A 56,821-nucleotide genomic window follows, 5' to 3' on the forward strand; every position below is an offset into this window, starting at 1 on the left:
CAGGTATCGAAATACCAGGATCCCGCCACCGGCCAGTACGGCCTCGAGACCGACCAGTCCACCAGTCGGCCACTCGAGGCGACGCCAGAGTTCTCCGAGTGCCATGAAAGCGAGCGCGGCGACGACGGTGAGTATCGGAACGATCGCGACGAACGCGTCGTGCCAGCCCCAGCGGAAATGAAGGAACGATGTGAGAGCGCTCGCGACGAGCAGGCCGCCGACGATGGGGAGGTTCGCGATGAGTGGGGAAACGTTCTCTCGAGCATCGAGTGCGACTTTCAGCCCGACGTACGCCGCGGCGGGAACGAACATTAGCACCGAGCCACCCCACGCGAGCGAAGAGAACGCTAGTCCGAGTCCGAGCGCGACCGCCGCGATCCAAGTCCAGGGCGATTGCAAGTGGGCTCGAATTGCCGGGGAGACTGTCGACCGTTCTTTATCGGTTGTCGTTCGATTACGTCGACGTTGCAAGTCGACGGCCAGCCAGGCGAACGCGACCAGCGTCACGCCCAGCCAGAGATACTGGTGGAGTCGATGCTCGAGGAAGCCCACGCCCGAGTAGACCGCATGGACTGGCGTCAGTGCGAGCAGGACGACCGATGCGATTCCGACTCGGATGTCGTCGGTAACGATGACGGCAAGCCAGTAGATGAGAAGCCCGAGGACGAGCGTGGAAACGACGGGGAGCCACGCCGCGACCATCTCCGCGGCCCACTGATCGCCGCCGAGTAGTTCGGCGAGAAACCAGTTTGCGGCGTTAGTAAACGGTCGGGCATTTGCGGCCCGGTCAGGCATATTTGCGATCACACTAAAGTCGGTTACGCCGTTCGAGTCACTCAGCAGTTGCTCCATCCAGTGACGATAGTAATAGGGATCGTTCCCCGGCGAGACGACCTCGTCTCCCCGGAACACGGATTGAAAGTTCAAGATCCGCATAAAAAAGAGGAAGACGAGCGAACCGAGTATGGCTATCATCGTTCGGTTGTCGAACGAAATCGGGCTCGAGAACTCGAGTTCGGTTCCGGTGGAGTTGGTGGCTTGTGAAAGGGATTCGCCCTCGAGACCCGCTCGAACTCCCTCTCGGCTCGAGACCCGATACTCGCCGTCGACTTTCGTCACGAGATCTCTGGAGACTAATTCTCCGAAGGTTCCAGAGTCGACTGAAAGGTCGTCGAACGTCCACGTTTCGTGGGCGGCATCCGTCTCGAGGAGTTCCTCGAGGGTTTCCTCGCCATCGGCTCGCTCGTCGCGGTAGGCGGCTGCCGCAGCAGCGACCTCGGCGGGATCTCCAGCCATTACCCCGTACGTCCGAGTGTGGCATGATTATGCTTTCGCTCTGTTGGGCACTGTGAGACTAATTGTAGTTGGTTTATTCTTGAGTGATGCTCCCTCGGGTATGTTGATTGAATTGGACGCACACAGTTGAAGCAACAACTTTTATACTGAGGGGAACAGACAATCGGAAAACATGCCTACGGACAACTCTTAATTCAAGTTTGGGATTATATGTAATAGTAGATGATTATCTACAGATAACCTAAATCCCGTAATCGTTCCTCAGTCCCTATGTCAAGTTCTTCAGTAGATTCTGCAACGGTTTCGTTGGTCATCGAAATCCAGTCATTGAGTGCTTGTTCTAACTCTGGGTCAATACTATCTGATTCAAGTTCATTGTGCGCATTAAGTGTGAAAGCGATATTTTTGTTCCCTTTACGAACAACTTTAGAAGACAGTGATCGAGAAGCAATTTGTTCACATGAAAGTCTTTCAAATTTATCACTGTCATATCTGTTAGAGGTTCGCCGGTTTACTGCCCGTTTAGGAGGGTTTACCCCCAATAATTCAGATATTGTTATATTATTATCGCACGCCCTAACTGTGGATGGAATACCATCATTCTGATTTATAGGCGTTTCATCGAGTGTCACTTCACGTATAAGCTCGTATATATCTGTAAGTTGTATTGGCTTATTAATGTTTTTGGAGGTTCTAGATGGCAGCTGTGCTGCACACGGTACTCGAAGTAGAGATTCCGTTAGTGAGTAAAAGTGACCCAGTAGATCAAATTCACCTATGTTTTCGCCATGATCGCCTACTAAGATCATAAGCGTATTTTCTAAAGCCCCTTCTTCATTGAGAAATTGATATATCTGATTCAACTTTGAATCAAGGTAATGTATTTCTGCCTGATACAATTCACGTAGGGTTGAAAGTTCACTATCAGTGTTTTGTTCTTCACCAAACATATGAGTGATTGGCTCTTGTGGTATAGACATAGCAGAAGCATAGTCAGTAGAAAGGAATTTCTCTGCGTATTCTTTTGGGGGGTCATAGTCCATATGTGGTTCTAGATAGTTTGCAAAAAGGAAGAATGGCTTTTCTCGGTCCCAGTCTTTTCTTATCCATTCTTTTATGATATTATTTGTTCTACTTGCTCCGTGATCGCTACGATTATGTAAAAACTTCCCATACAATCCATTAGCAAAATTCACAAAAGGATTTCCTTTTAGAATGGTATCCAAGAATAAACGTTTCAACGTTTGGGAATGGGATAATTCTTTTGAGTCTCTGCTGGCTTTCATAAGATCGTTATCTGATTGGATTATTTGCCAGAGTCTATAAAAATCGTCAAACCCTCGAGCTAAGCCAAAAAGATCACTTACCCAAGAGTTGTTTGTGATGCCAATTGTTTGATATCCGGATCTCTGTAATTCGGCAGCTAGAGTGTCTACAGAGTCTGGCAGCCGATCCTGCCAGCTATTAACACCATGTTGACTAGGGTACTTTCCTGTAAAAAGTGAAGTGTGGGCAGGAAGTGTCCAAGGAGCTTCAGTAATACATTGATCATACAACAAATTATCTGCTGCAAATTCATCGAAGAAAGGTGTTGTCGTAGAGATTGAGTCATTATATATTGAAAAGTCTTTGGCTCTTGCAGTATCTAAGACGAATAAAATAACGTTTGGTGGTTGCTCCTTAGTCATCTGATGTTTTGCTACTCATCGTCTTTATGGTTAGACGTTTTGGTTTATATGCAGAAAATACTCTTTTCAGTACATTCAAAAGGTAGTATATACACATGTACATCTAGGCTTTCACGCTATATATCCCGCAGGCCGATATTGAAATGAGTGGAAGATATAATAAACAATGACACAACCACCCCTAGTAACTGCCGTCATTACTACCTACAATGAAGAACAATATATTTCAGAGGCCATAGAATCATTACTGAAGCAAACATTAGCCGATTTTGAGATTGTGATTGTTGATGATGGATCATCTGATAATACCAGACAGATCCTGAAGAGATTTAATGACAAAGATATTGTTCGAACCTACTTTTTGGAACATACCGGCCGATCAGCTGCTCTAAACAAGGCTATTGATGAAGCACAAGGAAAGTATATTGCAATTATTGATCCAGATGACATTTCTTCAAATGAACGACTGGAAAAGCAGGCCGACTTTCTCGACAAAAATCCAAATATTGGTCTTGTAGGATCTTCATATATATCTCAAAACAAGATCCGATCAGAATCATATGTCCGCAAATATCCCACTCATGATGCAAATATACGACGATCGATGGCAAAATATATCCCAGTTCCACACAGTTCAATGATGGCAAGAAGAGAAGCTTTAGTAAAGTCTGGGCTGTATGATGGTTCAAGAGAAGTTATCGTTGACTTGGATCTACTAATCCGTGTTGCCTCTCAGTATGAAATTGCAAATATTTCAGAGCCATTGATAACACGAACAATTAGAGAAGAAAGCAGTTTTCATTCCATGTTCTCTTCTACAAAGCGTCAAACAGAATTGTTCCGGTTGAACATAAAAGCTGTTCGTGTGTTAGATTTGCCCAAATACTTGTACGTATACGCCGTTTTCCACCTGATATACCATTATCTTCCAAATCGCCTAAAAAGACTTGTTAGAAGGCTGTTTTCTAATCTTGATGAAAAGGATGTTGTTAATCAATGAACCGAAACGATACTCAAAACCTTCGTATTCTATTTATCACACCCTCTATGGGTATTGGTGGGACTGGTAGACAACTATTCGAATTGTCTACATCACTGCAGAATCTTGATCACGAAGTGAAAATCATCTCACTTACACCAGTAGGGAACTTTGGAAACATGGCTCGATCTAGGGGAATTCCAGTAGTTAGTCTGAACATTACTCATAAGGCTTCCTTCCCATTGGCAATTTGGAGGTTACGTCAAGAAATAAAATCATTTTCTCCAGATGTGCTTCACGGACACTTATATCATGGAATAATTGTTGGAAGGGTATCTAGTATTGGACTACCTATCACAACTATCTCTACAATCCACAATATCCATCACCAGAACCCAGAAACAAAAAATCAACGAGATAATACTACTCTTAGAGATTATGTTTATCGATTTACTGATCTATTCACTGATGTGACTACTTTTGTAAGCGATTCTTCAATGGAAAGGTATGTCTCTTCTGGAGCCGTCCCTAAACGAAAGGCTACAAGAGTTTATAATGGTATAGATCTGTCCGAGTTTGATATAAATGAAGAATATAGATCCTCGTCAGAAGAATTCATTTGGGTAACCGTTGGTAGTTTAGAAAAACGAAAAGATCATCAAACATTGTTAGCGGCAATAGACATTTTACGAAATGCGGAGGATAATTTTGAAGTATGGATTATCGGCGATGGTGAATTACGAAAGGAACTTGAGAAACTAACCACAGAATTAGGAGTAGAAGACTTGGTAAAATTCCTCGGTGAAAAATACGACATTCCTAAGTATTTGAATATGGCTGATTCATTTGTTCTCTCTTCCCAATGGGAGGGGTTTGGTTTGGTTGTGGCTGAAGCTATGGCATGCGAACTTCCTGTAGTGGTGACAGATGCTGGTGGACCCTCCGAACTCATTCTTGATAAACAAACCGGCTTACTAGTCTCTCCAGGATCACCCAATGCCTTAGCAAATGCTATGGAGAAAATGATGGAGACTCCAGAAGATGAACGACGACTCTATGGTAAGAACGGAAGAAAAAGGATAGAAGATCATTTCAGCATCGAGAAGATCACTGAAAACTGGGTACAGACATATAATCGGTTCCTCAAAGAGTGAAACTAATTATGACCTGGAGAAAAGTGAACATGTTTTGTATTATTCCCATGCGAGATGACATCATTATTTATATACCCTTTCGAATGTAAAAACTGATATAATTCCTTTTCTGTGTGCCCAAATGCTTTCATCTTTTCCGGGTGTATCTCAATAAAGAGATCTGGTTGATGTCGTTCTATCGTTTCTTCTGCGCCTTTGAGCATATTCAACTCAGAACCCTCAATATCGATTTTCATAGCATCTGGGTCCACAATATCAATATTATCAAGCTTAGTCATTTTAACCGGAACTGAGTCTGTTTCCCCACCCCTCGCAAATGAAGCTTCTGCAGTTCGTCCGTTATCATGATTTGATTCTTTCTCAACTTTAAATTCTGAAACTTTCTCCTGATTAGATAGAGCAACCTCATATATATTAATTGGCTGTGCTTTAGTTCCCAACTTGGAATTGATGTCGATGTTTTTTCTGAAAATATCTAGGTTTGCTTTCACCGGCTCAAAGGCGATTACATGATAATGATTTGAAAATGGAATACTATGTGAACCAACATTCGCACCAATATCCAAAATTGTGTCATCTTTACTAACGTGGTCGAATATATATTTAATAAATATAATTTCTTTATAATTTAGACTGCACTTCTCAAAATAAAACTCTCCAATTTCTGGAAGTGTGAGTTCTGTATGTTTACCCGAAATATCTATATACGATCTTTCTTGTCTTATTTGGATCCACCGATATAATTTCTCGCAGATATTTGAAATAACAGGAGTGGATTGTATAATCCGTCCAAATTTACTATGAGCAATGTACCTGACTAAATTGTCAAACATATCTTAGATATATAGATCTGTCTCAATAAAATTTTGGAAGGGAGGGATTGTCCAGATTGGCTGATTCCAATAGTATACGCAACTTTACAGCCAATTCATAAGTGGCATAGTAAAGTTTAGTGAGTTTGAGAAGCGAAGGTTAAAGTCAGAAGTCACCGTTCAAGTGCAGAACTCCTCAGAGAAGACTTAGATGTGGAGACCAAGCACATACTGATACCAATCGTTGTTTCACGGTCCAGTTTTACTTGATAGCCTATTGTGGCGTGAAGCCGAGGCTGTCTTAGACTGACTGGGTGTCGATCACTGCATCAAGCGACGTGGACTGGGAAGAGATGTTTGCTAAAATAGGGATTCACCGGCGGCGATGCCGTCACGGGCCGCAGTCAATGAGTGACCGTGTAAAAACATTCACCCATCAACAATACCGGTATTTATCACTTGTAGAGTGCTGTTGATACTGTCAAGCCAAATATAAAAAATAACATCCTTTGGCCAGGCATATTGAACGAAATGGATGCGTTCACAATTCCATAAACGAATATACCTAACAGTAGAACTGCTACTTCGTCTTTCACGACCTTTGATACTATGACATTTACAACATATAGATTCATCAGAATGAAAATGGAGATCCCTATTAGTCCTAATCCTGATAAGACCTCTAAGAAAATATTGTGTGGATATGTCCCCACTTCTGCATGGAATCCTGCAAGTCCTCTCCCTAATAGGGGTGAATCACGCCACATATGGATAGCAGTAATATAAAAGTCAAATCGTGCTTCTGCAGATCCATCAAGATCTCCCTGAAGTATTGGTATTATTCTACGAAGCGTAGGAAAAGTGTAGTTAGAAAGAAAAAGAATGCTAGTTATAAGACCTCCGATAGCATAGAGTATATACTTTCTATCCATAGTTAGAACCGCTCTTTTCGCGAAGAAGTATCCGAACACAACTGATCCAGAAAGAATAGCAGCAATCAGTGGCCCTCTAGATCCAGAAGTTACTATCGCCACTGTTAGTATTCCAGTGGATAATTGTGCGATAAATTTATGATATTTGTTCGTTACATGGAACAAATAAAATAGAGAGATTGGAATACCTAGACCAATAATTCGTCCTGGAACAATATGAGATGATCTTCCAACTATTTGGAATGGCCGGTCGTATTCTGGGGAAAAATAGCCAGCAATACTTATAACACCAACAATAACTGAGCCATATACAATCACTCTAAGTAATCTGTGTAAGTCATCTTTAGTTTCAGTAAGGAACGCGGGAACAACATATAAGATTACACAAATTGTAGTTAGTCGAACTAGTACATCAAGAGATTGCTCAATAGATGGTGACCACATTATACTAAACGAGGCAAACAATATAAATAAGCCATACAATATTGATAGAACAACAAAATTTTTTGTAATAGTTATCGACCCTCGTTTATATATTATTAATGAAAATGATAATATTAGTGATAGTAGAATAGGATAATAAAGTGGAAAGTCTAGAAAGGTAACTATTTGCGGAGATAAAAAAAGAACGTACAAAAGCTGCCATGATTTAATATCCTGAATGAGCCGTGCAAATAACATACGTGTATATAAAGGTCACGTCTGGGGAGTACTAATATCCTCCGGATTGGTTAATTTCCTACTTGTTGGGGAATGTAATAAATGCACGTTCTCACATTTAAATGGATACAACTATGCCACTCACAAACTAAAATCGTTCAAAGAGATGGATATTGGTTTTATACATCCGCGGGCTCCGTCAAAAGACGGTACCGGTGCTGCTTATAGTGCTACACAAATTGTTGAGGGCCTTGAAAAGCGGGGTCATGCAGTAACAGTCTATTGCCGATCAACACCAATGAAAGGCACTGATAGGCCTTTTAACGTAGTTGATTTAAATATTGGGGGAATACCCTACCATACTGACACACAGTTAAATAAGGCAATTCAAGCCTACGAAGATCAATTGAGCAAGCATGATATCATACACAGTTATCTTATGAGGACGATCCCAGCAGTAGGACGGATTTCTACAAAGAATCACGTATCATCTATTGTAACCCTGAACGCATTTGGTGGTATCTGCCCCAAGAATGATCTCCGATATCTTGATCGGAAACAGTGCTCATCTAATGGTATCCTGAAATGTATGCGTTGCTCTCTACAAACTAGTTCTGGCCACGGTGAATATAGTGCAGTATATCGATTTTTAAGCCGATTGTGGAATTTGCGGCTCGTAAAACAAAGTGATCAGATACATTCGTCTATAGATGCTTTCCATGCATTGTCACCTCATGTGAAAAGTGAATACATGAAATTTGGTTATCCCTCTTCCAAAATTGAATCTATACCTAATATCTTGGACCCAAAATTTGATATTCCTCATCATTCATCGTTTGAAGAACCATATCGGTTACTGTATGTTGGATATCTACGACACTCTAAAGGTGTTGATAGATTGATTGAAATTATGGAAATGGTTCAGTCTCAATCCTCAAAGGATATAGAATTGACAATTATTGGGTCTGGAGAATTAAAAGATAATATTGAGAATGAAATGAAAAAGAAAAACCTTCACAATGATATTAACCTTAGAGGTAGGGTACCCAATAACAAACTGCCCATGATATATTCTACCCATGATATATTTGTATATCCTGGACGATGGGATGAACCGTTTGGACGGGTTTTTTTGGAAGCAATGGCTGCTGGTACACCAATTGTCTCTACAGATGTTGGGAGTGTTCGTGATATTGTTGACGGTGCGGGGATCGTAACTACACAGAGTGTTTCCAGCATCGCAAACAGTGTTCTCTCTATTCTCGACAGCAAGACGCTTCGAGAGCATTCCACGGTAGGAAAACAACGGATTGAACAATACCGAAGCTCTGAAATTATCCCACAATTTGAACAACTATATGTAGAAAAAACCAGACATACCCATTACGATGGCTGATACCGAATTATTCCTTTTCACGATCGATTCCCTGCGTCGAGACCACTTCACGAAGGAGCACTTCCCTTCCTGTTGGGAAACATTTGATGCTGACTTCGCTCGCTTCGAGAACGCCTTGTCCAACGGCGTCGCAACGCCGTTTTCGTTTCCGAGCATTGTAACAGGACATCAGGTGGTCGAAGATGGCACCCTCAATTCTGAGAAACCGACTCTCGCCCAAGCATACGATGGGGATTCGTGGGCAATTACCAATAACCCGCATTTGCGGCCTGAACGTGGCTATCATCGAGGTTTCGATTTCTTTTCGGATAACCTCTCTGAGTTTGGGAGCGTTACTTCGTCGGACGGCCTTCTCAGAACGATCAAACGCGTCGGTAGCCAGATTTCTGTCATCCGTTCGGGCTACAACTGGTTTCGACGCCAAACTGGCGTCGAGTTCGTTCCCAAAACCGGTGTTGCGAATGACCTTACGACTCAAGTTCGTAACGCTATGTCCGAGCAAGCGGGTTTCTTCTGGGCTCATTTTATGGACCCCCACTATCCGTTCCGCCCCGATAGAATCATAGATAAAGAGATTGAAATCGATTATTCGAGGGACGAGATCACACAAATGAACGAACGGTTCAAACGAGGAGAAGCAGACGATTCGGACCTCAAATTCTTGCGGTCAATGTACGGAGAGACCATCCGATATCTCGATCGTGCGCTTTCTGACCTGTTCGACTATATAAAGAGCCAGGGGAGGTGGAACGATAGCATTCTTGTAATCATGTCTGACCACGGTGAGGCGTTCGGCGAACAAGGTGTTTACAACCATATGTGGGATGCTGATCCGATCGATTCGCTTATACGGGTTCCCCTTCTTGTGAAGTTCCCAGACTGTTCAGGAGAGTCCTTCGATCATCTCGTTCAGAATTCTGACCTATTCCCAACGCTTGCAGCACAACTCGACTGGGATGTCGAACGGCCACCACAGACGAGACGCCTGAGAGACACGGGTGATAAAACAGTCATCTCGAAGTCAAACACTGCAGTTCGAGTGACCACCAAAAATGGATATGCAGTCCGTCGCACAGATGGAACAAAATCGATTCACGGTGAACTTGATGAGGCGGCTGAGAAAGTACTGGAAGCCACTACAATACCAACGATCAGCCAGATAACGGACGGCGTTACGGATGGAGAGTCTGACGAACTGCCGGAACTTGAAGAACGACTCGAACACTTGGGGTATAAATGATTGGGTGCTAACGATCTATGATTTCGAAAATACGCGTCGAGCGGTTACTTGTCAGACTTAGCTGAACAGTTGCTGGCAAATCGACACGCCTCACGACGGCAGCCAGTTCTGCGATGTATGACCGAGATAACCGGAGATGGGACGTAGGCGACGATCACTGACATCGACCGCGAACCTGCGTCGACCATCATTAAGACCGACGACGGCACCGTCATATAAAATAACTAATACAATATAACCCGATGCTAACTGTCGAACTGCAATTGGAGAGGGGAATAATGAAGAGTAAAGAACACCTATAATTAGCGTTACTGAGTTTGGATAGAGTGGAGCTGTTTATATCTTCCATCTCTTTTGATTAGGTCTCGATGAGGACCAGATTCAATGATCTCTCCATCTTCCATCGTATAGATTCGATCAGCGTTCGTGACTGTCGATAACCTATGCGCTATCACGAGCATTGCGTAATTCCGGTCCATCGCTTCAATTCCTTCGTGAACATCTTTCTCGAGCGACGTATCCAAATCACTCGTAGCTTCATCCAGAATTAACAGATCTGCATCCTTCAACAGTGCTCGAGCGATTGCGACCCGCTGTCGTTGGCCACCAGATAGTTTCACGCCTTGGTCCCCGAGTACTGTCTCATACCCATCCGGCAAATCAGACAAGAACTCAGTTACCTGCGCGATTTCACAGGCTATTTCAATGTCCTCTCGAGAAGCCTTTCGATTCCCAACAGTAACATTTCGACGTAGCGTGTCGTTGAAGACGTGGGGATCCTGCCGGACAATCGTCACTCGAGAGCGCCAGCTTCGAATATCAAACTCGTCTATTGGAATCCCGTTAGCCGTGATTTCTCCATCAGTTGGTTCGTACATCCTCGCCAGCAGAGATGCGATCGTAGATTTTCCAGCGCCAGAGGGTCCAACAAACGCTACAAACTCTCCCTGATCAAAGCCGAACGAAACGTCCCGAAGAACCGTCTCATCGTCTGTATTGTAACTAAATTTCACTTCATTAAATTCGGTTCGTTCGATCGGTTTTGGAACTTCATTTGCGTCAGTCTTTGGCTCACTGTTTTGCTCGAGCTCTTCGATGAACTCCTGTGTTCGGACCAGATGCGGGAGTTCACTCTCAACACGATAGACGTACTTATTGAGATTACTGACTTTCGGCCCAAGTTGGAACATTGCAAAGAGGAAGACACCCAATTGACTGAGATTCATCGCTGAAAAGGTGAGAGCGAGATAGATAAGGACGAATACGGTTACTGCTGTGGTGAGTTGGTAGAAGTTCGTGATGGCAGCATCATTTCGTTCGACCTTGATTCGGTTCGTTTCAAATTTCTCAGCAGATTGAGAGAAACCGCTTCGAAGCTCGTCAACGATACCAAACAGCTTCACTTCTCTGACGCCCTGAGTTCCAGCCTGAGCATTCGATTGAATGCCTTCCTTCGCATCGGCGACTTTGTCGCCGAGTGAGTACCCGGTGTCGAGAACAGATCGGAATAGAATCGTCACACCACCCAGCAAAATGATTGTAAAGATCGTCAGCGACGGGGACAGAATCATGGCGATTGTGAGATACATCGCTGCCAGTAGTCCCTGCTCTATCACGTTGATGGTGTATCTAATGACCTTTCCAGCGTACTCCGCTTGTGTAACAATCGCGTTGAGTATATCGTCCGACCCTTCCTCGTCGAAGTACGAAATTTCGGCATCAAGTGCGTGATTAAACGCCTCCTCCTGAAGATGTCGTACGTACTTTGTTTCGATCGCGGCACGAAGCCAGCCCACCAGAAACGAAGTCGTGAACCTAACAGTCATAATCAACGCAACACCACCGACAAGATAGCCGAGCGAGAACGGAATTCCAAGAAACTCATAGACAGTCAAAAACCCTTCGAGAATCCCATCCGCATCCTCAGGTTGACCACCGGATTCTGCAACCTCAACAATAGGCATCAGAAAACTCAGCCCAATCCCCTCGAGCAGCGCAGCGATCACAGCAAGAACAATCAGACCTGCTGCGAAAAACGGTTGAAACTTCGCGACGCGATACAGCGCCTGGCCTTTTTCGCGCCAGGTTAGATCGAGGTCCCCATCAGTAGTTTCGGACATTGGAAGAGAGCATCCCGTGCGCAAACGCGCGGGTTGGATTATTCGGTACTCACACAGCGCAGTATAAAATCCCGTCGCTCTCTCCGGGGATTTGAAACGAGAAGGGGAATCGTACTGAGTTGCTGTTCGAGAAACGGACCAACTACTCGAGAAACCAATTACTCGAGCAGGTTTCCACTCACTCGGCAGCCACAGGGGTTGGCTTCGTGTTCGTGCGGACCGCGACTCGTGACGAGAAGCACGGGTTCCCCACAGCGGGGGCAGAGTGGAAACGGACAGTCATCCTCACTCTGTTCTTCGCCCTCACTCATTGCAACCCACCCGTATTCCATCGCGAGTCACGACCAGCGGAATTCCCTGAACCTCAAGCCGGACCTCCACCGTCTGATTAGCAGAACAAACAAACCGCTCGAGTGCCTCCGGATCGAATTCGGCTCCGAGCTGGTAGGCGTCTCGAGCCAGCCCGTGCTCCTCGAGCGTTCGGACGATGTCCACAACCAAGTTATCAGTAGTTGCGGTCATAGCAATCTCCCTCTGCTGAAAGCTCGAGCACCAGTGCGAATTATTCGACTTCGATTCGTCTGTCGGACGGGATGTTTAAGCCCGCGGAGAAGTAATCCAATCATGGCAACCGATCCATTCCGCGATTGGAAGCCACGTCTCGGGTGCTACTACCACCCGGGGCATTTCAACGGAAACGCCCACATATGCTGTTCATGGCTTCCGTTTGACCCAATGATCTGTAGTGTCATATAACTACTGTTTCGAACTGGAAATTATCTCTCGAGAACAGTCACTCGAGTCCGAATCGTCGACACAGAAAGTTAGTCCTCTGGCTCGAGCTCCGAGACGTCGAGGTTCCCCTCGAGATACGTGTGGCCGGTATCGCTCAACTGGTACAGGCCGGTATCGACCGACTCCAGCAGTCCGGCGTCTGTGAGTGCACTGCATCTCCGACTGATGTACTGCCGATCGTACTCAATATTCACTGCGAGCACTTTCGGCGAGACCAGAATCGAATGCTCGTCGAAAAAGAGCATAATCTCGTAGTCGACAGGAGCCATCCAGGGAACCCGCTCTACCATTTGTGCGTGAGTGACCGGATGCAGTACTGAAAAGTTAGCACTATCTGTGGAAGTGTTGTATACGAACGTTGTTTGATTTAGTCAACGAATAGCGTCAACATTTATGTCAGTGGGGTATAGACTCACCGGTACGGAAGCACACTGTGACTCTCTCGAACTGAGTCGCAAAACTGCGGACCGGTGTTAGCCCCACCAGTCCGCGGAAAGCTCCCGTAAACAGCCTCCGGAAGCCATGTCAGACGACAACCCACGGGGTAATCAAAGTCCCGACCGACAAGACGCATCGAGCCAAACTGACCACGCGACGCGACTCTTTCGAGAACGCCTCGAGACCATCGACCACCTCACAAACATCCTCCTCGAGGAGACGACCCAATCAAGCGCACTCGAGCACCTCGAGCCGGCCGAACAGAGAGCTGTCCGCAGACGCCTGCGCGAGATCAGCGCGGAGACGAACCGCACCCTCCTCCTCGTGGTCGGCCCCGAGGCGACGATTCGAAGCTCCGAACCCATCCCCGACAACGCCGAGGACGACCCGCGAGGTGAGCACAATGAGTGACGACCGATTCGCCGCCCTCGAAACGCGCGTCGAGAGCCTCGAGGCCGAACTCGAGACCAAAACCGACCGGATCGAAAACCTCGAACGCGACCGCGACCGATTAACGGAGCGGGTCCAGTCCCTCGAGGAGCGCATCGAGGCGTGCGAACGCGAGCGCACGCGCTGTGAGAGCGCCGTCGACGCGGCGTTGAACAAGGCCGGGACCAACAAGGAACGGATCGAGGAACTCCAGGCGAGAGAACTCGAGAAGGGTGCCCACCTCCGCGCCGATCGCGTCGACGCACACGAACTCGACGTCCCCGGCGATCGACTCGAGCGGATTACCAAGGATGACGGAAAGACCTACTTCCGCGTTCCCGAAAGCGCCGACCCGCTCGAGAACGGACGCGTCTCGCTCGCCTACGCCGACCTCCTGCCGATCCAGCAACTCGCCAGAATGGACGAGGACATGCGCCGCTCGACGACCTCCTCACTTCCCTCGAGACTTGCCGCGAAACTCTGGGAGGCCCGAACCGATCCGAGCGTCGGCGACGATCCCTGGAAATCCGGCTGCAAGACCGTCGCGGAGTACGTCACCGCGAGCGATTTGAAACACTGGATCCGGCGACGGGAACCGGGTACGAGCGAAACCTACGCGAAGAAACTCGTCTCGAGAACCATCGACGCAATTCTCGAGCTCTCCAAGCACCGCCTCGCGGTCCGCAAGCGAACCGAACGAAAGAACGGCCTCGAGTACACCGAACGGCGGGTCGTCCTTCCCGCCGACGCCGACGTTCCCGGGAAAGCGACAGGTGGTGACTAAGCGCCGGTGACAGTTGGTGTCCTCGGACGACCGGGGACAGTGCGGAAGAGATGGCCTCGAGAGAGGTTCGATGGCTCTGTCGGAAACCGAACTCACAGGACACGCGGCTGTAGGCGGGTCGGCTACCGGTCGGTGTATCCCTCGAGTGGCCCTCGGTGGTCATAATGAAGGACAACAAGTGAAGGGGACCCTGAAGACAACAGCTGTCACTTGGTTGCTAGTCGCAGTTGCAGACGCCGCCTTCGCGGATCTGGTTGGTGACGTGACGGTGGATTTCACGAGCTAACCGATGCATCGTTTTTGCCTGCCGCTTCGTTGGGTGTCGGCCGCCATAGTAGCTGTCCGTCCGATTGTTCTCATACAGGTCTTTGAGTTCACGCGTTAGATCCCGCGTGAAAAGACCGAACCGCGCCGCCCGGTCGTAGCAGCGATCGTGGGAGTCCGTTTGGAACTCGCGCAACTCATCTCCACCCTCTGCAATGGCGAACGCCTCCAGCGACCGCTCAATGGTGCCAAAGCATAGTTCGACAACAGCGGTATAGTAGCCACTACTTTCGATTTCCTCGACGATGGCAAGGAGCCGACATCCCTTTGTGAGTTGGGTCTTCCAGTCAGCCTCCGTGTCGATCTCCGATTCTCGGGTCGGAATGCCGTGACCCCCCTCGTTGAAGGCGTCGACGGCCGCGTCAAGTGCCTCCCTGACAGTATTGGGATCACTCATCGAGATCACCATGCAGAACCATATCGCGGACGGTGTCGAACTCATTCGTTCGGTGGATGGCAATGCCGTCGCGGAGGATTTCCTGCAGGTCGTCCGCGTAATTCGGAACGGCTTGGAGGCCCTCGACATCAATCTCGAAGGCATAGCGGTTGCCGTCGAATGTATCCGCTTCGAGGGATTGCCTGACTTGGTTCGCCCGCCGTTGGTTACCCATCCTGTCCTCGCGCACCAACACCCAGAGGTCGATATCGCTGCGGCGGTCGGCCTCTCCACGGGCGATGCTTCCGTAGAGGACGACCGCGAGGACGCCATCAAGTTCGTCCAGTAACACCTCAGTTGCGGCCTTCACCGGAGCGTGGAACTCCGATTGTGGAATTTCGAGGTAGGGCTCGTCTGGTCGAGTCAACCGGTCGCGGTTGATCTGCACGAGCCGACGCGACCCGTCGCGTTCTTCGACGACGAGGTCGTTGCTGGAGAGGACGTCAACTGTTTTCGTAATCGTCGGCCGCGTATAGTCGACAGCCTCAGCGATGTCCGTCATTGAGAACGACTCGTCGTGATGTCGGGTCAAAAATAGAAGGATGTCATCTGTGGCTTCGCCCTTGAATAAGCGACCGTCTAGAAGGGGTATATCGACCGTTATACAAGTACTATCACCTTGATTATCGTTCGATATTGTTTTCATCGTAAAGGAATCCTTTGCACTACAACTTAAACCTTATTACAATATCGGGCTTAGCTTATAAAGTATTACAAGGACAGTAACATCGCTTGAATTGGAACCACCGTGACCAGCCCCCCGACTTCTTTCACGGAGAGGTCTTAATAAGAATACTGTACTAGCAACAACGGATATGGTTGGTAAGGACACACAATCGCTCTTCCGTAGGAAATTGTTGAGACAGTTCTCCACGGTAGCGCCGGAACAGAGACTAGCGGTCTAACGACCAAGCGACCTGGTTCTACTCTCGGTTGGGTTAGCATAGAATCGCAAGATGGCTCTACACCAACAATGTGCTAGACAAGAGCGATCCGTGGGAGAACGGGTGCAGAGAAATAACTGAATACATCAAAGCCAGTAATCTCAAACACTGGATCCGCGCCAGAAAGCTGGCATCAGCGAGAGTTACGCGAAGAAGCTCCTTTCGCGAGTGATCGGTGCCATGCTGGATCTCTCCAAGCACTGCCTCGCGGTCCGCAAGCGAACCGAACGAAAGAACGGCCTCGAGTACACCGAACGGCGGCTCGTCCTGCCTGCCGACGCCGACATTCCCGGAAAAACGACAGGCGGTGACTAAGCGCCGGTGACAGCTGGCGTCCACGGCTAGGCCTGTCCACCCCGAGAACGAACCCCTCGAGAGCGGTCGACCGCTATCGGATCGACCCAGCTCCACGCTCCCTGCGGCTGTTCGTCTGGGTTCGGTAGTGGTGGGTCCGTTCCTCGAGTGGTCCTCGGTGGTCACAATGGGACAGAAAGTGAAGGGCATCCTGAAGACAACAGCTGTCACTGGAGTGGACATACCGAAACAGTACTGGCTGTGATCCGAGGACCTTTGTAGATGTGCCGACAATCATACCCTATGCGGACGATCGATGTTCCGTCGGACGTCTACGATTCCGTAACCGTCCCGGAAGACGAGCGAGAGGACGTACTCCGGCGAGAGTTAGCTGTGTCACTATATCGAGAGGGGATGCTCTCGTTCGGAAAGGCACGTGAGCTCGCCGAACTGTCGAGGCGGGAGTTCCACCAACTGCTCGGCGACCGGAACGTTGAGCGCCACTATACGACCGAGGAACTCGCAGAAGATCTCGAGTATGGGAAACAGTAACGGCGACGACGAGGTCACTGTCGTCGCCGATACGTCACCAGTACTCAACCTCGCATTGATCAACCGGCTCGACCTCATCCGCGAGCAGTTTTCGACGGTCGTCGTTCCCGAACAGGTCTGGGACGAACTACTGGACGGCGAAGACGGTGTCGAAGCGCTTCGAGCTGCGCATGACGAGAGTGTCATCGAGATCGTTTCGCTCGAGGAAACACCCCTCGTCGCCGAATTTCGTCGAAATCTTGATCGAGGGGAAGCCGCAGCACTGGCGTACGCGATCGAAGCGGATGCTGATCTCGTGCTCATAGACGAGCGTGAAGCACGCCAAACCGCCCGACGACACGGACTCTCGATGACTGGGGCAATCGGAGTTCTGTTACGCGGGGTCGGCGATGACACGGACGCATTGCGAACGGAACTCGACCGTCTTCGCGAAGTGGGCTTTTGGATTTCTGATGACTTGTACGAGACGGTTCTCGAACAAGCGCGTGACGAACGCTGAGTACGTCACCGCGAGCGATCTGAAACATTGGATCCGACGTCCTCAGAAATCTTAATGAATTAGCTAAGTTCTGGGAATGGGGTCTACCCCACTTATCGGCAGCTGGGGCCTGTAGTGGTACTCCCTCGTACAGTTGTTCCCAATACTTCTCTCGATCATTATGATTTCTGAGGTCGAGGCGAATCGAAGATTCGCCGACCATTGGAGAGCTTCGCTCTTCAAGAGGCTGCACAAAAGCTTAATGAATTAGCTAAGTTCTGGGAATGGGGTCTACCCCACTTATCGGCAGCTGGGGCCTGTAGTGGTACTCCCTCGTACAGCTGTTCCCAATATTTCTCTCGATCATTACGCTTTTGTGAACGCAAGGAAACCGGCACGAGCGAAACCGACGCGAAGAAACTCGTCTCGAGGACCATCGACGCGATCCTCGAGCTCTCCAAGCACCGTCTCGCGGTCCGCAAGCGAACCGAACGAAAGAACGGTCTCGAGTACACCGAACGGCGGCTCGTCTTGCCCGCCGACGCCGACGTCCCCGGGCGAACCGACGGAACTCGAGACGACAGGAGGCGATGCAAACCCATGTCACGGATGAAGCGATCGAAGATTCGAACGAACTGTCAAACATATCCAGAAAAACGTGGCCGTTGAACGTGAGAAAGTTGGATCAGGTTCAGTGGGATATCGTCGGAATCCAGCGTTTAGTAAACGAGTGAAAGAAGCCTACGACTATGGCTGTGCTGTTTGTGGGGCAGACCGAACAGCCCCAAATGGTTCGAACGAGGTCGAAGCCGCTCATATTTATCCAGTTGCAGGAGTTGATGGTGACTCGGGAGATGGCGGGCCAGATACCATCGCAAACGGGATAGCGTTGTGTAAATTACACCACTGGGCATTCGATAACGGATGGTTCGCCTTAGAAGACGACTACACGGTTGTTGTACGAGATGAACCACAGTTGAGTGGATACGAGGATATTGTTCGGTATGCTGACCAACAGATTAGGCTTCCTAATGACGGAGCAAAACGGCCTGATTCCAGGTTCATTCAAGCCCATCGTACGCAAATTTGGAAATAAAGAAGGGGTGAAACGCGTAGATGTACTCACCGGAGATCCGATTTGATACCGCATTCATATTTAAGATTTAAACGTTAGAGGAGGAACTACCTTTGAAACCCACGGCTCTATTACACAATCTCAATTTGACGCAACTCTTGGTGTTCTATTCGCAGCTGTAGTGAGTGGATGGTTCATCGGTTTCGTGTTGAAACAAACGGAGTCGTCGTGCTGCACTAATCGACGCGACTCGGAATTCTCGTGACGAAGCACTCATTGCTGTCGGCTGGGACAGGACTGCGGTCAGGTGAACTCCGGAACCTCACGGTTGGAGGTGTCACTAACTACGAACACGGCTATCAAATCACTGTCCAAGGGAAAACAGGGCAGCGAACATCAAAGACGACGGACTCCAGTCAAACCACTTCTTCCGTCAAATTTCATGGTGAGGGTGAGAAAGACGAGATTGATTCATAACGTTTGGTTTGGTAGTCTAAACGACGTAGGACGATGGACCCGTAGGAATATAGTTGCGGAGAGCAATCGTTGAGGTGATGACTATTCGTGTCTTCTATCATCACCCGGATGATAAGCAGTTCTCGTTCGATTTTGTGAACCCTGATCTCGAAGCCATTGGTGAACGAGTCCTCAACTACGAGAGTCATAAGTCAGTCAAAGTTGAACAATACGAGTTAGAACAGACGGTATACGTCGTCTACACGTCATCCGGTGCTACCGGTGATGTGGATGCTATCGAATACGATCTTGTAGATCAGATCTCATCAATGGTACCTTCGAATAGTGTTATCGCCACGCGGTATGTTGGTCTGTTCAAGGAAGTTCTCAAAGGCAATTATGAGGAGGAGGGAAAGCGAGTGCAGGCGTACAAAGACATTGCTGCGGAGGACATCGAACCTGCACTCAACCAGGTTAACTGGGACAGAAGTGCAACTGAAGTCGCTGGCCGGCTCGCTTCGAATTTAATCCTCAAACACGCTCTCCCAAATGCGAACCACAGAACTGCAATCGGTATGATTCAGGTGTATCTCCGCCGTATCGAACCCGGTTTTTCAATGCCAAATACAGCTCGGCAGACAGACGGTGATGACGAGTACGCGTGGATGAACTGGGCTAATGAGTACATTAACGAATCAAAACGCCTACTCACGGTTCGTCGAAAAGGCGATCGGTTCCAGTATCTCTCCCAGTTCGGGTGTGAGATTCTTGAACGAAAGCACGGTATCGAGATCGTGCTCGACGAATACGACCTTTCGTTACCCGCGAGTGAGCGATGGCAACAATACGCTGAACAGCATGAAGAACTGTGGGTTGAGTTTGTGGCGAACGCGGTTCAAAGAAGCGGCTACGAAGAGTTGATAGATACGAAAGGCCTCACAAAACACGAATTCGCGGAGCAGCTAGAGCAAATGCAGTGATGAGCTGACTGCAGTGTTTTTAATCCTGGAGTTGAGCGACCATTCGGCCGGTCTCTTCAATCTCCTCGCTCTGACTGAGGTCAAGATGGTCCTCTAGTTCTCGAACCGATTCTTCCAGAGTCATAGTGAGAGATGGGCGACTCAGAAGGATAAGTGTACCGGCGTTCACCTGTGTCACTGTCTCGAGAAGGGATGCTCTCGTTCGGAAAGGCACGTGAGCTCGCCGAACTGTCCCAGCGGAAGTGCCACCAACTGCTCGGCGACCGGAACGTTGAGCGCCACGATACGACCGAGGAACTCGCAGAAGATCTCGAGTATGGGAAACAGTGACGACGGCGGCGACAGTGACCGTGTCGTCGCTGACACGTCACCGATACTCAACCTTGCAGTAATCGACCGGCTTGACCTCGTCCGCGAGCAGTTTTCGACGAAATCTTGATCGAGGGAAGTCACAGCACTGGCGTACGCGATCGAAGCGGATGCTGATCTCGTGCTCATAGACGAGCGTGAAGCACGCCAAACCGCCCGACGACACGGACTCTCGATGACTGGGGCAATCGGAGTTCTGTTACGCGGGGTCGGCGATGACACGGACGCATTGCGAACGGAACTCGACCGTCTTCGCAAAGCGGGCTTTTGGATTTCTGATGACTTGTACGAGACGGTTCTCGAACAAGCGCGTGACGAACGCTGAGTACGTCACCGCGAGCGATCTGAAACACTGGATCCGACGCCAGGAACCGGGCACGAGCGAAACCGACGCCAAGAAACTCGTCTCGAGGACCATCGACGCGATCCTCGAGCTCTCCAAGCACCGTCTCGCGGTCCGCAAGCGAACCGAACGAAAGAACGGCCTCGAGTACACCGAACGCAGGGTGATCCTCCCCAACGACGCCGACATCCCTGAGGAAACGAACGGAGAGTAAGCGCCGGTGACAGTTGGTGTCCTCGGGTGTACGGTCACTGTGGGGAATGAGATGCCTTGATAGAGGTCGCTTGACTCTTCAGGACGCCTATCTCACAACACGAACGCGGTTGTACGCGGGTTGGGTACCCGTGGGTGTATCACTCGAGTGGTCGTCGGTGGTCACACTGTCAGTGGTGGGTAAGACGATTTCTTTATTCAGAGCAGCTCATGAAAATCGCGGTAAGTACAGACGGCATACCGAAGTTTTGCTCTGCGGGCGCGACTCCGTCGCGCCCTCGGCAAAACTTCGATGAAAAGCACTCCTCCCTCCCCTACGGGTCGGTCGTCGGCCCGCTCGCTCACTCTGTTCGCTCGCAGTGAGTGCACACTCTTTGCCCTGTACTTACTGATTCAACCGTTCGTAATGTGGTTGTTGTGGGTATATGAGAACTGTTATGAGACATTTTCAATGAGATGATAGTGATCGCACGAACCGTTTTACTGTTTCACACGTACATTCTACTCATGACCTTTCGGTCCACGTGGGGAAACCTGCTCGCCGAGTGTGAAGCGCTTGAAGACGAAGCGACACTCATCACACCGTTGTCCGAACAGCGGTTTCAGATTACAGATGTCCAGGACCATCGTGTCATCGTCGAGTTCGCAGACTCGGAAGAATCACGGCCACTCCAGCGCGATCAGTTCGAAACGCTTGTCGGCCGTGTCCGAGACGAACCAGCCGAATTCGAACTCGATCGGCTACCCCCAGAGGCCGATCCATATCCGGCAGTACTGAGTCTTCACCCGCGGTTCGAGATCGACAAGAAGACCGGAATGATCCGCCAAACCGACGATCCCACGCCATCACAGCTCGTCCAGACCGGTTCCACCGATATCGAAGGAGAACGCACAGAGCCCGACCTTGCCCTCTACTCGGACGCGCTCTTACTGATCGATGCACTCGAGCGCTACGATGTAAGCGAGTTTGAGGAGTTGGAAACCCCATCACTGGTGAACCTCTATACGCTCCTCTCGGATGTCCAACGAGATGCCGATGATCTCCGAGGAGAGGTTGCGAGCGTCCTCCTCAATCGACTCCATCACGACCAGCCCGTTCACGGGCAGTTCGGATCCGTCCAGCGGACTGGTCGAACGTATCGGTCGCTTCGTGACGAAGACGAGGTCCTCGAGACGCTCGAAGCGGCTGGTATCTCTCGTGAACGAGTGACCAGTGTCGACTCGAGTAAGGTTGACGAGGCACTCGAGGTGACCGAATTGGCCGCGTCGGATGTCTACGAGATCGACGAGCGCGAATACGTCCGGAAGGCCGATGTCGACGAAGCGGAAAAGGAGACGCGATTACAGGGCCTCAAAGACCGGCTGGCTGCGACGGAGGGAGCCGAGGCCGAGGAACTGCGCGACGAGATCGACGAGTTGGAGGAGCGCATCGACGATCTCACGAGCTTCCAATCCGGTGTGGAGGTGTGAGATGACAGCCTATCGCTTCCGCGTCAAACTCGACGATACAACCGCACTGTCGCGTGACATCATCGCCGGGAGGACCGGACGCTCGAGGAGCTTCAGGCCGTCATCAATAAAACCGAGCGGACGAACGTGACTGCGTTTTACGTTTCCAGCGAGTCGCCGAACTCTTTCTGAAAGCCTTCGAGAAGCCGACCAAAGTCGGACTGGAGAAAGAACTCGGCGTCCTCTTTCGTCTCGAGGAGGTGTTTTCGGCGTTTATCAGAGTACTCCGCTGCCATCTCGTCTAATTCGACGGCGAATGCCTCGATCGTCTCTTCGTCCTCGAGGGAATCATAGGTTCTGAAAACACCTTTCAGACCGCGCTTGGCAGATTGCCTGACACGGCCGTCCTCGTCCGTCAGTGCTTCCAGCAGAAATCCACCAATTTCGTCCGTCTGTTCGCGAGCGGTCTCGACATCCGTTTCCAGCGAGCGATCACTGTCGGCGATGGCGAACACCAGTGCAATTCCTGGCGTCAGTCGCTCTGCAACGCGAGCGGTTGATTGTCGGACGTATCCATCATCGCTCTGGGCGTAGATGGTGGTTAACTCGTCAAAGCCGATCTCGAACAATTGAACCCGTTCATCGAGATCTAACCCCTTAATTTCGTCAATCGTCTCGTTAACTTGCTCAGAATCGCCTGATCGAATGTCGGCCGCGAATTCGTCCCACCGCTGTTGCATATCGATTTATTGGGTTGCCCAGTTCATAATTTTGTCCCTAGGACTCCGTCACTGTTTGGAAAACGGCCGCGTTGAATCACTAGACAGCGTCGGGGAAGGTCGGTAAAGCCGATGAGATTCACGTGACACCAGGTGAGAGGGGGTCGAGAAAGAGGAAGACCAGAAGAGAATCCGCGCTCGCGCGGACCCGTTCGATCGAGGCGAGATCTCGCTCGCCTCCGGCCACTTGCTGCCGAGACAGCAGTTCGCCAGAATGGACGACGAAATGCGTCGCTCCGCTGCGAATACGGTACCGACGCGGTTGAGAGCAAAGTTGTGGCAAGCGCGGACTGACGATATCGTCAGCGATAACAGCACCCAAGATACAATAGTTGAGGCTACAATAGCTCATACTACATTATTCGGTGGCTATATAGTCACGGGGCAGAATAGCAGCGTATGACCGAGTTCATCAACCGAACGGAGGAACTCGCTCGCCTGCGAGAGCTCTACGCGAGCGACAGCGCGGAACTCGCTGTCGTCTGGGGTCGGCGTCGGATCGGGAAGACCCGACTACTCTCGGAGTCGCTTCGAGGCCGTGATGACGCCGTGTATTACCAAGCAACGGAGACAACCGCGAAAAACCAACTCGAGGCATTTGTGACTGATGCGAGCGAAACCTACCCAGATATCACGCGCCTCCAACGAGATTGGGAGACGGTACTAGAGTATCTGATCGACCAAGATGCGGTCATCGTTCTCGACGAGTTTCCGTATATTGCCGACGCTGACGAGCAACTTCCATCGCTCATCCAACGACTGTGGGATCACGACGTCGCAGACTCGACCGCAACGCTCGTCCTTACTGGCTCAGCGATCGGGATGATGCACGATCTCACTCTCGATGGGACTGCGCCACTGTACGGACGTCTCTCACAAAACCCGAGCGGGAAATTTCCAATCAACCAGCTCGAGTTCGGGGCAGCGATGGAGTTCTTCCCTGAGTACGACCCTGAAGAACAGATCTTTGCCTATGGCGTCTACGGCGGCGTTCCACACTACCTTCAAGCGGTTGATGACACACAGTCGCTCGAAGAGAACATTACGCGTACGCTATTGGCCCAGCAGGGTAGTCTCCACGAGGAGCCCGAACTAATCCTTCGCATGGAAGTCGACGAAGTAAAGCGGTTCTTCGCTATCCTCCAGGCTATCGCCAAAGGCAATCGAACCCGGAATGAAATCGCTGGCGATGCGGGTATCGACGCGAATAGTTCTAGCTACTATCTCGACCGATTGGAGGATTTAGAGCTGATCGAACCAGACTATCCAGTGACGGCAGATCCAACCCGTAGCCGGAAACGTCGATATCGGATTAGCGATAATCTCTTTCGGTTCTGGTTCCGGTTCGTCCACGGTCGCGGGGGACGATACGAGATGTACGGTGACACAGCGTATAGTGAACTCGTAAAGCCCGAACTCCCTGATTTCGTGAGCGATACCTTCGAACAGCTCTGTCAGCAGGCGGTCCGAACGCTGTATCCCGACCTCCGGTTTACAGATTTCCCCGGACGCTGGTGGCATCAGGAACACGAAATTGACGTCGTTGGACTCACTGCTGGGGAAACGCTGCTCGCGGGTGAAGTGAAGTTCACCAACCAGCCGGTCGGATTTTCGGTTCTCTCTCGCCTTCGAGAAGAAGCCCAGCACATCGACTGGACGCCACCAGCAGGCGGAGATCCCCAGTATGAATACGCATTATTCAGTCGCAGTGGATTCAAACAGTCTGTGCAAGAAGCAACAACGGAGGATGAAACGTTGCGCCTCTTCACGCTGGAAGAAGTCGTAGAAGAACTACAGTCGGCTGACGGATAGATCGGTTGCTGGTCTATAGGTGGAGCAGGGCGAGAACCTCAGGATCCTTCGAGAGACGTACGTCTCTCGTGACTGAGCGGAACAACGTTCCGCGAGGTCGTCGGCGCTTTACGCCGACTGCTCGAGGGATCGGAGATCCCTCGCTGTCCGCGAAACCTTCGGTTTCGCTTGATGACGAGAATCGTAGATTCTCGAACCGCTTGACCTCGGGGGTGAAGCCGTCACGGGATGACACTATCCACGTGTTGCACCCTAGATTCATTGACCGCGACGAAGAACTCGAGTGGCTTACGTCGCATCTCACTCGAGACGAGCGACAGTTACTCGTCGTCTATGGCCGACGGCGGGTTGGGAAGAAGACACTAGTGACAGAAGCGCTCGAATCGGACCTGCGATGGAACGGCAGTGATCGCACTGTTGAGTACGCGCTATTTTCGCGTTCTGGGTTCACCGACGAGTTGGAAACGCTCGCAAACGAACGTCCGGACCTTCATCTGTACTCTCCGGAAGAACTCGCTGCTGTCTTTGCGTCGGATTGAGCGTGTGCCTCTGCCTGTTGTGCATGGCCAACAAACCATAGACGCACTTCTGGATCTCTCGAAGAACCCCCTCGCGGTGAGACGGACGACCGAGGCCCAGACGAAAGAAAACTCTCCCCAACGCCGCCGGTAGGCGTTCGCTAATTATGGTGATCGAGAGTGGCGGTACGGTATGTCACCGCTCAGCCCGTCACCGCGCGGGACGCGCCGTTGTCGAAGCGCCGACAACCAAACTCCCGGTCGCTCGGTGCCGCGACCGCCAACACCACGCGACTCGAGAAACTCATGCCACTGATCGACGACGACGGTAATCTCTTCGGCGTCGTCAACGTCGTCGATGCGCTGGTTGTCGTCGTCCTGCTCGCCGTACTCGTCGCGGGGGTCGCGATCGTCGCGGGACTCGGTGGGTCGGATGAGGTCGACGAAGAAGAATCCGCGGACACCGAAACCAGGTACGTAACCGTCGAACTCGGGGAACAGCCCGACTACGTCGCCGAACAACTCGAGGAGGGCGACGACGCCGAAATCGGGGGTTGGGGATCGGGTGACTCGACGGCCATGGCGACGGTGACGGATACCGATGTCACCGATCCTGCGACAAACAATTCGAGTGCGGACCGAGCGGAGGTCACGATCCGTCTCGAGATAGAGGGGACTGCCGCCGAAGACGACCGCGGCCTCGAGGTGTTCCAGGTCGAGGGCGAACCGCTCGCGCTCGGAAGCGACCTCACCATCGATAGGGGGACGTACATCACGAGCGGCACAATAACTGCGCTCGATGCTGACGGGCCAACTCTCGAGGCCGACGAATTCACCGCGACCGACGCCGAAGTCGAACGCTAAAACGTGTCAGCATCCGTCGCGGACGGACAGTCCCAAACCGTCGGCGGTGAGACGGTTGCGACGATTCAGTCCGTCGAAGGCGAAGTCCGTAGTCTCGAGTGAGCTCGAGCGTGGTGGCGAGCGGAGTTCTCGAGTATAGTATGTACCACGTTCGCTCTCCGACCCAACGAATCAAAGCGAGTTTCCGTATCGATAGTCCAACGACGCTGATCGGTTGCCTGTGCTGAAATGGGACGGATGCAGGAGTCTGAGACCTCGACATCTCCCGATTGGGTGGTAGCTATCGCACTCCGCGAACTCAAACCACCTTTCGACTCAGTCACGCATCCCACCGAACTAGACGACCCGCGAGAACCACCGCGGGTGGGACTGAAAGGGGCCGTCGCGGTCGGTCCGGTGAGACGACGTAAGCACTGCTTGAGCGAGCCTGCGAGCGAAGGAAGCGCGCAGCGAGTCGCAACCGGTCGAGCGCGACGGGGGCTTTCGGGGTGGTAGTCTCAGTACTCGAGACGACCCGTTTGCTCGAGCGAACGGATCCAACCCGGTCGAGCGAACGGACTAAGTACCCACAAAGTACTCGAGAATACAGAACCCGATCCGGGCCAGTGTGCCGACCGCCACTCGAGAACGTCGAGACGCCCAGACATACCTGCAACTGATCGACGAAGACGGGACCCGCTTCGACCTCGTGAACGTCGTCCCGTCCTCGCGCTCGTGATACTCCTTTCCCTGCTCATCGTCGGAGTCACGGTCGTCTCTGAGTCAGTGTCGACTCACCTGCTTTTCTAAAGACACGTTCCTGCAGGACCCGCAGGTATTATTTATATCCACTGGAGATACTCTGCTAATGCAGAGTGACGCGTCGTGACCATCATCGACGAAGACGGGAACCTCTTCGGCGTCGTCAACGTCGTCGACGCGCTGGCAATCGTCCTCGTGATCGCCGTCATCATCGCGGGCGTCGCAGTCGTCGGCGTCCTCGGAATCGGCGACAGCGACCCAGACGAAGACTCGAGCGAACCCGAACAAGCCCTCGAGACCAGATACGCCACGATCGAACTGGGCCACCAGCCGTCCTACGTCGTCGATCGGATCGACGAGGGCGATACCGTCACGCACGAAGACAGCCCGCACAACCTCACGATTACGGACGTCTACGTCACGCCGGACGCGACCAGCAACGGCGAACCCACCGTTACGATACGAACCGAAATCAACGGCGAACTGACAGACCCCGACGACGACTCCTCGAGCATCCGGTACGCAGGCGAGGAACTCCGCGTCGGAACTGACCTCCGACTGGACACAGCGGAGTACACCGCGCAAGGAGAACTCACGGACGTCGACTTCGACAACCCGGCCCTCGAGACCGACACCACTCCGGTCCTCGTCGAAACGACGGTGGACGACCGAATCGCGGCCGAACTCGAGTCCGGCGACACGGTTGCGCTCGGGCCCCACGAAACAGCGACCGTTACCACCGTCGACCTATACCCCGTCGGTGGCGATCAGTACCGGGCGTTCGTCGGTGTCGAGCTCGAGACCATCGCCGAGGGAACGACGCCGATGTACGGAACCCAATCGGTCACGATCGGAACCAGCCTCTCCTTCCAGACCGACGCCTACGACCTCGAGGGTGAAATCCGCCAGCGCGGAACGGACGTGCAAGCTGGCGAGCCGACGACGACCCGGGCCACGATCCAACTCGACTCCGTCAGCCCGACGGTCGCCGAGAGTCTGGGAGTCGGACAGACCGAAACGGTCCGCGGGGAAACCTTCGCGACGATCGAGTCCGTTCGAAGCGAACCCGCCGAGGTCGTCCTCGAGAGCGACGACGGGAACATCCACCTTCGCGAGCATCCGACGAACCGAGACGTTACACTCGAGGTCGAACTTCGGACTCTCGAAACCGACACGGGCCTCAGATTCCACGGCGAGTCGCTCCGAGAGAACGAATCCATCACCCTCGAGTTCGACCGGATCGCTGTCGACGGGACGGTTACAAACATTGACTGAAACTGACACGCCCTCCTGTGAACGGGCAGGACCGCTGTCGGCCCCTCGAAACGCCGGGCTACCGACTTCTACGGACGGACTACCACGCGACCGAGACAGTCACGGTTCTGCCAACGAACTCGTAACTAAACCTCGCTCGAGTAAACGCGGCGACACGGTGTCACTGCGCGTTCCGCTCCTCCCCGAACCGATCCGGTGGCTCCCGGCCGGAGTCGTCGCCGGGTTGATCTGGTACTGGTCGCTCGTGACCACGCCGCCGACCGGCCTGCCGCTCGAGATGGCGATCACGGCCGGTGACAGCGCGGCGACCGCGAGCGGCTTCGGCGTTCCGCTGGAGTCGATGGCCCGTTCCGCGACCGGCCACGCAGTCGCCTATGCAACCCTCGCACTCTGTCTCGTGTACGCACTCGCCGACCGGGAGATCTCACTGACCCGCAAGGTCCTCCTCGTTTTTGTCCTCACGACGGGCTACGGGGCGGCCATGGAAGTCGGGCAACTGTTCCAGCCCGAGCGCATCACGTCCCTCGCGGACGTGGTCGTCAACGCCCTGGGTGCAACGGCCGCACTGAGCTGGTACGGCCTCGAACGCCGGGTGACGTTCGTTCCCGTCGGCGAGTTCCGCCGAGAGAGCCGGAAGGCGACGTGATCGGACTCGAGTAGCTCGACCCCTATCGAAGTCGATTCGTTCACCGTTTGGAATAGCGATCGAATAGCGCTCGTCCGCGGCCCCGGGTCGACAGTTGGACGCCCTCGCCGTCGTCGAGTACCGCCGCAATGGCGAGCCCGGCGATAGCGACGAGGACGAGCACCCCGCCGAATACCGTCAGGAGGGTCAGCCCGCTGTGAAACAGGCTGCCGACGAGGATCGCGGCCCCGAGAATCTGGATGGCCAACAGGATGTCGTACCGTAGTATCGTAGCGTCCATACACTACCTAACGCGCCGAACGGAGATGAAGACCTATTCGGAATAGCCGGTCTATCCGGTTATCTGGCCGTTTTCCGCTCCGTCGTGGCCGACGTGCGAAGGCGGGTGTGAGGACCCGTTCCGATTCGAAACTAGACGTCCCGTTCCGACGAGTGGACGGTAGCATCCGGGACTGGTCTGCGACTCGAGAATCGAGATCGGTACTACGACTCGCGAACCGAGACCGTGACTGCGACTCGAACGACGGGCCAGTCGACGAAGGCAGTTGCACTACCTGACTACGCTACGTTCGTGTCACGCGGGTGAGGCCGGTCGCCGGTTCTCGACCGGCAAGCGTGGCCCCCTTCGGATGGACGCCAACGCGCACCGATTACCGCTCGCGTTTCGGTTCGCGACCGAGGACGCTGGCGACGGATTCGACGCGGTCCTCGGTCTGTTGGTCGCTCTGACGGCGATGGTCGATCTCGAGCGAGGTGATGATGCGGTCGCTTTCGACCGCGTTGTGGGCGGCCCGGACGGCGTCGAACACTTCGTCGACTTCATCGGCCTCGATGACCGTGTCCGTCGCGGTCAGTTCGTAGGAGATGTCGAACTCGTCGAGTGCCTCGATAGCCTGTGCAATCTCGTCCGAGAGGCTCCCGTCGCGGACGGGGATGACCTCGAATCTGGCGATAACTGTCATGGGTACGCTCCAAACTGCCCAGCGGGAACCACCGCCTCCGCTGGCGCGAGTGGGCTACACCAACCCAGGCCATAGTCCTTCGGGGGTCCTTCCCGAAGGCACATCCGGGTTCTCGAGCGGAGCGACGAACCTCGAACGAGGGAAGCATCTCTCGAGCCCAGCGAACCTCGAGACCCGTAAATTGATCTCGAGTCCGCTGAACGCGGATACGGTGTCGAGCCCGCTAAAAGCGGAGACGGTGCTGACACCTGAAAGGCCAAGGGATATACCGGCATCTCCCGCCAGAGAACGCCAGGGCGAGCGCTATTCGAACGAGTGGGTCGACCGTGACTCGCTGGATCGAGTCACGTTCACAAACGAGCAGTATGCATCGACGGACGGCCATCGCGGTGATCACGAGCGCGAGTATCGCAGCCGTGACGGGGAGTACCTTCGACGGGGAGAACGACCCCGAACCCTCCGTCGGCGATACCTCGTCCCAGCCCTCGCGCACCGAACCGGAGTCCGCGCCAGAATCCGACGACGCGAGGCAATCGGGTGTCGGCTTCGACTTGGCACCGTACGACCTGAGCCGGTGTGGTCCCACGTGCGGCGAAGCGAGCACGGCCCTCACCAACACCGGAGATGAGGCCGCGACCGAGGTCCACGTGACCGTCGAACTGTCCGTCGAGGACGATCTCCTCTGGGAGACCGACGAGCACGTCGGGCGACTCGAGGCGGGTGCGACGGTGGACCGAACCGAACGAGTCGAGCTCGGGTTCGGCGACCTCCTCGCGATCCGGGAGAACGACGATCGGGTCACCGTCACGACGATCATCGAATCGGATCAGGTCACGGACCGGATCGTCCGCGAGAAAGAGATGTAGGATGGTCGGACCTCCAGGTTGGGGCCACGCTCTGGATCGGCGGATCCCGTTCAGCGATCCTCGAGACGCTCACTCGCACCGGCTCAACGCCGACACGGAGACGGGGTGTTCCGTAGTCTCTCGCCGGGAGCCCACCCGAACGTTCTATACCGTCGATACGCACTGTTCACTTATGGTCAACCTCCGGGCGGTGAAGTTCGCGATCATCATTTTCGGATTCCTCCTCGCGGCGCTGGTCATCGGTCAGGTTCTCCGCCTGCTCACCTTCATGCTCACGTGGGGCCTGACGATAGCGATCCTCCTCGGACTAGCCTACGTGGCCTACGAACTCTGGTCCGGGTGGAACGCAAACGCGAGCGACGAACGGGAACGTGACCGCCACTCTCGAAAGTCAACCACCACAGCCACCAGCGCGTACGACTCCGTCGACGACGCCAAAGCGGCCTACGCCGACGACGCGTTATCCGACGAGGAGTTCGAATCCGAACTCGAGGATATCATGGACGCCGATTCGAGGGACCTCGAACGCGACTATAACTGACTCGAGTCCCGAAGATGAACGGGCACAACCGCCTACGCAAAGGGGGCGATCACCTACGCAAAGGGCAACTATCTACGCAACCGGATTCGTTGCTCACGAACGCCGTTCGATAAGATCCTCCCCGCGGCTTTCTCCGGGCAGGATATCGCCGAGCGTGGCCCCGACCGCAGCAGCCGTCCAGATGACGGCGACTCGAGACATACCAAAGAAACCAGTGCAATCCAAAGAGACCACAGCCGTTGGTTCCGGCGAACCTGTCTTATAAGATGACGCCGTACGTATGTGTATTCATGCGGAAGGACAGTCACGTCTCGGCCGACGATGTCCCTACCACGCTCGATCTAGAGGGGCTTTACTCGGTCCTTGATGAAGCCGACATCTGTTATGCAGTCCTCTTTGGGTCGTACGTGAGTGGAACCGAGTCATCAACCTCGGATATCGATATCTGCATTCGATTCGACGACGGCCGCTCGCGACGGGAACGCTTTCGGGAACGAAATCGAATCGACGCCGTTGCCCAGTCGTATGCCGACCCTTTCGTCGATATCAGTGACGTAGAAGCGCTTCCAGAGGAAGTTGCATTAGACGCCTTGCAGAATGGAACGCTTCTGTACGGTGATCCGAAGACGAAACGCTTGGACGAACGCCGACTCGAACGGACGGTAACGAACTCGAGTGAACAACGCACTCGGCGTCGACGCGAGTTCATCGATCGACTCGCCGAGGGAGATGTCTGATGGTTGATGAGGCCGTTGTCGTGGATCGGCTCGAACTAATTAACCAGTACACGAACGAATGCAAACAGATGCAGGATATTTCCAAGAGTGCGTATCTCGAGGATATTGTTCATCAACGAGCTGTCGAACGGTCGCTGATGAACGCCATCCAGTCCTGTATCGATTTGGCGAGTCATATCCGTGCATCGGAGAACCTCGAGTCCGGCGAAACGTCACGGGAAGAGATTGAAGCACTCGCGACGGCCGATATCATCACAGCCGATACGAGCACAAAGATGACAGAAGCGGTCGGATTTCGAAACCACCTTGCCCATCGGTACGGAGATGTCGACCACGACCTCGTATACGATGTTCTACAGGAGGACTTACAGTGGATCGACCAATTCCAACAGGAAATCGCAACGTGGTTTCGAAACCGGTGACCTTCTCGTAGCGTTCCGTCTCCTGATAGATTCCCACTTCGAGTAATCCTATCAATTACAATAGCTCGTGTTTGACCTACTCGACGGACAGGAGATCCTCCCCACTTTTCTGAACTGCGAACAAATTAGCACTACCTGATCAAGGGGAGTTAGCACGCAACAAACGACTGCAAGAAGATCGAGTTGTCCACCGATGGCAGTTGTTAATCCACACGACCGCTCGAGAACCTGCGAGCCGGAATACGACCTGTTTCGTACTCGAGCCCGAATCGGGTTCCGAGTCCGAAAACAAACGGAATTCGTTTCCTATGGACGCCGTTCGATAAGATCCTCCCCGCGGCTTTCTCCGGGCAGGATATCGCCGAGCGCGGCCCCGACCGCAGCAGCCGTCCAGATGACGGCGACTCGAGCGAACGCCTCGAGTCGCGTCGGGTCCTCGGCGTGGAGTCGCCCCCAGAGGAACATCGAACCCAGCGCGACGGCGAACGAAATCAGCAGAATGCCGGTCAATCGCTTTGGAAGCACGCCGAACAGTAGTCTGGGTTTGACCTGCCGGATGTCTGTGTAGTGTAACAACCCGGCGACCAGCAGGACGGTACAGAGGATATTCACCAGCAAAAAGACGGGGACCGGCCCGACCGACATCGTCACGAACCACTCGGCGATCTCGAAGACGCCGTCCTCGACGAGCAGGGGTAACGAGAAGATGATCCCCCCGACAAACCCCTCGGCCACGTCCCGGGTCGTGTACTTCTTGATCCGTTCCGAGCCGGGAACTCCCTCGAGCATGCGTTTGACCGTTCGAACGTCCCGTTGCTCGGACGGACTGGAGACGGACTCCTCGAGTTCCTCGAGTTGGTCCAGAACGTCTCCGATTTCGTACTCGCTCGATAGGTCGGTCTCACTCGCCCCCTTCTGTGACATGCGTGGGTGTTTCGAAAGTCGAGGGAAATAGGTACTGTCCTGGACTGCCTGGTCCCCGCTTCGAGTGCCGCTGGACTATCACAGTTGGAACGACACCGCGATCAAACGCCGTTCGAGCAGTTCGCAACTCGAGCGGAGCGGCATTCGTATATTTGGCGCACTTAACGCATCTAACAAGTCCTTAAAGTAAAGATATATTACAATAATCGCCCAGAGAGTATTTCAATAAGCCATCGAAATAAGTCGAAACATAGTATCGGTGTCGTTTCGATGAATGCGAATCCGCCATCCACCCTGCAAGCCACCCCCTCCGGAGTCACCACCATGCTCACGAACGTCTGGTCCCGTTCTATTCGGTCGCCTCGTACGTCCCAGTTCGCGAAACACGCCCTCGTGGGATTGATCGTGAGTCTCGTCGTGGTCGGGACGCTCCTTGGTGCCGGGACTGGCATCGGGATGGGGGCTGCAGATAGCGACGATGAGTCCTCTCTCGAGGCGTCCGAGATGGGAGTTAACGAAACGGCCTTAGAGACGCAAGCAACGCTTGCAACAACGAACCATCCGGATAACGTCGTTGTAGTTCAGCTTGAAAACGGTACTGTCGTAAGTGGAGGAGCAGTTAACGAGACATCAGAGCAGACATTTTTACAACACGAGACCGATGACAACGACGAAGAATACCTTGTAATCTCGGGAAATCTCGACCAAGATGTTGTACAGTTTCACGGTGAGCCCGTGAACGTAAAAGATCAAGAAGAAACGTTTATCGAACACGATGGCAGTGAATCGCCGGACTTGTTCGTCGAAAACACGTCAACTGGGATCCAAATAAATCCCGACAACGGAGTCCTAGAGACCGAAGATGAGGTCCCCATCGTTGATGGACAAAGAGGAAAGGAAATAACATATCGAAACCACGGTGGAGCAGTTCTCGAACCGAACATCACCGCTGTTAACGAGCCTGATGAAGGTGAAGACCTGATCGTCAATGCGACGGTTGCTAACCAAGGGTATCAATACTATACAGGTAATCCCACACTCGAATGGCACGATGGGGACAATAACGTATGGAGCGACGTTGCTGACAGCTTCGTGATTATCGAGCCGAATGACGAAATAGAATTGTCATTCGAGATCGAAACCGAGGCGGGAGATAGCTCAATTGATGAGCTCCGATTCGATGTTGATTCTGGAGAAATCGGTGAAGATCAGGATACCCGAGAGATAGAGATAGGAGAGGCTGGAATCGAAATTACCGACATCGGAACAACCACCCCAATCGCGGGTGAAGACCTTGATATCGGTGTCGAGATCGAACGTACCGGTAACGTTCCGGTGGATGATATGACCGTCGAGTTCAGAGTCGAGAACGAAACCGTCGAAACGGACGACCTCGAGATCGACCCTGGCGACACGACGGAGGGAGAGATTTCCTACGAGACGAGTTCCAGTGACGTTCCAGAACTCGATGTCGAAGTTGTCATTCCAGAAATAGACGAATCCGCAGCAACTGAAGCGACGATCATCGACGCGGATGAGCACGAGGACAATATGGGTGTCGAGGTGTATAGCGACGATATCGAAATCGGAAACTTCAGCGAAGAACTCGAGGTAACGGGTGAATTCACGTACGACGACGATGACGTTCTCGACGCAGAGGACCGAGAGATCCCGACTGAGTTCCTAATCAACGGAACTGTCGTCGAAGAACGGGACGTAACCATCGACGAATCGCCGTACGAAGAAACGTTCACGTACGATCTCACCGAGAGCAAACTTCCCGTAGAGAACGTCTCGCTCGAGACGCCCGGCGGGTCCAACGTAACGGAGTTCGACCGAAACGTGAGCCTCGAGTTCACCGATGTCGACGACACCTTCTCCTCGAGCGAGCCGCTGTCGGCGACGGTGAGCGTCGAAAACGGCGGCGAGGTGCCCGAGTTCCAGAACCTCACCGTCGGCGTCGAGGACTCGGATAACGTCGAATCGAACGCGACCCAGAGCGAGGAGTTCCTGCTCAACGCCTCTGAAACCGTCGAACACTCCTTCGAGTTCGAGTTGACGTCTCACGCGTCGTCGGGCATCGAACTCACCGCGAACACGAGTACCGTTTCCGACACGGTGACGACGAACAGGTCGGTCTTCGAGGCCGAGGACGTCGAGCTGCGGGGCATCGACGACCCCGACTCGGAACTCTCGATCGCCGGGAACGTGACGAATACGGGAGACGTGACGGACACGCAGACCGTCCAGTTCGTGCTGGACGGCGAGACCGCGGCCGAAGAGGAACTGACGCTCGAGCCCGAACAGACTGAACTGGTCTCGGCCGTCGTCGATTCGCCGGACGAAAGCGGCGAATACACCTACGGAATGACGACCAACAACGAGTCGCTGAACGCCTCCACAGCCGCGGAACGGACGGCGACGATCGAGAGTCCGTCTGATCAGTCGCTGCTCGATCGGGTCTCTCCGCTACAGTTCGGGGTGCTCGTGATCGGGCTGCTGGCAATACTGGGTCTGCTCCTCAAATACCAGGACGACCCGGAGGCGTTTCAGACGCGCGCCGCCGCGCTGACGGCCAGAGCACACCGTAGCGTACAGCGTGTCATCGGCGGCGGCGACACGATCGTGATCGAGAACGGACTCTCGCGCGATGCGACGGTCCGGCTCCGAGTGCGGGACTCGGACGAGGTCGTTTTCCTCGAGGATCTCAACCTCGCCGACGGCGAACGACGCGAGTTCAACTGTCTTCCCGACAGCGGCGGGTTCGAGGTCGGCGCGGGCGTCGACGATATCGACTCCCACGCGGAAGTCTTCCAGGAGAAACCGAACGGCGTCGGGGTTCGCCTCGAGCCGGACGGCATCCACATCCTCGAGCAGTAATCAGAACTCTTCTCGAGGCCACCGATCGCGCCGAGATGTGTTATTTTGTCGAATCCGCCGAATTTCCTTCGTCAACGCTCCGTAGTGATCGATCAGATCGTGCGTCGTGAGAATCCCCTCGATTTCGAGCCCCGAAACCACGACGAGTTTCTTGATTTCCTCGTCTCGCATTCGCGTCGCGGCGAGGCGAAGCGTTTGCGTCGGTTCGACGGTCACGACCGGATGGCTCGCGACCGCCCGCGTCGGAATTTCCGCGAGCGGGTTGCCCGTCTTGTACGTCGCGAGGACGATATCCGACTCCGTGATGATGCCGTAGGAGTTGCCCTCGGTCGTGATGACGACGCTCCCGATCCCGTTCCGGAGCATCAGTTCTGCAACCGACTCGAGGGACGTCTCGGCCCCGCAGGTGATGACCCCCTCGGTCATCGCGTCGGTGACTCGAGCGCACATGTGGCCGTTGTTTAAACCGAAGTTGCTTAATTGACATGGTCGATATCGTGAATTTCGATGACTTCGCTCGTCCAAACGAATTCGAGCGCCCGATCTGCGTCCGCTACACCCACTGGAGGAACCAGAGGACGGCCATTCCGACACCGACGGTGAGGAGCATATTCTCTGTATACCAGGCGACGACGAACGCAACCAACCCGGCAACCAGTTGCTCGTTCCGCGGCGAGAGGACGAGAACTCCCTCGAGGTAGGCCAGATCAGGGGAGATCAGCGCAGCGAAGACGGCGATCGGGACGAACGGCAGGACGGTGCCGATCGCGGGTGGAACGTCACCCAACCGCTGAATGCCGAGCAAAAACACGCTTCGGAGGACGTACGTCCCGATCGCGATGCCGACAATGGCGATCCAAATGATGGTCGAGTCTACGTTCGCCATCGGAGTTACGCCCCACCCGGTCCGGCACGTAGTCGGTCGAATAGCGTTCCAGCGGCGATGCCGGCTCCCGCGGCGACGAACAGCCCGAGGTTGAACGGAATCCCGGCGGCGGGTATCGCCACGAGCCCGGAAATAACCGCGACGAGGACGGGGCCGCGTCGGTTGAGCGCCGGCGCGAGCAGCGAGATGAAGATAAGCGGAATAGCGAAATCGAGGTTCAGTCCGTCACCGATGGACATCCCCGCCGCTGCACCGACGGCGGTCGCACCGACGAACGAGATGACGAACGGGACCGTCAGCCCGAGATAGTACCACCCCTGGTGGACGGCAGCGGGGTCGTCGGCGGGTCCATCGACTTCGATATCCGCGGAGTCGTCGGCCGCATCACCCGCTGGTCCGTCTCCGAACTTTGCGATAGCGAGCGCGTAGTTGACATCCGAGAGCGCGTATCCCATCGTCGCTCGCCAGCGAGCGGGGAGTTCGCGAACCGTCGGAGCGAGCGACGCGCCGTACATCATATACCGAAGGTTGAGCACCAGGACTGTCGTCAGGACGACCGACAACGCCGCGTCCGCCCGCAATAGATCGACCGCGGCCATCTGGGCGGCCCCGGCGAAGACGAACAGCGACATCGCCGTCGCCTGTCCCGGCCCGATACCGACCTCGACGGCCGTCGCGCCGAACAGCAGTCCGAACGGGATGTTTGGCGGCAGAGCGGGCGCAACATCACGCACACCTGACACGAAGTCGCCTTGCTCCATACCGTAGACAAAAGAATCAGCAACTATAATGATGAGTTTCGAGGAACAAACGTGAAAAGCACCTGACTATAGTTGTGGTCGGCCCTCGAGAACGCCGCAAGTACGACAGATGCCCGCAAAATCTCGAGTGAGCTGTTCGGAGCCCAGTATATTGGGACCTCCTCACGCGTGGACGGTGATCTCGAGGGTACCGGGCTCGACCCGAGAGCTGGCGACGCAACCTGAAAGTTGGCGGACTCGGCTCGAGCATCGACGAACTCGACTTGCCGCCCCCCGAAGTTCACCGGATATCGAAACTACGGCCGAAGGTACGCGTAGCCCTCGTCTTGCAGCCGAGTCACCTCGACGGCACCTTCGGGGACGGTCTCGACCCCCTCGAGAAGATCAGATTCCTCGAGATCCATCATCTCGAGGGTGTTCGAGCAGGCGCGAACGGAAACGCCGTCCTCGAGCAGCGATTGCACGTCGTCGACGGTCTCCGCGTCGTTCGTAACGGTCACGATTCCCTTCGACTGGACGACGATCGCGACGTCGTCGATGCTGTCGGTCTCGTCCTCGAGAAGGTTTCGTGCGATCGCGAGTGCGGTCTCTTGTTCGTCTTCGTCTCCCGAGAGGAGGTGAACGACGGTCTGCATGGCTGGACGGACACGTCTCTCGAGTGAGTAAATGATGCTTGCAAGGACAGCCGTTAGGAGACGAAGGCTATCGCCGCAGACTTCGAGGGAATACCGTCACCGTAGGCGAAGTGGACACCCATTCCGTAGCCGCAGTTGGAAAACGAACGTTGAGTTTGTTCAGCCGCTTTCGTCTCGAAACTCCAGCTCGTCTTCGGTCGCCGGCGGGAGCGTGAACGAAAAGGTTGCCCCCTCGCCGGGTTCGGAGTCGACCCAGATCTCTCCGTCGTGACGCTCGACGATCCGTTTGCAGAGGGCGAGACCGATCCCGGTTCCCGCGTGCTCTTCGTGGGTGTGGAGTCGTTGGAACACCTCGAATACGTCCTTGTGTTTGTTCGCCGGAATCCCGATGCCCTCGTCGGTCACGGAAACACACCATTTCGAATCGATCGGACTCGCCGAAACCTGCACGTGTGGCCGGCCGTCGTCGTTGTATTCGACCGCGTTGCTCAACAGGTTTTGGAACACGTGGTGCAGTTGTCTCCGATCCCCCAGCACGCGAGGCAGCTCCCCGTGCTCGATCGTGGCGTCGTGTTCGTCGAGTTGGAGTTCGAGATTCTTCGTCACCGTCGCGAGCACCTCCTCGAGGTCGACGGGTTCTAACGGATCGCCCCGCGTTTCGACGCGCGAGTACTCGAGCAGCGCGTCTATCATCTCTTTCATTCGCTCTGCGCCATCGACGGCGTAGTCGATGAAATCCTCGGCGTCATCGTCGAGGTCGTCTCCGTATCGCCGTTCGAGGAGTCGGAGGTAGCTCGTGATCATCCGAAGCGGTTCCTCGAGATCGTGAGACGCAGCGTACGCGAACTGCTCCAGTCGCTCGTTCGACGCCTCGAGTTGTGCTCTGATCTCTCGAAGCTCTTGATTTCGTCGGACAACCTCGTGGGCTCGCGTTTTCGCTCGTGCGTCGTGAGACCCCACGCCGAACCCGGCGACACTGCTGAGCGCCGAGAGGATGAGTACGCTTCGATCCGGGTCGTTGAGACTGTCAGCGGGCTGGATGTGGTAGATCGTCAGAATACCGAACATGATCGCGATGCTCCCGAGACACCACCGGGTGATCACCGAGTAGAACCTCGGATCGATATCCGTTCGCGGCAATTGGTATCCGCCCCAGAACAGGATGAATCCGGGGACGGCGACGAGCAACGAAACGATCAAGACGTTCCGGAGGGGGTCGCCGTCGATAGTTTGTGCGATGCTCCACCCGATCGCGAGCACGACGTAAAGTACGCCGAGTGCCGTGATGGTTCGTCTCCCTCCTACCCTCGAGGTGCTGACACTCACGGACCCCATTGTCACTCATCGGAACGGGACTACTATAGGAATTTGTATTCGAAGGTCCCACCGTTCACATAATTATAAATTATTTAATACTAACTGGAATAATTAGATAATAGCTTTGACGGGGGGAATTCATCCGAAATCAGAGTGGGACGATTTCTCCGCACGACAGATAACGTACCGCTTCGCGCTCATATCGGAGCGCATCCCACAACGTGTGTGAATTACGGACGTTCATCCCCTCCATAACTGGGCTATTTGGGTTGATTCGGAGAACACCTTCGCATGACCGACGAACTCCTTTCGTTCGAGACGACCAGTTCGCGAGCGGACGTTGCGGCGATGTTACACACCGTTGCCGACGAATTCGACGACGGAGAGACGTTCCGGGTGGCGTTCGAAGACCATTCGGTATCGCTGGCTCTGGCCGAATCGTTCTCGTTCGAACTCGAGATCGAACGCGAATCGAACGACGAAGACGAGGACGAAATCGAACTGGAAATCGAACTCGAGTGGAGAGAGCCGGCTGTCCCCGAGGACGACGCCGAGTCAAACTCCGCGGACGAACGTGTGCACGATTCCGAACCCGACGAAACGTCGACTCGAGAGACCGAGACAGGCGCAAGTGAGGACCCGCCACAGCCGACAGCTCGTGAGAGCATGGGGACGTTCCAGCTATTCGAAGACCGCGCAGGCGAGTGGCGTTGGCGACTGGTTCACCGGAACGGGAATATCATCGCGACGAGCGGCGAAGGATACACGACCAAACGAAACGCCGAGAAGGGGATTCGGAGCGTGCTCCGGAACGCCCCTGACGCTGACGTGATCGACCAATCCGACTCGACGTCCGACTGAGGACGGGCGTGCGTCTACGCCGCGACCAAATCCGTCTCCGACGCAAACGGATACGATCCGGGATTTCACGCAGAACTTATATTGTGTGGTACTGTATGCCACCCATGGTCAGAGATGGTCCTCGAGAGTCCGCTGCCGCGGAAACGGAACGAGAGGTGCGGGCGTCGGTCGACCACGGGCACTCTATCCCTCGCTTTCGGCTCGACGAGCGGACCGAAGACGATGCGTGGCTCTCGGTTCAATGTCCCGCGGTCGTCTCCTTACAGGAGTGGCACTGACCGCTAAAGCCGCGATAAGAGCCCCGAACTTATCCCCGAGACGGATCTCAATCGAGTAAAATTCGCTCGAGAGCCATCCTCGCAACTGACGGCCGTTGAGTTTTGTTCGCTGACGGAGTTGCTCCGGTATGGATCGAGCTACGAGTCTCTCCCGCCGGCGGACGATCGTACTGCTCGGCGGGACAGCGGCCGTCACGAGCCTCGCGGGGTGTGGTGGACTGGGTGAAAACGGGGACGAAGATGATACCGAAGGGGACGAACACGTGGACGACGAGGAACCGGCGGGCGATGCCGCCGACTGGGAAGACGTCTCCGAGATCGCGCTCGAGGCCGAGGAATCGGGTTGGATCGGCGTCGAACCGGAGCTCATCGACGGTGACGAAAACCCGGCTCTCATGCTTACGGCGGGCGAACCGTACGAAATTACGTGGGAGAACGTCGATGGAAACCAGCACAATATCGCGCTCAGGACGGACGCGATGGAGATCGTCGAGGAGTACCAGACTGAACTCGTAAGCGGGACCGGACAAACCCAGACCCTCGAGTTCGAGGCCACGACGGAAATGGACCTCTACGTTTGTGAGGCGCATACGGAAGGGATGACCGGCTTTATCGAAATCGTCGACGGCGAAGCGGAGTGAATCGGTACCCTCGTGATAGTAGCAAAGCCACTCGCTCGAGAACGCGTGAGCCGGCCCGTATCAAGCATTAGCAAGTCTTCTTCTCATCACGCTCGCAACTGTGGTCTCGAGTAGATGTACCCGCTACAGGTGCCGATAGACGGCTTTCATTGGGCACTGGCGATCGTCCCGCTCGTACTGTTGTTGATTCTCCTCGTCGGTCTCCAGTGGCAGGCACCGGAAGCAGGACCGGTCGGGATGTTCGTCGCCGCGGGGATCGCACTGGTCGCGTTCCAGACGCCCTGGGAAGGACTCGCCGTCGCGACCGCGAAAGGAATCTGGGACGCCATATTCATCCTCTACGTCGTCTGGCCCGCACTCTTGCTCTATCACGTCATCAAACGCGGGGGTGGGTTCGTCGCCTTAGAGGAAGGGATTCAACGGTTCAGCGACAACGATCTCTTTCTCGTTCTGGCCTTCGGCTGGGTCTTCGCCTCGTTTCTCCAGGGAATCGCCGGGTTCGGGACGCCGATCGCCGTCGTCGCCCCGCTCTTGCTCGTGATCGGCGTCAGACCGGTCCACGCGGTCGCGATTCCGTTGATCGGACACGCCTGGGCCAACATGTTCGGCACGCTCGCCGTCGCGTGGCTCGCCACGTTGCAGGTGATTCCGCTCGAGTCCGAACTGGCGACGACGGTCGAAACGGCGATCCTGTTGATCATCCCGGCAGCCGTGGCCGGGGTCGCGATCGCGTGGCTGTTCGGTCGCATGCCAGCGGTTCGCTACGCGCTTCCGATGATCGTCGTGATTTCGACCCTCCACGCGGGAATCCAGCTCGGGTTGATGTTCTGGGATCCGATCCTGTCGACGTTTCTGGCAGGGACGGTCGCGCTGGTCGCCCTCTATCCTCTTTCGCGATGGGAGCGGTACGACCAGCCACTCGAGGGGATCGACGAACGACCCGCGATGGACGACGATAGCGACGCGTCCGAAGCTGACGAAGGCGACACCACCGACGCAGGCGAGGGGATCGAAAGCGACGAAGCGCCGGACGACGGCGGAGGCGCTGACGATGACGAAGCGACTGAAGCGGAGCAAGAAGAACGCGAGGAGACGCCGGAGCCGACGATGAGCTTCGCGATGTCGTTGCTCCCATACGTCGCCCTCACGGTGGTCGCACTCGCCGTGCTCATTATCCCGCAGCTCGAGGCGCTCCTCGAGCAATTCGAACTCGGTCCGCCGTTCCCGGAGACGGAGACGGGGTACGGACTCGAGACCGAGGCCGAAGACGCGTACAATCCGTTCGCGCCGCTGACCCACCCGGGAACGTTCCTGTTCGTGAGCGTCTTCGTCGGCTATCTGGTCTACCGCGCTCGAGGCTACTACGCCGAATGGGCCGAGCGAGAGGACGACGTCGAGGGGATCTGGGACGGGCTGGCCGACGACGCGGTTCCGGCGTCGCTAGCGATCATCGCATTCCTCGTGATGGCTCAGGTGATGGATCACGCCGGTCAGATCGAGGTGCTGGCGTTCGGGCTCGCGGGCGTCCTGCCGCCGACAGTGTACGCCTTCGCCTCGGGTTGGATCGGCTTTACGGGGTCGTTTATGACCTCGAGTAACACCTCCTCGAACATCCTCTTCGCGCCGTTACAACAGCAGGCGGTCGAAGCGATGGAGGGACTCTCCGAGGCCACGATTATCGCCGGTCAGAGCGCCGGCGGAGCGGTCGGCAACGCGATCGCGCCGGCGAACGTCGTCCTCGGGACGGGTGCTGCGGGGATCGTCGGGAAGGAAGGAGAGGTGCTTCGAATCACGATCCCGTGGGCGATCCTCGTGATGGTACTGGTCGGCCTGCTCACGATCGTCCTCAACGGAATCGCGCTCGTCGGGGGTGGGTGAGATGAACGAGATAACCGTCCAGATCGTCTCGCTGGTGCTCATGCTCGTCCCGTTCCCGATCATCGTCTACGGCGTCCTCGAGGGGATCGCCGTCCTCTGGTGGGCCGGTATCGTGCTGGTGGTCGTCGGGGGCGTGATCCCGCCAGTGACGCGGTACGTGTTCGAAGGCGAGGGCGACGCGGACGAATCTGATGATGAAAACGGCAGTGGCGAAAACGGGTAACGGATGGACGAGCGGCTCGCTCGCGCCGAGGCGAACGTGTGCAGGGCACACCTTTAGGGACTGCTCGCTGGCAGACGGACCTATGAGTGCTCCGCACGGCCCACGAACCGGACGACCGCCGACTCGAGCGCCCAACGCGATGATCGCGACGCCGCACTCGCTCGCGAGCTCGGTCGGCTACGACATGCTCCGCCGGGGTGGAAGTGCCGTCGACGCGGCTGTCGCGGCTAACGCCGTCCTCTGTGTCGCCTACCCGCACATGGCGGGGCTGGGCGGCGACGGCTTCTGGCTCGTCTCTCACCCCGACGAAGCGGGCGTCGAGGCGTTGAACGCGAGCGGCCCCGCAGCGGAGAACGCGACTCGAGAATTCTACTCGGAGTTCGACGCGATTCCGGACCGCGGCCCGGAAGCCGCCCTGACGGTCCCCGGCGCGGTCGACGGCTGGCGCGAGGCCCACGACGCCTACGGCACCCTCGAGTGGAACGTGCTCTTCGAGGACGCGATCCGATTCGCGAGGGAGGGCGTTCCGGTTGGCCGCTCACTTGCGGACTGGCTCGTCGAAGACGAGGGACTCCTTCGGGAACACGACTCCGCAGGTGAAACGTTCCTCCCCGACGGTAACCGTCCCGAGGAAGGGGACCGGCTCGTCCAATCCGATCTGGCAGACTCCCTGAAGACGATCGCGGAGGAAGGACCGCGAGGCGGGTTCTACGAGGGCGAAATCGCGGCGAAAATCTGCGACGATATCGGCTCGCGCGGCTCACCGCTCGCCGAGAGCGACTTCGAAGCGTTCGAAGCGGAGTGGGTCGACCCGATCTCCACGACCTACCGAGGTTATGCAGCCTACGAATTCCCGCCGAACACGCAGGGGTTCACAGCCCTCCAGATCCTGAACCTACTCGAGGAGTACGACGTCCAATCTTGGGGCGACGATACGGCGGACTACTACCACCACCTCGCAGAGGCGGTGAAGCTCGCGTTCGCCGATCGGGACGCGTGGCTCACGGATCCCGAGTCCGTGGATATTCCGATCGAGGAGTTCGTTTCCACGGAGTACGCCGACGACCGACGAGAACTGATCGACTCGAGCGCGGCGATGGTCATGGACGAGGTCGAACCGGGAATCGCGTTCGACGAGGACGCACGAACCGGCTCGTCGGGAGAAGGAGGGGGCGGCACGGGCCCGGACTCGAGTCACGGATCTCCCGCAGCCGACGGCGACACGGTTTACTTCAGCGTCGTCGACTCCGACGGGCTGGTCGTCTCGGCGATCCAGTCGATCTACCACGACTTCGGTAGCGCCGAGATCGCCGGCGACACCGGGATTATCCCCCAGAACAGGGGTTCGTTCTTCTCGCTCGAGGAGGACCACCCGAACCGGCTCGAGCCGGGAAAGCGAACCTTTCACACGCTCATGCCCGCGATGCTCTGTCAGGACGGCGAACCGTACCTCTCCTACGGAACCATGGGCGGGGAAGGCCAACCTCAGACCCACGCCGCGATGGTGACCCGACTCGTCGATTTCGGCTACGACGTCCAGCAGGCCATCGAAGCACCGCGCTGGCTCATGGGCAAAACGTGGGGCGAAGAGTCCGACGACCTCTCGCTTGAGGGGCGGATCTCCGATGAAGTCATCCGGGAACTCGATCGACGCGGGCAACCCGTCCAGATGCTTCCCGACTGGGACGACAATATGGGCCACGCGCAAGCGATTCGGATCGACCCGGAGACGGGGATGCTCGAGGGCGGTGCCGATCCTCGAGGGGACGGGTCCGCGATGGGATTTTGAGATCATGACAGACCATAGTAGCGAATCCGAGGACGCCTCCACCGCACCGACGGTCGACCAGCCAGACGAGATCTACCGCCGAACCGAGGACGGCGGCGTCCAGCTCGCCTCGAACGCCGACCGCTGGCACCTCTACGAGGAGTACGTCCACCTCGATCCGGGCCACCCTCACGATGACGTCCGCTGGAGCGCCGAGAAGAAAGACGTCGTCGACAGCCCCGACCGGGCCGCGCTGGCGATCATCGACATGCAAAACGACTTCTGCGAACCGGGCGGCTGGGTCGACTCGATGGGGCTCGAGCCCGAGGACTGTCGCGACGCGATTCCCGAAATCCAGCGGGCGATCGAGGCTGCGCGAGGGCTGGGCATGTGGGTCATCTGGATCAACTGGCAGAACCGACGAGACCTCCGGAACCTCGGCGCACCGACGCTGTACTCGTTCAAGAAGGATCCCGATCAGGCCGGCATCGGCGAGGAACTCGAGAACGGCGAGGTCCTGACGGAGGATTCCTGGGGCGGCGAAATCGTCGAGGATCTTCAGCCGTACATGGACGAAGACGACATTCACGTCGAGAAGGTGCGAATGAGCGGCTTCTACGGCACGCACCTCGAGCAGGTGCTCAGAACCCAGGGAATCCAGACGCTGTTTCTCGCGGGAGTTAATATCGACCAGTGTGTCGCGACCACGATGGAAGACGCCTACTTCCGGGATTATAACCCGATCCTGCTCAGGGACGCCGCGGCGACCTCGAGTCCGAATTTCTGCAAGAAGGCGACGGTGTTCAACGCCGAACTCTGCTGGGGCTTTTCGATGTCGGTCGACTCGTTCGAGGATCCCGAGCCATTTGAGCCGTAGTCGGTGGGAGTCCCACGCGATTTTGGTTCGAGATCACCCAAGCAAAGACCAGGTGCCAGCAATAACGCCAACCGCGGCGAGCCCAGTCATAATCCACACCAATCGTTCATCGGGGGCCGAATCGGTTGAAGGCGGGGAGATGAACACCTCGTAGGCAACCCCGATCACCATTCCAATCCCACTGAGTACCAAGAGAACGGGGACAAGTGCGACACTACCAGCGAGGATATTCGAGAGCCCCATTGCTCCAAGAATACCACCACAAACGGCTAACGATATGTAGTAGAGGGTCACCGTATTCATACCTCCAATTTGTTATACGTCTTCTTATATGTTACCTCGATGGTGAGGATTGAGCATAGAGAGACGGATACATTCGAAAACGCCTGTTCCGTAACGTCGCATCTCGTCGTTCTCCGAAACGATGGGAATTCGATACCGTTCGAGGCCCGGAACGATTACTGTCGAGCCCATTCGAGCATCCGCCCATAGACCGGATCGGTCTCGAGCGCGTTCGAATCGCCCACGAGCACGAGCGCCCGTTTCGGTCGCGTCAGCGCGACGTTGATCCGGCGGTAGTCCTCGAATATCGGTCCCTCGAGCGTGTCCGTCGCGGTGAACGAGACGATGATGACCTCTTGGCTCGAGCCCTGGAACCGGTCGACGGTGTCGACGGCGACCTCGTCCGGGACGTGATTCGAGATGTTCGAGACCTGCGCTCGGAACGGCGCGATGACGCCGATATCCGAGCGCTCGAGGCCGGCTTCTTCGTAGCGTTCGATCAGTGCCGCGATCCGGGCGGCTTCGTCGTCGTCGGTGTACTGGCTCTCGTCGCCCTCGACGGCAACGAAGCTAACCGGATCTCGAAGTCGGGGCGGAAGCTCCTCACGTGAAACGCCCTCGAGGTCGTCGAGCGTCCGCGTCGCGACGGCCGGCTCCGCGGGGCGGAGTTCGCCGTCGTAGAACTCCCGCGAGGCGAAGGCCTGAATGCGCTGGTTCATCCGGTACTGCCGATCGAGCATGATACCTGCGCTCGGGTGTTCCTCGACGAGGCGTTCGAACAGCGATTCGGTGAGGTCGTTCTCGGCCCGCACGACCGGCGGAAGCTGCTCGTGGTCGCCGACGAGAACGAACCGATCCGCCAAATTGGCCGCGGCGTAGGTCCCAGGCTCGGTCAACTGGGCGGCTTCGTCGACCAGCGCCACGTCGAAGGCCTGCTCTTTCATGACCCGCGAGCCGCAGGTCGCCGTCGTCGCCGCGACCACCTGCGCGTTCTGTAACTCGGCGACGCGCTCTGCGGGATCGCCAGCGTAGTCGAGTCGATACGCCTGCATGTCCTCCCGGACGCCGCTTTCGGAGCCGACGCGAACCACTTCGGTCGTGTCGATCCCCTGCTCGAGGAGCGCCTCGAGCGCGTTGTCGACCGCCCGGTTCGTAAACGCCGAGAGCAGGACGCGCTCGCCGCGTTCGACCATCGCGCGGATCGCTCGAGCGATGGTGTAGGTCTTGCCTGTTCCGGGCGGTCCGTGAATCAGCGCGCAGTCCTGGGCCCCCACCGCTTTCCGGACGGCTTCGTCCTGCGCTTCGTTGTTGTCGATGAACGTCTCTTCGGGATCCTCGAATTCGGGATCGGCGCGCCCGAAGAGGACGTCCTTTCGACGGTCGCTCCCTTTCAGCAGGGCGTCGTGCAGTGCCACAAGCAACCGATCGGTCGTGATCTCGGAGGGATAGACGTCAAGCCGCGTGACTTCCACGGGCTCGTCGGTCGAGAGGACGATCTCGTCGTCGAGTCGCTCGATGTGGGCCAGTTCCGAGTTGCCGCGCACGGGGTGTCCGTCGCTCGCCAACACGAGATCCCCCTCGCGAAGCTTGGAGGTGACCGCACCCTGCTGTCGGGCCCGAAGCTCCCACCGCCCGCCCTCGAGTTCCCGGCGCTCTACGAACTCGAGGTCGATGATCGCCCGGTCGTCGTCGGCGCGTTCTTGTGCGCTCTGCTCCCAGAGTTTGGCGTACTCCGTGTGGACTTCCCGGCGTTCCTCTTCGATCGCGTGGTAGAGTCGGTCGAAGTACTCGAGTTCGTCCGCCGGAAGCGATTGGCCGATCTGACCCGCTTTCGACTCCTGATCGAGGCGGCCCGAGACGACCATGCAGGTGTCCTGTTCGAAGCAGTATTCGCACTTCGCATCGGCCTCGTATCCCGTCGGGACGTCCCCCGAAACCTCCATGGCGGCGATTTCGTTGCGAACGCGGACGACGAACTTCAGGAGCCCGTCGCCCATCGTGAACTCCTTGGCGGGGGTCAGATCCCCCGTCTCTTCGTTCCGATCGAGCGCGGAGTTTTTCGTGTACAACAGCGTTCCCATGTCGATGTCGCCGCCGTGTTCCTCGAGCAAGAGCGCGTAACACGCGGCCTGAATCTTGTCCTTGAATCGCGGATCCTTGCGCAGGTTCTTGCCGGTCTTGAGTTCGACCGGCGCCCCTCGACGAATCGCGTCGGCTCGGCCGCGGATGCCGAAGGTCTCGCTGATGAGCAACTGTTCGGAGCGCCAGCTGTCCTGTTCCGTGAGCCGTCCCTGCTCGAGCCAGCCTTCGATCGCCGCCGCGTTGTCCCGAACGTCCTCCGCGACGGCTTCCGGCGTTTCGCCGAGCAATCCGAGCTCGAGTCCGCGCTCGTCGATCCGCTCGTCGATTGCGGCCTCGAGATCTCGGCCCCGCAACAGGTCGCCGAAGACCTCGTGGACGATCGTCCCCTTCAAGACGGGGTAGTTCAACGGAACCCCGGAGAGTTTGTTGAGATAATAGAGACGCGGACACTCGACCCAATTGCGAACATCCGTCACGTTCACCAGAAACCCCGGCTCGACGACGACGTAGGAGTCACCCGTCGTCGAGTACTGAGTCTCGCCCTGATATTCGTCTTCCTCGGCGTTCGTCACGAGCAGTTCCATTCCCGGCTCGAGGAGCTCCGCGGATTCGGTCCACTTGCCCCAGAGGGTGACCGTGGTTACGTCGTGTTCGCCGAGCGACTCGGCGTTGCGATCGGAGCCCTCGACCGAGCCGGGATCCTGGTCCCCGAGATCACCGGAGTGTTGGCCTTCGAGCGGGTTCGACGACCGCTCGAGGCGATCGAACCGGAGCGGAACCTCCGCGAGGTCGCTCTCGCCGTAGCTCGTCGTCACCGTTCGCACGTCGACCTCGCCCGCGACGGTACCGCGTACGTTCACGGATTCGTGAAGGGGGTGGCGGTGAAAAATGCTGTCGGTCGGGGTTCGTCTTACACGGGGTCCGGCGGGTAAGATATCTGGATCCCGAACACGTCGTTTTTGACTGAACGACGAGTTAGCAACGCACAATGGAGCCAAAACTCGAAGCCGATTCGCTCACTCGAATCGTCGACGGCGATCCGATCGTCAATTCGGTATCGCTGCGCGTTCGGGAATCTACCGTCGTCGCCATCGTCGGTTCGTCGGGGTCCGGCAAGTCCTCGTTTCTCCGATTGCTCAACCGGCTCGACGAACCGACTGCCGGAACGGTGTACCTCGACGGGACCGATTACCGGGAGATCGATCCGCAAACGGTGCGCCGTCGAATCGGGCTGATACCGCAGGATGCCGCACTCAGCCGCGGAACGGTCTTCGAAAACGTCTCGCTCGGTGCACGAATGCGGGACGAACCGATCGACGGCGTCCGCGTGGGGGCGCTCCTCGAGCGGATGGGGCTCGAGGGGTACGAGGATCGTCCCGTCGAGGAACTTTCCGGCGGGGAGCGCCAACGCGTCTCCATCGCGCGAACGCTCTACGTCGAGCCCGAGGTGCTCCTGCTGGACGAACCGACCGCGCACCTCGATACGGCGATCGAGGCCCAAATCGAGGACCTGCTGGCCGAACTGATCCGCGAGGAATCGCTGACGTGCGTGCTCGTCACGCACGACACCGCACAGGCGAGGCGACTCGGGGAGTGCATCCTCGAGTTCGCCGACGGGCGGATCGTCGCGGAGGGGCCGCCCGACGAGGTACTCGAATGACCGACGCAGCCCTCGAGACGTTCGTCGAGCAGGCCACGGACCCGGTTATCCTCACGGGCTTCCTGCAGATTATCGCCGCGACCGCGCTCGCCGCGATCGTACTGGGCGTCGTGTACGCCCGGAACCTCGATTTCGGCCGCGAAGCCGTAACGACATCGGGTCGCGGTTTGATACAGGTCGTCGCGGCGGGGGCGGTTATCGGCGTCTTACTGGCGGCCCACCTCGCGTGGGCGACAGTCGTGCTCGTGTTCATGATCTGCGTCGGCGGGTGGATCTCTCACAAGCGCGGCGGTGCGATCCCCGGCGTGTTCCGTACGTCCGTCATTTCGATCGGATTCGGTGCCGGACTCGTGATCGTGATGATGACGATCGCGGGTGCCATCGAGACGACGATGCGCGACCTGATCGTCATCGGGAGCATGATTATCGCCAACGCGATGAAGACGAATTCGCTGGTTTTGGATCGCTTTACGGGAGAACTGGCCTCGAACCGGGCGGAGATTGAAGCGATGCTGAGCGTCGGCGGGTCGCCCGAACAGGCGATCAACCAGTACGTGTCGACGAGCGTCTACGCTTCGATTATCCCGATCCTCGACAGTATCAAGAGCCTCGGAATCGTCCAGATCCCGGGATTGATGGCGGGAATGATCATCGCCGGATCGAACCCGATCTACGCGGCCCAATACCAGTTCGTGATCATGCTGATGATCTTCGCCGCCGGGGGTTTGACGGTCGTGATAAACACGATCCTGATCAGCCGCCGCGTCTTCACCGATGCGAAGCAACTCGACGGTGACGTTCTCGATGAGATCGACGTCTGAAACTCCCCCGCTCACTCGACAACGTTATTACTGTCGGGCGTAGTATGTCATCATATACCACGATGTACGATCGAATCCTCGTCCCGACCGATGGCTCGGCTGAGGGCGAGCACGCACTCGAGTACGCAATCGAGCTCGCACGAACGCACGATGCGGCGATTCGTGCGGTGTACGTCGTCAACGCCGCGAGCTACGGGGGGCTGCCGATGGAGACCGCGTGGGACGGCATCAGTGACGCCCTTCGAGAGGAGGGTGAGACCGCCGTAAAGAGAGTAGAGGAACTCGCGCCGGAGGACGTGCCGGTGGAAACGATCGTTCTCGAGGGGTCGCCGAGTCGAGTTATCGTCGACGAAGCCGCACCCGATCAGTGCGATCTCGTCGTGATGGGAACCCACGGTCGCGGCGGCATCGATCGATTACTCCTCGGGAGCGTTACCGAGCGCGTCGTCCGCAAGTGCCCGGTTCCGGTCCTGACCGTCCGCCTCGATTCGGACGACCAAGAGGCGACGGCGGCCGAGGCTCAGGCGACTGTCGAGTAAGCGGAGAGAACGATCGCGAGGCGAGCGCGTCCTCAAGAAAGATAGTTTACAATTGATTTGACCTCATGAGTGTCATCACGGTTGGTAGCAGCCGTTCGTGGTGGCATCGAAACCACCGAGCGAAGCCCTGAGAGTGACGAACGGAATTATCACGGAACAATCAGTATCCGGAACGAATCGAGCAAATCACTTTCACCGCGGTAGCGCACAGCTTTTAGCCCCGCCGCTAATAAGAGGAAACGATGACGTCGTTCCAGTCGACACTCGGCGAGGAGGAGGGGATCGCCGAAGAGCTGGCCGAAAACCAGCGCGCGATCTCCATCGCCGAGTTCTTCGAGAAGAACAAGCACATGCTCGGCTTCGACAGCGGCGCTCGAGGCCTCGTGACGGCCGTCAAAGAGGCCGTTGACAACGCACTCGACGCCGCGGAGGAAGCCGGTATCCTTCCGGATATCTACGTCGAAATTCAGGAGGACGGGGATTACTACCGGCTTATCGTCGAGGACAACGGACCCGGGCTAACCAAAGAATCGCTGCCGAAAGTCTTCGGGAAACTGCTCTACGGCTCTCGATTCCACGCTCGGGAGCAATCCCGCGGACAGCAGGGAATCGGTATCTCTGCGGCTGTACTGTACTCCCAGCTGACGAGCGGGAAACCCGCCAAAATCACGAGTCGAACGCAGGGCTCGAGCGAGGCGGAGTACTTCGAGTTGATTATCAATACCGACGACAACGAACCCGAGATCAGCGTCGAAGAAACAGCCTCGTGGGACCGCCCGCACGGCACCCGCATCGAACTCGAGATGGAAGCGAACATGCGGGCCCGAAACCAGCTTCACGATTACATCAAACACACCGCAGTCGTCAACCCGCATGCACGCCTCGAGCTCAAAGAGCCGAGCGCGCACTTCAAGGCGGAACGGGCGACCGACGAACTTCCCGAGGAGACCGAGGAGATCCGACCCCACCCACACGGCGTCGAACTCGGCACCGTGATGAAGATGCTCTCGGCGACGGACTCACACAGCATCTCCGGGTTCCTTCAGGAAGAGTTCACTCGAGTCGGCAAGAAAACCGCCAACTCGGTTATCGACGAGTTCCGCGATCGACACTTCGGTCGGGAAATGTCCTGGAAACCGCCGGCGTCCCACGAGGATGCGGACGTCGCCGGTGCGATCGAGTCCGCGACCGTGAACAAGGGTGCGACCGCAACGACCGACTTCGCGGAGACGATCGCCACGACGGTCGGTAACCGCGAACGGATCGCCCACCACAAATTGGTAGAAATCGTCGAATCGGCGGCCGAAGCGACCGAAGACGACCACGGAACGACATTCGGCGAAACGGTGCGAGAGAACGCCGTCGAGGCGGCGTGGCGCGGGATCGTCGGACTGTCGAACGAAAGCGACGACGACGGCACCTCGTCAGCGGACACTGAATCGGACGACGACTCGCGAATCACCGCCGACATCTACGCGCTCGCCGACGACGCGACGAGCACGCGAAAGGACGACGAAGTGATTCACGCCTTCGCCGAGCGGCTGGCGGGCAAATTCGAAGACGCGGAGGACGTTCGTCACCGCTTCACCCACGAGGAGCTCCAGTCGGCCGTCGATCGGGCCGCCGAACTGACCGAAGAGTACGACGAGGCAGCCTTCGGCGATACCGCTCGAGAGAACGTCGTCGAGGCGGTCTGGGGGGCCATGCGGACCGTTCCGGACGATCCGCCGCTGGTTCGGGAACTGGCGGAGAGCCGAGACGCCTCGAGCCAACTCGTCGACGGGATGCGTTCGACCGATATTATGGCGCCGCCGACGCGGTGTCTCTCGCCGATCACCGACGAACTCATCGAAGCCGGATTGCGAAAGGAGTTCGACGCGGACTTCTACGCCGCGGCGACCCGCGACGCGGAAGTGTCGGGCGGCGATCCGTTCATCGTCGAGGCGGGGATCGCCTACGGCGGCGACCTGGAAGCCGAGGGGAGCGGCGACGTGCTCCGATTCGCGAACCGCGTGCCGCTGGTCTATCAGCGCGGGGCCTGTGCGACGACCGACGTGGTCAAACAGATCGGCTGGCGAAACTACGGGCTCGAGCAACCGGGCGGCTCCGGGATTCCGAACGGTCCCGTCGTCATCATGGTCCACGTGGCGTCGACGAACGTGCCGTTCACGAGCGAATCGAAAGACGCCGTGGCGAACGTTCCCGAAATCGAAGACGAGATCGAACTCGCGATTCGCGAGGCGTCTCGAGAGCTCAAGAGCTACCTCAACAAGCGCCGATCGATGGAGAAACGGCGGCGCAAACAGAGCGTCCTGGGCCAGATCCTCCCGGAGATGGCCGAGAAGGTCGCCGAGGTGACGGGCAACCCCGAACCGGACATCGACGACGCCGTCGCGCGGATCATGAACAACGTCCTCGTCGAGCGCGAACTCGAGGAGAACGGGACCGCTCAGTCGGTCTCGATCGTCGTCGAAAACCACACGAGTACGACCGAGTCGTTCGAACTGACTGACATCGTTTCGGCCGAACCGCGGAGCCTCTCCGACGGTGCGACCGTCGTCGAGATGGACGGCGAGTGGTTCGTCAAGTGGGACGGCGACGTCTCGAGCGGCGACGAAGCTGTCCTCGAGTACGAGGTCGACACCGACGCCTCGTTCGACCTCGACGTGAGCGGCGTAGAAAGCGAGAAACTCACCGTGACAGACCAATGAGTACGGACACCAACCAGGAAGCCAGAGAACAGTTGATCGACCTCGCCGCGCAGTTTTATGATCAGTTCGAGACGGGGGAGATTCCGAACATGTCGCTCCCGACGCGGACGAAGAGCAACATCGAGTACGACGAGGAGAAGGGAGTCTGGGTCTACGGCGACCGCACGTCGACGCGATCCGCGAACTCCGTTCGAGGCGCACAAAAGCTCCTCAAGGCGACGTACACGATCGAGTTCCTCGCGGATCAACTCGAGGAAGACCGATCGTCGACCCTGCGTGAGTTGTACTACCTCTCCGAGAGTTGGGATAACGACAACGCACAGTTCAACGATCAGGACGAGTCGAACGGCCTGGTCGAGGACTTAGAGATCGTTTCGGGAGTCACCCGTGAAGACTTTCACATGCGCCCGGAGGAATCCGGCGCGAAGGTCATGGGTCCGATCCACATCCGCGAGCAGACGAAGCGCGGCGATCGCGATATCCACTGTCAACTCGACGTGGGCCAAGGCGGGTACCAGATTCCGAACAACCCGGACATGATCGAGTTTCTCGACAACGACGCCGAATTCGTCCTCTGCGTGGAGACGGGTGGCATGCGCGACAGACTCGTCGAGAACGGCTTCGACGACGAGTACGACGCGATCGTCGTTCACCTCGGCGGCCAGCCCGCGCGGGCCACCCGCCGACTGACGAAGCGCTTTCACGACGAGCTCGGGCTCCCTGTGGTGGTCTTCGCTGACGGCGACCCGTGGTCCTACCGGATCTTCGGTTCGATCGCCTACGGCTCGATCAAGTCCGCTCACCTCTCGGAGTACCTCGCGACGCCGGAAGCCCAGTACATCGGGATCCAGCCCGCCGACATCGTCGAGTACGACCTGCCGACCGACCCGCTCTCGGATTCGGATATCAACGCCCTCGAGAGCGAACTTTCCGATCCCCGGTTCCAGACCGATTACTGGGAAGAACAGATCGAGCTCCAACTCGAGATCGACAAAAAGGCTGAACAGCAGTCACTCGCCGCTCGCGGGTTGGACTTCGTGACGGATACGTACCTGCCGGAGCGACTCGAGGCGATGGACGTCGTCTAGGGAAATCCAGAACGCGCGAAACCGTCGCTCGGATTTTCGTATCACCGCCAGAGCAGAATTCTCATTATGGACATTCCCATATTTACGCTCAATGGGTAATTCGGATACGGAACAGCGGATTAGAGAAGCCGCATTTTGCGCGCTTGCCAAACACGGCTATGCGGACCTCTCCATAAAGGACATCGGTGACGAGCTGGGCCAAAACCCCTCTCTCATATACCACTACTTCGACAGCAAGGACGATCTGTTACTGTCGATGCTCGACGTCTTCGTTGAGATTTTTATCGACCGGCGGACCGAGCAACCGATCACCGACGCAGAGGCGGAGCTTCGCGAGTTCGTCGGCCAAATACTGCACCCGGACTCGGCCCACGTCGAGCAGGCGATGTTCTCTCCGCCTTCGGATATCGAGCGGACGATCTCGCGAATTTTCGTCGAGCTGTGGGCGCACGCGACGTGGGATGCTGACTTCCGGAGAAAAACGACATCGGTGGAGGATCGCCTCCGAGACACGGTTGTCCGAATACTCCGCGCCGGTATCGAACTCGAGCAGTTCCGTCCGGTGGATCCCGAACTGACTGCGGATCACATCCTTGCACTCCTCAAACAAGGGTTACACACCCATACGACGACGAATCGCGATTCCGCCATCGATCGAACGCAAACGATCGTCGATGGGATTATAATCGATATTACTCGCGAGAGCTAACGAGACGCCCAGTGGACGGGTTTCGCGTTCTCTTCGCTTCTTCTCAGATTCGTCGTACCGGTCGTCCTCTCTGCCGTCTTCGAGTATTCAGTACCCTCGAGAACTGTTTCCTTTGGCCATATCAATCGGTCCGGGACCAAAAGGACTACAGCTGATTAAATAATCAATTAACTCATGCAGTCCCCCGATTCAGTCGTCGGA

General features: G+C 55.9%; 58 protein-coding genes and 5 pseudogenes (2 of these 63 only partly in view). 42 read left to right on the plus strand and 21 right to left on the minus strand.

Going from position 1 to position 56,821, the window contains the following annotated elements; genetic code table 11:
- On the minus strand, positions 1-1,296 hold the 5' portion of the coding sequence (locus ACZ5C7_RS17530; RefSeq protein WP_464377565.1) for an MFS transporter. It extends 1,182 nt beyond the left edge of the window; only the first 1,296 of its 2,478 coding nucleotides appear in the window; it begins with the start codon at positions 1,294-1,296; its stop codon lies off the left edge, out of view.
- Positions 1,297-1,526: 230 nt separating this feature from the next.
- Positions 1,527-2,984 (minus strand): sulfatase, encoded by a 1,458-nt coding sequence (locus tag ACZ5C7_RS17535; protein ID WP_464377566.1) that lies wholly within the window; start codon positions 2,982-2,984, stop codon positions 1,527-1,529.
- A gap of 166 nt (positions 2,985-3,150) precedes the next feature.
- On the opposite strand from ACZ5C7_RS17535, the gene ACZ5C7_RS17540 reads away from it, so the two are divergent.
- The gene (locus ACZ5C7_RS17540) at positions 3,151-3,984 is read left to right on the plus strand and encodes a glycosyltransferase family 2 protein (protein WP_464377567.1); all 834 of its coding nucleotides are present in this window, start codon (positions 3,151-3,153) and stop codon (positions 3,982-3,984) included.
- A complete protein-coding gene (locus ACZ5C7_RS17545; protein ID WP_464377568.1) occupies positions 3,981-5,117 on the plus strand; it encodes a glycosyltransferase in 1,137 nt (378 codons plus the stop codon). Before ACZ5C7_RS17540 ends, ACZ5C7_RS17545 begins: the two co-directional genes overlap by 4 nt.
- A 2-nt stretch (positions 5,118-5,119) precedes the next feature.
- Here ACZ5C7_RS17545 and ACZ5C7_RS17550 read toward each other — a convergent pair whose 3' ends face one another.
- Positions 5,120-5,950, minus strand: a complete 831-nt coding sequence (locus ACZ5C7_RS17550) for an FkbM family methyltransferase (RefSeq protein ID WP_464377569.1) — start codon at positions 5,948-5,950, stop codon at positions 5,120-5,122.
- A gap of 434 nt (positions 5,951-6,384) precedes the next feature.
- On the minus strand, positions 6,385-7,305 hold the full coding sequence (locus ACZ5C7_RS17555) for an O-antigen ligase family protein (RefSeq protein ID WP_464377570.1): 921 nt from the start codon (positions 7,303-7,305) through the stop codon (positions 6,385-6,387).
- 217 nt (positions 7,306-7,522) lie between these two features.
- On the opposite strand from ACZ5C7_RS17555, the gene ACZ5C7_RS17560 reads away from it, so the two are divergent.
- On the plus strand, positions 7,523-8,917 hold the full coding sequence (locus ACZ5C7_RS17560; RefSeq protein WP_464377571.1) for a glycosyltransferase family 4 protein: 1,395 nt from the start codon (positions 7,523-7,525) through the stop codon (positions 8,915-8,917).
- The gene (locus ACZ5C7_RS17565; protein WP_464377572.1) at positions 8,910-10,157 is read left to right on the plus strand and encodes a sulfatase-like hydrolase/transferase; all 1,248 of its coding nucleotides are present in this window, start codon (positions 8,910-8,912) and stop codon (positions 10,155-10,157) included. The genes ACZ5C7_RS17560 and ACZ5C7_RS17565 overlap by 8 nt, the downstream gene beginning before the upstream one ends.
- 308 nt (positions 10,158-10,465) lie before the next feature.
- Here ACZ5C7_RS17565 and ACZ5C7_RS17570 read toward each other — a convergent pair whose 3' ends face one another.
- The 3 genes from ACZ5C7_RS17570 to ACZ5C7_RS17580 all read right to left on the minus strand — a co-directional run bounded on the left by ACZ5C7_RS17570 (position 10,466) and on the right by ACZ5C7_RS17580 (position 13,362).
- Positions 10,466-12,277: an ABC transporter ATP-binding protein gene (locus tag ACZ5C7_RS17570; RefSeq protein WP_464377573.1), complete on the minus strand. Its 1,812-nt coding sequence runs from the start codon at positions 12,275-12,277 to the stop codon at positions 10,466-10,468.
- Positions 12,278-12,580: 303 nt separating this feature from the next.
- Positions 12,581-12,799: a HalOD1 output domain-containing protein gene (locus ACZ5C7_RS17575; RefSeq protein ID WP_464377574.1), complete on the minus strand. Its 219-nt coding sequence runs from the start codon at positions 12,797-12,799 to the stop codon at positions 12,581-12,583.
- A 302-nt stretch (positions 12,800-13,101) separates the two neighbouring features.
- Positions 13,102-13,362, minus strand: a complete 261-nt coding sequence (locus tag ACZ5C7_RS17580; protein WP_464377575.1) for a MarR family transcriptional regulator — start codon at positions 13,360-13,362, stop codon at positions 13,102-13,104.
- A gap of 232 nt (positions 13,363-13,594) precedes the next feature.
- On the opposite strand from ACZ5C7_RS17580, the gene ACZ5C7_RS17585 reads away from it, so the two are divergent.
- Complete coding sequence (locus ACZ5C7_RS17585) at positions 13,595-13,921, plus strand: hypothetical protein (protein ID WP_464377576.1); 327 nt, start codon at positions 13,595-13,597, stop codon at positions 13,919-13,921.
- Positions 13,914-14,723 (plus strand): DUF8008 family protein, encoded by an 810-nt coding sequence (locus ACZ5C7_RS17590; RefSeq protein WP_464377577.1) that lies wholly within the window; start codon positions 13,914-13,916, stop codon positions 14,721-14,723. Before ACZ5C7_RS17585 ends, ACZ5C7_RS17590 begins: the two co-directional genes overlap by 8 nt.
- Positions 14,724-14,940: 217 nt before the next feature.
- Here ACZ5C7_RS17590 and ACZ5C7_RS17595 read toward each other — a convergent pair whose 3' ends face one another.
- Positions 14,941-15,444, minus strand: coding sequence for a DNA-binding protein (locus tag ACZ5C7_RS17595; RefSeq protein WP_464377578.1), 504 nt, complete (start codon positions 15,442-15,444; stop codon positions 14,941-14,943).
- Positions 15,437-16,129, minus strand: a complete 693-nt coding sequence (locus tag ACZ5C7_RS17600; RefSeq protein WP_464377579.1) for a nucleotidyltransferase domain-containing protein — start codon at positions 16,127-16,129, stop codon at positions 15,437-15,439. The genes ACZ5C7_RS17595 and ACZ5C7_RS17600 overlap by 8 nt, the downstream gene beginning before the upstream one ends.
- A gap of 344 nt (positions 16,130-16,473) precedes the next feature.
- On the opposite strand from ACZ5C7_RS17600, the pseudogene ACZ5C7_RS17605 reads away from it, so the two are divergent.
- The 11 genes and pseudogenes from ACZ5C7_RS17605 to ACZ5C7_RS17655 form a co-directional block, all read left to right on the plus strand.
- A pseudogene (locus ACZ5C7_RS17605) lies at positions 16,474-16,742 on the plus strand (DUF8008 family protein); the annotation flags it as partial.
- A gap of 282 nt (positions 16,743-17,024) precedes the next feature.
- Positions 17,025-17,273: a UPF0175 family protein gene (locus tag ACZ5C7_RS17610; protein ID WP_464377580.1), complete on the plus strand. Its 249-nt coding sequence runs from the start codon at positions 17,025-17,027 to the stop codon at positions 17,271-17,273.
- Positions 17,260-17,772: a PIN domain-containing protein gene (locus ACZ5C7_RS17615; RefSeq protein ID WP_464377581.1), complete on the plus strand. Its 513-nt coding sequence runs from the start codon at positions 17,260-17,262 to the stop codon at positions 17,770-17,772. Before ACZ5C7_RS17610 ends, ACZ5C7_RS17615 begins: the two co-directional genes overlap by 14 nt.
- A gap of 360 nt (positions 17,773-18,132) precedes the next feature.
- A pseudogene (locus ACZ5C7_RS17620) lies at positions 18,133-18,420 on the plus strand (DUF8008 family protein); the annotation flags it as partial.
- A gap of 61 nt (positions 18,421-18,481) precedes the next feature.
- Entirely contained in the window at positions 18,482-18,847 is a 366-nt protein-coding gene (locus tag ACZ5C7_RS17625; protein WP_464377582.1) for an HNH endonuclease, read from the plus strand.
- A gap of 533 nt (positions 18,848-19,380) precedes the next feature.
- Entirely contained in the window at positions 19,381-20,262 is an 882-nt protein-coding gene (locus tag ACZ5C7_RS17630) for a DUF8172 family protein (protein ID WP_464377583.1), read from the plus strand.
- Between the two features lie 171 nt (positions 20,263-20,433).
- Positions 20,434-20,592: a UPF0175 family protein gene (locus tag ACZ5C7_RS17635; protein WP_464377584.1), complete on the plus strand. Its 159-nt coding sequence runs from the start codon at positions 20,434-20,436 to the stop codon at positions 20,590-20,592.
- Complete coding sequence (locus tag ACZ5C7_RS17640) at positions 20,579-20,701, plus strand: hypothetical protein (protein WP_464377585.1); 123 nt, start codon at positions 20,579-20,581, stop codon at positions 20,699-20,701. Before ACZ5C7_RS17635 ends, ACZ5C7_RS17640 begins: the two co-directional genes overlap by 14 nt.
- Before the next feature lie 18 nt (positions 20,702-20,719).
- Complete coding sequence (locus tag ACZ5C7_RS17645) at positions 20,720-20,956, plus strand: PIN domain-containing protein (protein WP_464378469.1); 237 nt, start codon at positions 20,720-20,722, stop codon at positions 20,954-20,956.
- Positions 20,955-21,188 (plus strand): annotated as a pseudogene (locus ACZ5C7_RS17650) (DUF8008 family protein); the annotation flags it as partial. The gene ACZ5C7_RS17645 and the pseudogene ACZ5C7_RS17650, both read left to right, overlap by 2 nt.
- 506 nt (positions 21,189-21,694) lie before the next feature.
- Complete coding sequence (locus ACZ5C7_RS17655) at positions 21,695-22,657, plus strand: DUF7983 family protein (protein ID WP_464377586.1); 963 nt, start codon at positions 21,695-21,697, stop codon at positions 22,655-22,657.
- Positions 22,658-22,794: 137 nt separating this feature from the next.
- On the opposite strand, the gene ACZ5C7_RS17660 is transcribed toward ACZ5C7_RS17655, so the two are convergent.
- Complete coding sequence (locus ACZ5C7_RS17660) at positions 22,795-23,376, minus strand: hypothetical protein (RefSeq protein WP_464377587.1); 582 nt, start codon at positions 23,374-23,376, stop codon at positions 22,795-22,797.
- A 169-nt stretch (positions 23,377-23,545) separates the two neighbouring features.
- On the opposite strand from ACZ5C7_RS17660, the gene ACZ5C7_RS17665 reads away from it, so the two are divergent.
- The 6 genes and pseudogenes from ACZ5C7_RS17665 to ACZ5C7_RS17690 all read left to right on the plus strand — a co-directional run bounded on the left by ACZ5C7_RS17665 (position 23,546) and on the right by ACZ5C7_RS17690 (position 29,271).
- Positions 23,546-23,818, plus strand: a complete 273-nt coding sequence (locus ACZ5C7_RS17665; RefSeq protein ID WP_464378470.1) for a DUF8008 family protein — start codon at positions 23,546-23,548, stop codon at positions 23,816-23,818.
- Positions 23,815-25,227: an ATP-binding protein gene (locus ACZ5C7_RS17670; protein WP_464377588.1), complete on the plus strand. Its 1,413-nt coding sequence runs from the start codon at positions 23,815-23,817 to the stop codon at positions 25,225-25,227. The genes ACZ5C7_RS17665 and ACZ5C7_RS17670 overlap by 4 nt, the downstream gene beginning before the upstream one ends.
- 260 nt (positions 25,228-25,487) lie before the next feature.
- A pseudogene (locus ACZ5C7_RS17675) lies at positions 25,488-25,613 on the plus strand (ATP-binding protein); the annotation flags it as partial.
- Positions 25,614-25,925: 312 nt separating this feature from the next.
- A complete protein-coding gene (locus ACZ5C7_RS17680; RefSeq protein WP_464377589.1) occupies positions 25,926-26,609 on the plus strand; it encodes a DUF4330 family protein in 684 nt (227 codons plus the stop codon).
- A gap of 864 nt (positions 26,610-27,473) precedes the next feature.
- Complete coding sequence (locus ACZ5C7_RS17685) at positions 27,474-28,625, plus strand: DUF4330 family protein (RefSeq protein WP_464377590.1); 1,152 nt, start codon at positions 27,474-27,476, stop codon at positions 28,623-28,625.
- Entirely contained in the window at positions 28,618-29,271 is a 654-nt protein-coding gene (locus tag ACZ5C7_RS17690) for a VanZ family protein (RefSeq protein WP_464377591.1), read from the plus strand. Before ACZ5C7_RS17685 ends, ACZ5C7_RS17690 begins: the two co-directional genes overlap by 8 nt.
- A gap of 40 nt (positions 29,272-29,311) precedes the next feature.
- On the opposite strand, the gene ACZ5C7_RS17695 is transcribed toward ACZ5C7_RS17690, so the two are convergent.
- On the minus strand, positions 29,312-29,551 hold the full coding sequence (locus ACZ5C7_RS17695; protein ID WP_464377592.1) for a hypothetical protein: 240 nt from the start codon (positions 29,549-29,551) through the stop codon (positions 29,312-29,314).
- Between the two features lie 370 nt (positions 29,552-29,921).
- A complete protein-coding gene (locus tag ACZ5C7_RS17700; protein ID WP_464377593.1) occupies positions 29,922-30,233 on the minus strand; it encodes an MTH1187 family thiamine-binding protein in 312 nt (103 codons plus the stop codon).
- Between the two features lie 365 nt (positions 30,234-30,598).
- Here ACZ5C7_RS17700 and ACZ5C7_RS17705 point away from each other — a divergent pair, with 365 nt between their 5' ends.
- Both ACZ5C7_RS17705 and ACZ5C7_RS17710 read left to right on the plus strand, forming a co-directional pair.
- Positions 30,599-31,099, plus strand: coding sequence for a hypothetical protein (locus tag ACZ5C7_RS17705; RefSeq protein WP_464377594.1), 501 nt, complete (start codon positions 30,599-30,601; stop codon positions 31,097-31,099).
- Positions 31,100-31,271: 172 nt separating this feature from the next.
- A complete protein-coding gene (locus tag ACZ5C7_RS17710) occupies positions 31,272-31,640 on the plus strand; it encodes a hypothetical protein (protein WP_464377595.1) in 369 nt (122 codons plus the stop codon).
- A 93-nt stretch (positions 31,641-31,733) separates the two neighbouring features.
- Here ACZ5C7_RS17710 and ACZ5C7_RS17715 read toward each other — a convergent pair.
- Positions 31,734-31,835, minus strand: a pseudogene (locus ACZ5C7_RS17715) (DUF2391 domain-containing protein); the annotation flags it as partial.
- Between the two features lie 95 nt (positions 31,836-31,930).
- On the opposite strand from ACZ5C7_RS17715, the gene ACZ5C7_RS17720 reads away from it, so the two are divergent.
- Positions 31,931-32,377, plus strand: a complete 447-nt coding sequence (locus tag ACZ5C7_RS17720) for a nucleotidyltransferase domain-containing protein (RefSeq protein WP_464377596.1) — start codon at positions 31,931-31,933, stop codon at positions 32,375-32,377.
- Complete coding sequence (gene hepT / locus ACZ5C7_RS17725) at positions 32,377-32,799, plus strand: type VII toxin-antitoxin system HepT family RNase toxin (protein WP_464377597.1); 423 nt, start codon at positions 32,377-32,379, stop codon at positions 32,797-32,799. The genes ACZ5C7_RS17720 and hepT overlap by 1 nt, the downstream gene beginning before the upstream one ends.
- 306 nt (positions 32,800-33,105) lie before the next feature.
- Here the strand turns inward: hepT and ACZ5C7_RS17730 are convergent, their stop codons facing one another.
- Positions 33,106-33,723: a DUF2391 family protein gene (locus tag ACZ5C7_RS17730; RefSeq protein ID WP_464377598.1), complete on the minus strand. Its 618-nt coding sequence runs from the start codon at positions 33,721-33,723 to the stop codon at positions 33,106-33,108.
- A 324-nt stretch (positions 33,724-34,047) separates the two neighbouring features.
- Here ACZ5C7_RS17730 and ACZ5C7_RS17735 point away from each other — a divergent pair, with 324 nt between their 5' ends.
- The gene (locus ACZ5C7_RS17735) at positions 34,048-36,603 is read left to right on the plus strand and encodes a hypothetical protein (protein WP_464377599.1); all 2,556 of its coding nucleotides are present in this window, start codon (positions 34,048-34,050) and stop codon (positions 36,601-36,603) included.
- Here ACZ5C7_RS17735 and ACZ5C7_RS17740 read toward each other — a convergent pair whose 3' ends face one another.
- The 5 genes from ACZ5C7_RS17740 to ACZ5C7_RS17760 all read right to left on the minus strand — a co-directional run bounded on the left by ACZ5C7_RS17740 (position 36,604) and on the right by ACZ5C7_RS17760 (position 40,220).
- Positions 36,604-37,053 (minus strand): CBS domain-containing protein, encoded by a 450-nt coding sequence (locus ACZ5C7_RS17740; protein ID WP_464377600.1) that lies wholly within the window; start codon positions 37,051-37,053, stop codon positions 36,604-36,606.
- Between the two features lie 103 nt (positions 37,054-37,156).
- A complete protein-coding gene (locus ACZ5C7_RS17745) occupies positions 37,157-37,489 on the minus strand; it encodes an AzlD domain-containing protein (protein ID WP_464377601.1) in 333 nt (110 codons plus the stop codon).
- A gap of 5 nt (positions 37,490-37,494) precedes the next feature.
- The gene (locus ACZ5C7_RS17750) at positions 37,495-38,250 is read right to left on the minus strand and encodes an AzlC family ABC transporter permease (RefSeq protein ID WP_464377602.1); all 756 of its coding nucleotides are present in this window, start codon (positions 38,248-38,250) and stop codon (positions 37,495-37,497) included.
- 296 nt (positions 38,251-38,546) lie between these two features.
- Positions 38,547-38,885 (minus strand): DsrE family protein, encoded by a 339-nt coding sequence (locus ACZ5C7_RS17755; RefSeq protein ID WP_464377603.1) that lies wholly within the window; start codon positions 38,883-38,885, stop codon positions 38,547-38,549.
- A gap of 159 nt (positions 38,886-39,044) precedes the next feature.
- Entirely contained in the window at positions 39,045-40,220 is a 1,176-nt protein-coding gene (locus ACZ5C7_RS17760; RefSeq protein ID WP_464377604.1) for a sensor histidine kinase, read from the minus strand.
- Positions 40,221-40,493: 273 nt separating this feature from the next.
- On the opposite strand from ACZ5C7_RS17760, the gene ACZ5C7_RS17765 reads away from it, so the two are divergent.
- The 7 genes from ACZ5C7_RS17765 to ACZ5C7_RS17795 all read left to right on the plus strand — a co-directional run bounded on the left by ACZ5C7_RS17765 (position 40,494) and on the right by ACZ5C7_RS17795 (position 46,728).
- Positions 40,494-41,063: an HVO_2922 family protein gene (locus ACZ5C7_RS17765; protein ID WP_464377605.1), complete on the plus strand. Its 570-nt coding sequence runs from the start codon at positions 40,494-40,496 to the stop codon at positions 41,061-41,063.
- A 104-nt stretch (positions 41,064-41,167) separates the two neighbouring features.
- Positions 41,168-41,341, plus strand: coding sequence for a DUF7556 family protein (locus ACZ5C7_RS17770; protein WP_464377606.1), 174 nt, complete (start codon positions 41,168-41,170; stop codon positions 41,339-41,341).
- A 128-nt stretch (positions 41,342-41,469) separates the two neighbouring features.
- Entirely contained in the window at positions 41,470-41,982 is a 513-nt protein-coding gene (locus tag ACZ5C7_RS17775) for a plastocyanin/azurin family copper-binding protein (RefSeq protein ID WP_464377607.1), read from the plus strand.
- Between the two features lie 114 nt (positions 41,983-42,096).
- Positions 42,097-43,860 carry an L-lactate permease gene (locus tag ACZ5C7_RS17780; RefSeq protein WP_464377608.1) on the plus strand — a complete coding sequence of 588 codons (1,764 nt, stop codon included), beginning with the start codon at positions 42,097-42,099 and terminating at the stop codon, positions 43,858-43,860.
- A 1-nt stretch (position 43,861) separates the two neighbouring features.
- Entirely contained in the window at positions 43,862-44,083 is a 222-nt protein-coding gene (locus ACZ5C7_RS17785) for a hypothetical protein (protein ID WP_464377609.1), read from the plus strand.
- Positions 44,084-44,165: 82 nt separating this feature from the next.
- Positions 44,166-45,872 carry a gamma-glutamyltransferase gene (ggt, locus tag ACZ5C7_RS17790; RefSeq protein ID WP_464377610.1) on the plus strand — a complete coding sequence of 569 codons (1,707 nt, stop codon included), beginning with the start codon at positions 44,166-44,168 and terminating at the stop codon, positions 45,870-45,872.
- Between the two features lie 4 nt (positions 45,873-45,876).
- Positions 45,877-46,728, plus strand: a complete 852-nt coding sequence (locus ACZ5C7_RS17795; RefSeq protein ID WP_464377611.1) for a cysteine hydrolase family protein — start codon at positions 45,877-45,879, stop codon at positions 46,726-46,728.
- Positions 46,729-46,761: 33 nt separating this feature from the next.
- Here ACZ5C7_RS17795 and ACZ5C7_RS17800 read toward each other — a convergent pair whose 3' ends face one another.
- Positions 46,762-47,031 (minus strand): hypothetical protein, encoded by a 270-nt coding sequence (locus ACZ5C7_RS17800; RefSeq protein WP_464377612.1) that lies wholly within the window; start codon positions 47,029-47,031, stop codon positions 46,762-46,764.
- Positions 47,032-47,186: 155 nt separating this feature from the next.
- The gene (locus ACZ5C7_RS17805; protein WP_464377613.1) at positions 47,187-49,952 is read right to left on the minus strand and encodes an AAA domain-containing protein; all 2,766 of its coding nucleotides are present in this window, start codon (positions 49,950-49,952) and stop codon (positions 47,187-47,189) included.
- A 128-nt stretch (positions 49,953-50,080) separates the two neighbouring features.
- Here ACZ5C7_RS17805 and ACZ5C7_RS17810 point away from each other — a divergent pair, with 128 nt between their 5' ends.
- The 7 genes from ACZ5C7_RS17810 to ACZ5C7_RS17840 form a co-directional block, all read left to right on the plus strand.
- A complete protein-coding gene (locus tag ACZ5C7_RS17810; protein WP_464377614.1) occupies positions 50,081-50,752 on the plus strand; it encodes an ABC transporter ATP-binding protein in 672 nt (223 codons plus the stop codon).
- Complete coding sequence (locus ACZ5C7_RS17815; protein ID WP_464377615.1) at positions 50,749-51,573, plus strand: ABC transporter permease; 825 nt, start codon at positions 50,749-50,751, stop codon at positions 51,571-51,573. Before ACZ5C7_RS17810 ends, ACZ5C7_RS17815 begins: the two co-directional genes overlap by 4 nt.
- A 62-nt stretch (positions 51,574-51,635) precedes the next feature.
- Positions 51,636-52,112 carry a universal stress protein gene (locus ACZ5C7_RS17820; RefSeq protein ID WP_464378471.1) on the plus strand — a complete coding sequence of 159 codons (477 nt, stop codon included), beginning with the start codon at positions 51,636-51,638 and terminating at the stop codon, positions 52,110-52,112.
- A 242-nt stretch (positions 52,113-52,354) separates the two neighbouring features.
- Entirely contained in the window at positions 52,355-54,823 is a 2,469-nt protein-coding gene (locus tag ACZ5C7_RS17825; RefSeq protein WP_464377616.1) for a DNA topoisomerase VI subunit B, read from the plus strand.
- Positions 54,820-55,911, plus strand: coding sequence for a DNA topoisomerase IV subunit A (locus ACZ5C7_RS17830; protein WP_464377617.1), 1,092 nt, complete (start codon positions 54,820-54,822; stop codon positions 55,909-55,911). The genes ACZ5C7_RS17825 and ACZ5C7_RS17830 overlap by 4 nt, the downstream gene beginning before the upstream one ends.
- A gap of 91 nt (positions 55,912-56,002) precedes the next feature.
- Positions 56,003-56,620, plus strand: a complete 618-nt coding sequence (locus ACZ5C7_RS17835; protein ID WP_464377618.1) for a TetR/AcrR family transcriptional regulator — start codon at positions 56,003-56,005, stop codon at positions 56,618-56,620.
- A 174-nt stretch (positions 56,621-56,794) separates the two neighbouring features.
- Positions 56,795-56,821 carry the beginning of a cytochrome P450 gene (locus ACZ5C7_RS17840; protein ID WP_464377619.1) on the plus strand. The gene runs 1,230 nt beyond the window's last position, so 27 of the gene's 1,257 nt are visible here — the first part of the coding sequence; the start codon lies at positions 56,795-56,797; its stop codon lies off the right edge, out of view.

This window comes from Halostagnicola alkaliphila, from assembly GCF_055379965.1.

Bases quoted from the DNA above. Each gene is read 5' to 3' on its own strand.
- ACZ5C7_RS17640 (WP_464377585.1), top strand. From the start codon at position 20,579: ATGGGAAACAGTGACGACGGCGGCGACAGTGACCGTGTCGTCGCTGAC.
- ACZ5C7_RS17745 (WP_464377601.1), bottom strand. From the start codon at position 37,489: ATGGCGAACGTAGACTCGACCATCATTTGGATCGCCATTGTCGGCATC.
- ACZ5C7_RS17710 (WP_464377595.1), top strand. From the start codon at position 31,272: ATGGTCAACCTCCGGGCGGTGAAGTTCGCGATCATCATTTTCGGATTC.
- ACZ5C7_RS17580 (WP_464377575.1), bottom strand. From the start codon at position 13,362: ATGGTAGAGCGGGTTCCCTGGATGGCTCCTGTCGACTACGAGATTATG.
- ACZ5C7_RS17730 (WP_464377598.1), bottom strand. From the start codon at position 33,723: ATGTCACAGAAGGGGGCGAGTGAGACCGACCTATCGAGCGAGTACGAA.
- ACZ5C7_RS17820 (WP_464378471.1), top strand. From the start codon at position 51,636: ATGTACGATCGAATCCTCGTCCCGACCGATGGCTCGGCTGAGGGCGAG.
- ACZ5C7_RS17800 (WP_464377612.1), bottom strand. From the start codon at position 47,031: ATGAATACGGTGACCCTCTACTACATATCGTTAGCCGTTTGTGGTGGT.
- ACZ5C7_RS17705 (WP_464377594.1), top strand. From the start codon at position 30,599: ATGCATCGACGGACGGCCATCGCGGTGATCACGAGCGCGAGTATCGCA.
- ACZ5C7_RS17575 (WP_464377574.1), bottom strand. From the start codon at position 12,799: ATGACCGCAACTACTGATAACTTGGTTGTGGACATCGTCCGAACGCTC.
- ACZ5C7_RS17810 (WP_464377614.1), top strand. From the start codon at position 50,081: ATGGAGCCAAAACTCGAAGCCGATTCGCTCACTCGAATCGTCGACGGC.
- ACZ5C7_RS17750 (WP_464377602.1), bottom strand. From the start codon at position 38,250: ATGGAGCAAGGCGACTTCGTGTCAGGTGTGCGTGATGTTGCGCCCGCT.
- ACZ5C7_RS17785 (WP_464377609.1), top strand. From the start codon at position 43,862: ATGAACGAGATAACCGTCCAGATCGTCTCGCTGGTGCTCATGCTCGTC.
- ACZ5C7_RS17570 (WP_464377573.1), bottom strand. From the start codon at position 12,277: ATGTCCGAAACTACTGATGGGGACCTCGATCTAACCTGGCGCGAAAAA.
- ACZ5C7_RS17655 (WP_464377586.1), top strand. From the start codon at position 21,695: ATGACCTTTCGGTCCACGTGGGGAAACCTGCTCGCCGAGTGTGAAGCG.
- ACZ5C7_RS17700 (WP_464377593.1), bottom strand. From the start codon at position 30,233: ATGACAGTTATCGCCAGATTCGAGGTCATCCCCGTCCGCGACGGGAGC.
- ACZ5C7_RS17670 (WP_464377588.1), top strand. From the start codon at position 23,815: ATGACCGAGTTCATCAACCGAACGGAGGAACTCGCTCGCCTGCGAGAG.
- ACZ5C7_RS17815 (WP_464377615.1), top strand. From the start codon at position 50,749: ATGACCGACGCAGCCCTCGAGACGTTCGTCGAGCAGGCCACGGACCCG.
- ACZ5C7_RS17560 (WP_464377571.1), top strand. From the start codon at position 7,523: ATGAGCCGTGCAAATAACATACGTGTATATAAAGGTCACGTCTGGGGA.
- ACZ5C7_RS17830 (WP_464377617.1), top strand. From the start codon at position 54,820: ATGAGTACGGACACCAACCAGGAAGCCAGAGAACAGTTGATCGACCTC.
- ACZ5C7_RS17770 (WP_464377606.1), top strand. From the start codon at position 41,168: ATGGTCAGAGATGGTCCTCGAGAGTCCGCTGCCGCGGAAACGGAACGA.
- ACZ5C7_RS17755 (WP_464377603.1), bottom strand. From the start codon at position 38,885: ATGCAGACCGTCGTTCACCTCCTCTCGGGAGACGAAGACGAACAAGAG.
- ACZ5C7_RS17545 (WP_464377568.1), top strand. From the start codon at position 3,981: ATGAACCGAAACGATACTCAAAACCTTCGTATTCTATTTATCACACCC.
- ACZ5C7_RS17595 (WP_464377578.1), bottom strand. From the start codon at position 15,444: ATGAGTGATCCCAATACTGTCAGGGAGGCACTTGACGCGGCCGTCGAC.
- ACZ5C7_RS17555 (WP_464377570.1), bottom strand. From the start codon at position 7,305: ATGTGGTCACCATCTATTGAGCAATCTCTTGATGTACTAGTTCGACTA.
- ACZ5C7_RS17835 (WP_464377618.1), top strand. From the start codon at position 56,003: ATGGGTAATTCGGATACGGAACAGCGGATTAGAGAAGCCGCATTTTGC.
- ACZ5C7_RS17550 (WP_464377569.1), bottom strand. From the start codon at position 5,950: ATGTTTGACAATTTAGTCAGGTACATTGCTCATAGTAAATTTGGACGG.
- ACZ5C7_RS17585 (WP_464377576.1), top strand. From the start codon at position 13,595: ATGTCAGACGACAACCCACGGGGTAATCAAAGTCCCGACCGACAAGAC.
- hepT (WP_464377597.1), top strand. From the start codon at position 32,377: ATGGTTGATGAGGCCGTTGTCGTGGATCGGCTCGAACTAATTAACCAG.
- ACZ5C7_RS17720 (WP_464377596.1), top strand. From the start codon at position 31,931: ATGCGGAAGGACAGTCACGTCTCGGCCGACGATGTCCCTACCACGCTC.
- ggt (WP_464377610.1), top strand. From the start codon at position 44,166: ATGAGTGCTCCGCACGGCCCACGAACCGGACGACCGCCGACTCGAGCG.
- ACZ5C7_RS17600 (WP_464377579.1), bottom strand. From the start codon at position 16,129: ATGAAAACAATATCGAACGATAATCAAGGTGATAGTACTTGTATAACG.
- ACZ5C7_RS17630 (WP_464377583.1), top strand. From the start codon at position 19,381: ATGACTATTCGTGTCTTCTATCATCACCCGGATGATAAGCAGTTCTCG.
- ACZ5C7_RS17610 (WP_464377580.1), top strand. From the start codon at position 17,025: ATGCGGACGATCGATGTTCCGTCGGACGTCTACGATTCCGTAACCGTC.
- ACZ5C7_RS17540 (WP_464377567.1), top strand. From the start codon at position 3,151: ATGACACAACCACCCCTAGTAACTGCCGTCATTACTACCTACAATGAA.
- ACZ5C7_RS17760 (WP_464377604.1), bottom strand. From the start codon at position 40,220: ATGGGGTCCGTGAGTGTCAGCACCTCGAGGGTAGGAGGGAGACGAACC.
- ACZ5C7_RS17695 (WP_464377592.1), bottom strand. From the start codon at position 29,551: ATGGACGCTACGATACTACGGTACGACATCCTGTTGGCCATCCAGATT.
- ACZ5C7_RS17775 (WP_464377607.1), top strand. From the start codon at position 41,470: ATGGATCGAGCTACGAGTCTCTCCCGCCGGCGGACGATCGTACTGCTC.
- ACZ5C7_RS17735 (WP_464377599.1), top strand. From the start codon at position 34,048: ATGCTCACGAACGTCTGGTCCCGTTCTATTCGGTCGCCTCGTACGTCC.
- ACZ5C7_RS17740 (WP_464377600.1), bottom strand. From the start codon at position 37,053: ATGTGCGCTCGAGTCACCGACGCGATGACCGAGGGGGTCATCACCTGC.
- ACZ5C7_RS17615 (WP_464377581.1), top strand. From the start codon at position 17,260: ATGGGAAACAGTAACGGCGACGACGAGGTCACTGTCGTCGCCGATACG.
- ACZ5C7_RS17825 (WP_464377616.1), top strand. From the start codon at position 52,355: ATGACGTCGTTCCAGTCGACACTCGGCGAGGAGGAGGGGATCGCCGAA.
- ACZ5C7_RS17765 (WP_464377605.1), top strand. From the start codon at position 40,494: ATGACCGACGAACTCCTTTCGTTCGAGACGACCAGTTCGCGAGCGGAC.
- ACZ5C7_RS17795 (WP_464377611.1), top strand. From the start codon at position 45,877: ATGACAGACCATAGTAGCGAATCCGAGGACGCCTCCACCGCACCGACG.
- ACZ5C7_RS17660 (WP_464377587.1), bottom strand. From the start codon at position 23,376: ATGCAACAGCGGTGGGACGAATTCGCGGCCGACATTCGATCAGGCGAT.
- ACZ5C7_RS17565 (WP_464377572.1), top strand. From the start codon at position 8,910: ATGGCTGATACCGAATTATTCCTTTTCACGATCGATTCCCTGCGTCGA.
- ACZ5C7_RS17535 (WP_464377566.1), bottom strand. From the start codon at position 2,984: ATGACTAAGGAGCAACCACCAAACGTTATTTTATTCGTCTTAGATACT.
- ACZ5C7_RS17590 (WP_464377577.1), top strand. From the start codon at position 13,914: ATGAGTGACGACCGATTCGCCGCCCTCGAAACGCGCGTCGAGAGCCTC.
- ACZ5C7_RS17780 (WP_464377608.1), top strand. From the start codon at position 42,097: ATGTACCCGCTACAGGTGCCGATAGACGGCTTTCATTGGGCACTGGCG.